Genomic DNA, 55,147 nt, shown 5'->3' with positions numbered 1-55,147 from the left:
TTGCTGCAGGTGCCGGACGTGTCATTCGAGGTGAAGATGCAGTCGATGCCCGCGGGCGACGACGTGACGCGCCCCGACCCGGTTCCACCACGGGACAGCGAAACGCTTCCGGTGGTGCTGCTCTGTTCGTTCGTGACTGTCAGCGTCGAGGAACGAGTCACACCCTCGGCCGTGGCGATGATGGTCGAGGATTGGCTGTTGGTGACGGCCACCGTGGCGACTTCGAAGCTGGCCCTCGTCGCTCCTCCCGCAACGGTCACGGACGGGGGAACGGTTGCGACGGTCGTGTTGTTGCTGCTCAGGAAGACGGTGAACCCGCCGGAGGGCGCGGCCGCCGTGAGCGTCACCGTACCGGTGACCGGATTGCCACCCACCACGGTCGTCTGGCTCAGCACCAGCGTGGACAGCGCGGTTTGGGTGGTCGGGGGCGGGCTGCTCGGCGGCGGGCTACCTTGCACGGTGCATCCCGAGAGTCGCGCCGAGGTTGCCGTGGCCGAGCCGTCGTTGACGTCCACCGTGCAGTCGGCCGGGGCAACGAAGGACGATCGGTCGATTTTGAAGCGGCCCTTCCCGTCGCTCGTGCCCATGGCGATGCCGTCGACCGTGATGGTCCGGCTGGCGATGGCCGTGCCTTCCAGCCGGAGGGAGGTGCCCGTGAGTTCGGCCCGGGACACCGAGACCGCGGCGGCGGCCGGCGTGGCGAGGAACAGTGGGAACAAAAGCAGTGAAACCAAGAGAAGACCGATGGAGCCGAGATGATCCGGGGCTCCCTTCCGGGAACGCGTTTTCATGGTTATTCCTTAGAAACCTGGCGCGTGCCGGAGGGCAGGAAAACCGCGGCCGTGGCCTCGATGCCTTAAGGCTACGCCCGGGATTCTGGCGCGACAACGGCCTGCTGGCGCCACGGTTTCCGCATGCGCTTCCTAGCCGTTTTCCCCGGCGGTTCCGGGTCCCCGGGGATCCGGCCGAGCACCCTTTCCACCGGCCGGTGGCCCGCCCGTGCCGCCGGCGACCGGCGCCGTGGTGGTGTCCACACCGGCGGTGAGGCGGACCGTGTAGCCGTCGGCGGTCCCGGCCGTGGTGGCGCCGAGTTGGGTGGCGCCGCCGTCGTCCCCGAAGACGTTGTCCGACTCCAGCGTGACTCCGGCGAGGGTCCGGGCGGAGGATTCGTAGCCCGCGGTGGCGTACGCGACTTCACACGCCCCAGGCGGGAGAGCGACCTGCGAGGTGGCGATCGCGTTGGCCGCGTCCGTGATGGAATCGCGGTCGGGGTAGACCTCGAAGTGGATGTGGGGCCAGCGTCCGGGATAGCAGGCGGGGAAGACGCTGGTGAAGGTGACTTTGCCGTCGTCGTCCGCGATTTGGACGCCGCGCAGGTAGTTCTCCGACTCCACGCCCGATGAGTACATGGAATAGCGCCCTTCGCGGTCGCAGTGCCAGACGTGACACGGCGACGCCGGCGAACGGGACGCCGCCGTTGGCGAGGTCGGTGATCGTCAGTTCGAGCGCCATCGGGACGCCCTCGGCCGTGGTGGTGGATTCGCCGAAGCTGGTGCGGATGTCGCTGCGCACGATGCCGCTCTCCCCCAGCGCGTCCGGTCCGTTGGAGCCGTCCCCGGGATACGGGCCGGCGGTCGCGTCGGGAATCTCGCCGCCGGATGCGCCCGCCGTCGCGGAGGACGAGGACGACGTCGTGCCCGTCGCCCCGCAGGCCGCCAGTCCGAACGCCACGGTGCCGAGGCCGAACGCCTGCAGGACGTTGCGGCGGCGCAGCAGGGTGTCGACGTCGAAGCCGAGGCCCTGGTCCTCGATGTCCTCGTCAGGTCGGGGCAGCGTCCGGTTGCGGACGCGGGCCATGCGGTCCGCGGGGCAGTTCGCCGGGGCCCGCCGCGGGCCGTTCGACGGATTGTGCGCTGAGTTGCCCGCCGGGCTATGCGCCGGCTTGTGCGGCGAGCTTTTCGCCGAGGTGTTGGTGTTCTTCATGGCGTCTTCTCCCGTGCTGTTCGACTGGTCTCGAGCCTAGGAGGCCGTACTGTGGCGAAACTGTGGCGGATCTATCGGCCCGCTGTCAGGACGTCCGATCGACGGCGGCGAGGATCGCCTCCCCGTGGTCCGCTGGCCGGGTGAACTGCGGCCAGTGCCCGGTGGGGAGGTCCACCATCTCAAAGTCCTTGATGCGCTTGAGTTCGGACGGATACGGATGGTCTTCGTCCATCAAGCCCCGGAGCATCTCGGACGGGAACTCGCAGGTGATCACGGTGGCCGGGATGTCGAAGCGGCGCTCGTCGGCGAGTCGCTGCCTGTCCTGCGCAACCCCGCGCGGCTCCGGAATGGCGCGGGTGCGGAAGGCCTCTTTGATCTCGCCGGTCAGCCCGACCAGGTCCTCGTCCCCGAACACGTCCCAGTCCGGCAAGGGGACTTCGTCGCCGTCGGCCGGGAGCTCGTAGTTGATGAGCCCGCCGTCGCCGAGAGGGACGCAGTCCACGTACACGGCGCGCGCCACGCGGTCAGGCTTCGCGTCCACGGCGCCGTGGATGATGGCCCCGCCGCCCGAGTGCCCCACCAACACCACAGGGCCGCCGTCCAGGCCATCGACCACGGCCGTCACGGCGTCGATGTGGTCGCGCAGACCAATGCCGGCGCGTGGCGCGTGCACCGAATCCTTGCCGGGCAGGGTGAGTGGGTGGACGCGGTGCCCGGCGGCCGTCAGCGGCGGTGTCACTTCGTCCCACGAGGACGCGTCCAGCCAGAATCCGGGTACCAGGATGATGTCCATGTGCAGACGATACCTCCGTGCTAGTCGAAGAGCGCAAGGTGCAGCTCCGGATGGAAGTAGGTGTTGCGAAGCGGCCGTCGATCGGGGTCCACACGTGCTGGCGGGATCCAGAAGGGGACGCCTTTGATCATCCGTATCTCCCACTCCCCGTCATGCAGCAGGTGGTGGTGGAAAGGACAGACGAGGGCGCCGTTCGAGCAGTCGGTCTGGCCGCCGCGCGACCACCATTCGACGTGGTGCGCCTCGCAGGCGTCGCCGGGCACCGGGCATCCGGCCGAGGTGCATCCTCGATCCCTCGCGTACAGGATTTTTCGCTGTTCCTCGGTGAATAGCCGTTCGGACCTACCCGCGTCAAGCACTTGTCCGGCGCTGCCGAGGACGACGGGGATGACGTCCGCGTCGCAGGCCATCCGGCGGATGTGCCGGGGGTTGATGGTGCCGCTGTGGACGGCTTCGGAAATCTGCTTCCCGCGTTCGGCGACCTGTCCGAGGAGAGTCTGGTAGTCGATGATGACCATGACCTGCGGGCGGTTGCCGCCGTTGCGCGGAAGCTTGTTCGTGGCGAGCGCGACGCCGAGCGCGCCGAGTAGCCCGTCCAAAAGACGCTGGGGGCGGGTGCGCGGATCCTCCGGCGCCTGCACGGCTTCACCGTCGGCTGTCTCGGCGTAGGTGTCCGCGTCGGCCATGCTGCCGGTCGCGGTGCCGGCCATGCTGCCAGTCACGGCGCCAGTCACGGCGTCGGGCGTCTCTGGCTCTGGCGCGGTGGCGGCCCCCGCGTCAGTCTCATCCTCCGGTCCACCGATCGGAGACCCCGTTGCGTCGGGTGCCGCCTTGCGAGGGCCGGTGCGAGGATTAGCCGCCGGTGCGCAGGCGGCCAGCAGCTGTTCGGCCTGCGCGTCGTCCATGATCAGCTTGATGATGCGCATCCCGAACTTGCGTCCGCAATCGAAGACGCCCTGCATAAGTTTTTTGGTTTCCTCGGAGGGTTCTTTGCCGTCCTGGTCCAGACGGAGTTCCCACACGTCCGCGACCTTGTGCATGGTCTCCGGCCCGGCCTGAAGCGCCGTTTCCACGAGGCTCGTCTCCATGGCGTCGAGTTCGCGCTGGCCGCCTTCCGGGAGCTGTCTGGCTACGGGGGTGACGCGCGCGAGCTTGCCGGCAATCTGCCCCGCGAGCGTGGCCGACAAGTCCCCCGACTCGACGGCACGCGCGGCGACGGGATACCTCGGGGGCAGGGTTTCACCGGTCAACGACTTGCTCGGAAGCACGGCGTCGGCGGCCTGAAGGCGCTTGCGTGCCTCGGCTTGGCTGATGAGGAGGGTCTTGGCGAGATAGTCGGCCGTGGACTTGTACTCGGCGTGGCCGCCCGCCGCCTTCGCCGCGCCGAGCAGGGTGATGTTTTCACGATCCGCGGCCTGTGCCGCGACAATCTGGGCACGCTGGACCTCGTGGTGCAACCGCTCGATCTCGGGAAGCAGCGCAGCAAGTTCATCGCGGCTCAAGGGATGGGACGAGAAGGCCTCGGTCGCTCCGCGCACCAAAGTCCCCAGCGACCGGAAGTCCGGTCCTTGGGTCGTCAGCTCCGCCACCGAGGAAGTCATACATCCATCTTGTTCGAATATGTCTTCGATTTGAATCGCTTCCGGTCCAATGGGGACAACCGATACTTCTCCGCTCCTTGTGGAGGTCGAGTGGCCCATCGCCGCTCGCCACAACCACCGAGGGCCCCCGGTCCGCCGCCGGTGGGGTCGCGGCCGCGGCGGATTCTTCGATCCCTTGCGCATCCTCGACCGGACGAGGATCGTAACCCGGAGCACCAGCCGTCCGCGCAGCGCGGCAGCACACCCAGAACGGAGATCCAGATGAGCATTCCACCATCCGAGCCGGCCCCGTCCACCCCCGATCCCGGCCGACCGTTCCCGGATCCGTCGCCCTTTCCCCAACCGATGCCCGGGCCGGAGCCTTCGCCCGAGCCGGGACCCTCGCCGGACCCCGCGCCGGACCCGGGCCCCTCCCCCGTGCCCGAGCCGGAGATCCCGCGCCCGGATCCCACGGGCCCGCCGCGCGACGCCTGATCCGAACGCCAACACCACGACAAAACGACGCCGGTGCGGTCGCCCACCACGAGGCAACGTACGACGCCGACGCCTTGCCAACGGCACGACGGTGACGGCGGCGCCTCCTCGCCACACTGGACCTACGACGGTGCGGACGCCCGAAGCGGGGCGGCAACGGTATTGACTTAACGGGCGTCCATCAATTCAGCGCTTCCACGTCTCCTTCACGGCTTGGGCCACCTTCCGGTAGACCACTCTGGCCTCGGGCCCGGACGCGACCTTGTACAGTTCCTGGGCCGTGCCGAACACCTGCTTGGCCTTGCGCTGAATCTCCGGATCGCGGGCCAATCCCGCCGCGCGGTCCCTAGCGGCCAAGGCCCTGTTCCTCGCGTGCGCCAAGCGCCCGGCGTCCGCGGCGCCTCCGCCAAACTGATTGTTGCCCATGTCGCTCACGGCCATCCCTCTCGGTTGTAATAACACCATCGTAGGCATGACAGCCCCTGTCGGCTTGTCTTCATGTGGCTTGGGAGAACTCGCGGCGGATTCGCCGGCTGGGTCATCATCATCAACGGCGCAGACGGCTTGATTAGTGGCACCCTGCGCGGGAACGACGGCTGGTTCAAGGACGCATAAGGTCGCGATTCAGGAGGCGTTGACAGTGGCGAAGCCGGCGTGGGCCAGGCGGGCCGTAATTTAGACGGGCAAGGTCTGGGAGGTTGGCAGTGGGCCGTATTCGCCACGGTCCAGACCCGCTTTACGTTATTCATCAGACCGGCGGATCACCTGGCTGTCCGATATCAATGGCAAGGGCTAGTGTCATGTTCCATGGGGGAACAAGCGCGAATCGCGCTCACTATGGCAGAAAGACTCGCCGTGCAGTATCCGGCGGATCGGATCTTTTCGAAGACACCGGAACCGGGGCTGACACTCGTTCCAATGCTCCCTCGTTTCCGGCAGCCCAGAAATGGTCTTTTGGCAACCGCGCTCGCGAGCAGGTCCAAAGCTTCCGACATAGAGGTGAAGGTTCGCGGTCGGGTGGCGTGGCCAGCCGTAGAGCTCCGAAATCTGTCAGCTGCTCAGGCTAAAAAATTAGCCAAGGACACGAAGTTCTTTTGGCACGCTGGTCCGCGCGGCTGGAACGTGTGCTTCGCGGGGTCCCGCGGCTTTTCACCCGTTCGGTCGACGGCGGATTTCGTCCCTTCCGGGGAGTCCGGATTCGTAGCGGTGAGCCGCGGCGCCGGACTCGCAGCTGGCGCTCCTCCTTGGAAGAGCGCCCGGGTTCCCGGATGGCACTCGTCAGCCCTGGGAGCAAACTGTGATTGCGGCAGTGCAATCCAGCTGCTCGATTGGTGGCACCCAGATGCACTGCCCACCAGGAACAACCACGTCGCATTCTGCCCGCGCGGTTGTTATGCCCCTAGTCCGGTCGCCACCCGTTGGAAACGCATACTCCAGCATCGACGGGAATTCGACGCCAGCCTTGCCACGCAGAACCGTAAGGGGCGCGAATATAAGATTTACACAGTTGAAGTATCAGGCCTGTCCACTGCTGCCAAGACGGTCTATGTGGGTCAGACCAGCAAGTCGATCGACGAACGACTCCGCGAGCACGGCGATCCGAACCACCCTCGACCGGTCAGGATCTTCAACAAGAAGAACGGCGGAAAAGTCGGCGATCTTGTATCGCTGCCGATGCTGCAAGACATGCGCCTTCTGAGTCTTTCCGCTGCCCTTACCGGTGAGTCCTGGGTGGCGGAGGCCCTGCGGTTGAAAGGATTGCGGGTCGAAGGTGGGCATTAGGACAAGCCTCATGATTTTTGCTGCGCCGAAGCGGGCCAGAACATGACCATGAACATGCCGATATCCGAACACGGCGTTGAAGGGACACTGGGTAACCTCCGGAACCGGATACCCGGTCAGGCGGCGATGAGTGCCTGTCTCGAAATTCACCGGAACGACCCCGAACGCTCGTGGTTGCGGCGGGTATTCGGAGCCAGTCCACTCAGTACCGAGGCGTGGCCCTGGTACCAAGGTGCACTCGGCGAGGCCCGCGTGGGTCGGTTGCTCCAAAACATCGGTCCCGAATGGACGGTCCTGCACGCTGTGCCCGTGGGATCGGGCGACTCCGACATCGACCACGTCGTCATCGGGCCCGCCGGCGTGCTCACGCTGAACACCAAACACCACGCCGGCCAGGCCATCTGGATCGCAGGGAAGGCCGTCCTCGTGTCCGGAAAGAAGCAGCGCTACGTCCACGCTGCCGCCCACGAGGCGACGCACGCGGCCAAGCTGCTGTCCGCCGCGTCCGGACAGGATGTACAGGTGTCCGGCGTGCTCGTCTTCGTCGGGGCCAAAAACCTCAAGGTGAAGGACCGCTTCCCCGCCGTGGCCGCCGTCACCGACGGCCAGTTGTTGCGGCACCTCAAGCGGCTCCGGCCAACCCTCACGCCCGCACAAGTTGCCGCCGTCGGCGCCGCTGCGGCTCGACCCGAAACGTGGCACAAGAATCCCACACCAGCAGATTCGCCCGCCGCAGTCTCCGGCAATTTCGCAGCCCTACAATGGCGCGTCCGCGGGGCGCGTCGCCGCCGCATGGCGTGGGCAGGCGTCGCCTTCGCCGGATTCCTGGGAGCCGCGGCCTCCTTGCCGACTGCTCTGCCATTACTCGCGGATATGCTCGCAGCCCGATAGACAACGCAATGGCTCGACGCCGGTGCCGTATAGGTTAGCGCCCGCCCGCCGGACCTCGCGATGCAGGGCCATCCGGCGCCGGCTCACCCGAGGTCGGCTCCTCGCCCTCGACCTCCGAGCCCGCTTGCCGGGCCGCCCGAACCTTGGGATCCTGCGGCACCTCGCCGTGCGGCGGCGGGTTGTAGTACTTTTTGTACCGCTCGTCCTCGTGCTGGTGGTTCCCCACTGTGTCCTCCCGCGTGTGGTCCCGTGCCTCCACGGTGGCACCGCCGTCGGCCATATTCAACAGCGCGCGTTGACTCGGTGGAGATACTCCCGAACGGGTGCGTGCCAATTTAGAAACGCCCACGAAACTCCGGCGGTCTGTTCTGGCACCAGGCCTGCTGGGTCGATGATGCCTGTGGAGGTCTAGTGGCCCTTCACCGCCCGCCACGAGCGCGGAGGGACTGTCCGGTCCACCCACCGATGACCGGGTCCGAGCCCTCGCCTGAGCCGGGCCCGTCCCCCGTCCCCGAGCCGGAGATCCCGCGCCCGGACCCCACGATCCCGCCGCGCGACCCCTAGTCCGGACACTCAACGCCGAAGGCCCAATGCCAGAGACCCGACGCCGAACGCCAGCACCTCAACAGAACGACGCCGACGCGGTCGCCCACCGTGGGGGCCGAGCCGGCGTCGTCCGCTCAGGCGAGGGCGGACCGCGCCCGGCGCTGGAGGCCGTTCCCGCCAACTGCTTCACCTTCCGCTGGGCGTTGGCGTCCTTGGCGAAGCCCGCGGATGAAAGATGCCCGGGACGTGTCTGCGCGCTTTCCCGTTCTCGGACGGGCCCAATCGGACCGGCCCTTTGGGACCTGCCTGCGTCGTCTCGCGCGCGGCGGTTTGCCCGTCAGGACTCCAAAACCGCCCGGGCGAACGCCCGTTGCACGGGGTTGGGTCCCGCGGACCAGCATCCCGTTGCCCCGGGCCCCATCCCCACCACGCGCAGGACCTGGCCCAGCGGCTCCGGCAGCGCCGGCGCGTCCCGTACCGTCAGCGGCTCGCCGTCGCGGCGTTCGTAGCCCAGCATGCCCAGGCCCTCCAGCGCGCGGTCGATCCACTGATCGCGGCTTGCAGCACCCTCGGCCGCGACGATCAGCCAAAGCATCGCGTAGTGCCGCTGGACGGCGTTCGCCTTCCGGGGAACGGCGCGCCTCACCAGGTGGCTCCACAGGGAGCCGGTGGAGCGCGCCACCCGGAGTCCGGCCGCGGTCGCCACGAGCCGCCGCCCCTCGGCGCGTAGCAGGCCCGCCCGGATGGCGGCCTCGCGCAGGAACAGGATGCTGTGCGTATTGACCTCGGTCTTGCCGCCGAGACGGACGCTGCTCTCTTCCTCCCAGCCGAGGCCGGCGATCACCGTGCGCAGAGCGGCGGGCGTCAGGTATTCGGCCGCGGTCAGCGGCAGCCCGTCACCAGCGCACGCCTGAACCAACCAGCGGAAGGGTTCGACGGCGCCCGCCGCACCAACCGGCGCCGAGGCCGGGACAGCATCCGGCTCGCCCAGCGGGTCGACGCCCGCGCGGTGTAGCGCTGCCGCGAAGGAGAACGCGGGGTAGTCGTCCAGGTCAGCCAGCCAACGCGCCGCCAGGTGTCCGAAATCCCCCGGCGCGCCCACGGGCACGACGCCGGCATCACCACCATCACGCCCGTAGGGCCTGCCCAAGGCGAAGCAGACCGCGGAGCTGGCGGCACCGACGTCGTACACCTCGGGTTCGAAGGGCGTCCAGTAGGTGTCCTGCGCGTCGATCCACTCGGCCACCTCGGCGGCGTCGGGGTCCTCGGGTCGCGCCCCGGCAAGAGCGCGCGCCTCAAGCGCCGCGTACCAGCCGTGGAGACCACCCACGTCCTCGAGCGGAACGCGCAGGGCACCGTCGAGCACCAGCGCTTCCGGATCCTCGACGTTCGCGGGACGTTCGGACACGAGGCGGATGGTGTGCATCCAACCATCGCCGAAGTCGTATTCGTACCAGAGCGTGTCGCCGGCGAGGCGGAGCGCGCCCGCGACCGTCTCGCCGGTTTCGGGGAACTGGTTCGGTCCGTCCTCCTCGAACCGTTCGAGGGCGCCGCCGATCTCGGTCATTTGCCAGAATCGCGTGTCCCGTCGCTGATGCCCGCGGGGAGTGGCATAGGGGTCGCGGTCCATGAAGTGGTGCAGGTGCGAGTCGGTCCAGCCGAGCGCGGCCTGCAGGACCCGGTGGAAGCGGTCCAGCCCCATGGCGGCGTCGATCTCCAGCGTCCGCCAGATAGCAGGTTCCGATCCGACGAGCTCGACGTGGACGGTCAGAAGCGTGCGTTTATCCATGGGTCAAGTCTGCCGGACGCGCCCGTGACCGTCTCGTCAACCCCGAGACCCGCCCGCTAGTCACCTTCTCCCAGCGGTATAACGGAGTTATACTTAGGGAATGAAGACAGCGATCTCCATCCCCGACCATACATTTCAGCAGGCCGAATCGGCAGCCCAACAGCTGGGCATTTCGCGGTCCGAGTTCTTCACCAGGGCGGCTGAGCTACTCATCCGCAATTCGAAGTCCGAATCAGTGACCGCCCGCTTGAACGCCAGCTTGGAGCGGTCCGCAGAAAGTGACTCCGACTTTGCCACATCCGCCGGACGCCGAGCTCTCACCGGCACTGGAGCCGGAGAGGATTGGTGATCGAACGCGCCGGCATCTACTGGGCAGATCTGGGCCAGCCGGAAGGTAGCTCCCCAGCCAAGCGGCGGCCAGTCTTGGTGGTCCAAGCGGACACTTTCAATGAATCATCGATCCGCACGGTCCTCGCGGTGGCCATCACGTCCAACACCCGGCTGGCGACGATGCCCGGCAACGTCTTCCTGCCAGCCGGCAACGTGGGGCTACCCAAGGATTCCGTCGCAAATGTCAGTCAGCTGGTGACGTTGAACCGGTACGAACTTGTAGAGCGCGCCGGTGGTGTCCCCTCCGATCTGATGATGGACGTCGACCGCGGACTGGCGCTGGTACTGGGACTCTAGGCAGCCCCCGGCTCCGCCGTCGTAGACTCGGGACATGCCAATCACGCGCCTCACCCTCGCCTCCCACACACAGCAGTCCGACGTCGAGCAGCGCCGGGGCGCGCTGTGAGCGGCGGTCTCGTCGCCCTGCTGGACGACGTCGCGGCGCTCGCCCGCATCGCGGCCGCATCGGTGGACGACGTCGCCGCAGGCGCCGCCAAGGCGGGCGCCAAGGCCGCCGGCGTCGTGATCGACGACGCCGCCGTCACCCCGCAGTACATGTCCGGGGCGGACCCGTCCCGCGAGCTGCCGATGATCAAGCGGATCTTCTGGGGCTCGCTCCGCAACAAGCTGCTGATCATCCTGCCGGCGCTACTGCTCATCAGCTCCTTCATCCCGGCGGTCATCCCGTTCATCCTCATGGCCGGCGGCACCTACCTCTGCTACGAGGGCGCCGAGAAGGTGTGGCATAAACTCCGCGGCCACCACGACGCCGAGAAGGCACCGGCGGTGGACCGGGGACCGGACGCGGAGTCCAAGGTCATCAAGGGCGCCATCACCACCGACTTCATCCTCTCCTGCGAGATCATGGTCATCTCCATGAATGAGGTGGCGGACGAGTCCCTGTTGGTCCGGGGCGCCATCTTGGTCGTCGTGGCGCTGGCCATCACCGTGCTGGTGTACGGTGCCGTGGCGCTCATCGTGAAGATGGATGACATTGGGATGTACCTGACCACTAAGGACTCTGAGGGCGCCCAGCGCTTTGGTGCGATGTTAGTTAAGAGCATGCCCGCCGTCTTGGCCGCGATCACGTTAGTCGGGACCGTGGCCATGTTGTGGGTCGGCGGCCACATCATGCTGCAGGGCGCCTACGATCTGGGCTGGCACGCGCCGTATGATCTGGTCCACGTCCTAGAGTCCCCGTTCGGCGGGATTGCGGTGGTGGGCGGCTTCTTGGTCTGGCTGGTGAACACGCTGGCCTCCGCCGTCCTGGGCCTCGCTTGGGGCCTGGCCGTCATGGCCGTGGTGCAGCCGCTCCTGAAGGTCTTGCCGCTCGGCAAGGACAAGGACGGGCATCAGGAGGGCGACGTTCGCGCCGCCGTCGCTGGGTATCGGCCCAAAAAGCACGACGCCGGTCCCGGCGCCTAACGCGAGCTGGCCCCGTGCTGGCGGGGCATTCAGGAGTGGGCGTGGACTGCTCCATGATCGAGCCCGCAGCCCGGGAGCCGTGCTCCATCGCGGATTCTATAGAGGCGGTTGATCGGGGCGAACGTGTAGAAAACCATGGACCCGTAGAGCAGGTTCTCGCGCCCGTCTGGTGAAAGCTCCACCCAATCGGGGAAAACTTGCAGCGGGTAGCGCTCGGCAAGGTCGTGCACGCCGTCAATCTCACCCCGCGCGGCGACCTCAGCGACTATGGCATCGACCTGCGCTTGGAACGCCTCCTTGATGGTCCGCAAGAGCTTCGGGTTGAGGATCCGAGTCACGACGTCGCGGGCGGCCGTGTGGTTGGGCGGGTCGGCCTCCAGCAGGAGCGACGGCGGACGCCACTGCTTCTGCTTCGCGAATTCGGAGAGGCCTACGCCGCGGGAGGACACGAACGTGCCGTGGTCGGCCAGAAGACCTCACGCCAGTTGTATGCCTCGTTGCCTCAGTCAGCGGGACCGTGTCCCAGAGATTCAAATAGAGGGGTTGACACGGGGTACGGCATGGACAACACTTTCATTTGGAAGTATTCCAAAGAAAACAAAGGAGTTTCTTATGCGTCACGGTGACATCTCATCTAGCCCGGACACAGTGGGCGTCGCGGTCGTCAACTACAAGATGCCACGCCTGCACACAAAGGGCGAGGTACTCGAAAATGCCCGCAAGATCGGCGACATGGTCCTTGGCATGAAGCAGGGCCTGCCAGGCATGGACCTAGTCATCTTCCCTGAGTACTCCACGCAGGGGATCATGTACGACAACGATGAAATGTTCGCGACAGCCACCACCGTTCCGGGCGAGGAGACCGAGATCTTCTCCGCTGCCTGCCGGGAGGCCGACACTTGGGGAATCTTCTCGATCACCGGGGAGCAGCACGAGGACCACCCGAAAAAGCCGCCGTACAACACCCTCATCCTGATCAACAACCACGGCGAGATCGTCCAGAAGTACCGTAAGATTTTGCCCTGGGTCCCGATCGAGGGATGGTACCCCGGGGACACCACGCACGTAACCGAAGGCCCGAAGGGGCTGAAGGTCTCCCTCATCATCTGCGACGATGGAAACTACCCTGAGATCTGGCGCGACTGCGCCATGAAGGGCGCCGAGCTCATCGTCCGCTGCCAAGGCTATATGTACCCGGCCAAGGAGCAGCAGGTCCTCATGTCCAAGACCATGGCTTGGGCCAACAACTGCTACGTGGCCGTCGCAAACGCCGCCGGGTTCGACGGCGTCTACTCCTACTTCGGACACAGCGCCATCATCGGCTTCGACGGACACACGCTCGGCGAGACCGGGGAGGAGGAGTACGGCATCCAGTACGCCCAGCTCTCCGTGTCCGCCATCCGTGATGCGCGCGAGAATGACCAGTCTCAGAACCACCTCTTCAAGCTGTTGCACCGCGGCTACACCGGCATACACGCGGCAGGTGACGGTGACAAGGGCGTGGCCGAGTGCCCGTTCGACTTCTACAAAACTTGGGTCACCGACGCCCAAAAGGCCCAAGAGAATGTCGAAGCGTTCACCCGCGACACGGTGGGAGTGGCCCAATGCCAGGTCGGGCCCCTCCCGTCCAAGAAGGAAATGACCGTTTAGTACAAGACCTCGCGGCGGGGCGCCGGACTACAGGTCCGGCGCCCCGCTCATCTGGAGACTGCCATGCCTTTTATCAATGATCGACTCAATGACACCAAGCAGCAGCACCTCACCAAGGAACTGGACCGCCCCGAACCCGAAAGCGCGTCACCTGCCGACTCTCGCCGGGCAGTAACGGACGGCCTCGACCTTGAGTCGATCCGCACCCATTTGCACCGTCGGATTGTCGGCCAGGAAGACGCCGTAGAAGCCGTCGTCCGCTCCGTTGCCGTAGGCCGCGCGGGCGTCGGCGACCGCGACCGCCCCTTGGCCAACGTGCTCTTGCTAGGCCCCACGGGCGTAGGGAAGACAGAGCTCGTACGCCGGCTGGCTGCGGTCCTACGGTCGGGACCCGACGACCTCTCTCGCATCGACATGAGCTCCTTATCGCAGGAGCACTACATGGCCTCCCTGACCGGGGCTCCCCCGGGATACGCAGGGGCGAAGGAAAATTTCTCGCTTTTTGACCGTTCCAAAATTTCCGGGGATCCCTACATGCCCGGCATCGCGCTGTTCGACGAGGTGGAGAAGGCTCACCGCTCCGTCCACCGCGCCATGCTCCATGTGATGGACCACGGGCTACTGAAGTTGGCCAACGGTCAGGAGACAATCAACTTCCGCAACGCCTACGTCTTCATGACCTCCAATCTCGGCTCGGCCGAACTTCTGGGACGCAGCCGCAGCTGGCTACGTAGAGCCGCGGACAATGCTGTCCGGCGCGCCGGGGGGGCCGAGTGGCCGCTCTACCATCGCCTTATCAAGGCCGAGGACACCCTGCTGGTCCGCAAGGCGCTCGAAGGGTTTTTCGAGCCCGAATTCATCAACCGCATTGACGAGGTCGTAGTATTCAATCCGCTCGCAGACCAGCATGCGGTTGCCATCGCGGAGCTGGAGATCCACGATCTGGTCCGCCGATGCTCTGCGCGCCGGATCGAATTAGTCGTGGACCCCGAGGTTCCGGGCTTCGTCAGCGCCAGGGGCTTCGACCGGGCCTACGGCGGACGCAGCATCAAGCGTCTGGTGCGAGAACAGGTGGCTACACCGGTGGCCAGGACTGCACTCGCCGTGCGCGGCTCCTCAGGTGAGCACATACGCATAACCGCCGAATTGCGGGACGGCGCGGTCGTTGCCGTCCCCGTTGAGTCATAGTCGATCGATGATCTCGAAATCGAGGCCGTCCACCCGAGCCAGATGGACCGGGTGGACGGCCTGGTTACCGTGAAACTGCACCGTGCCACGGGGACCGTCATAGCCCAGTTCTCCGACGACCCGGTTCATGTCCTGGACACAGACGGAACCAGCGAGCCGCGCCAAATGCGCCAGAGTATGCATGCCCTCGTAGCAGGACTCGGCCACGTTGTTAAGGGGCGGGGCACCCGTCCCATGGAAGGCGGCATACCTAGCCTGCAGGTCGAATGACCCCGGAGTGACCAAGGTACGGAAGAAACCGGCCGAGACATAGAGGGCCTCCGTCGCGTCGCATCCACTCGCCATGAGCATGTTCTCCTCCATCAGCGGGCTGTAACGCACCATACGGTCGCTGAGGCCACGCTCGGCGAAAAGACGATTGAACAGGGCGGCCTCGTGGCCCACGAGCAGCATCAGCACCCCGTCGCAGTCGGCCTCCGCCACCTCCTCCACGAGCATGTCCACGTGGCCCGCATCCATGCGCACGAACGACTGCCCTGCGATGTCGATCCCGAGCTCGGCGCAGGCCTGACTCAACACCGCCGCGGTCTGCCGCGGCCAGACGTAGTCGTGGCCCACCACCCACCAACGGCGCTTCCCGAGGTTCTCGGCCATCCACACCAGGGCGGGAAGGATCTGAAAATTCGGTACCTCACCGCTGCAGTAGACCCCCGAGCGGTGCTCGCCCCCTTCATACAGCGAGGTGTAGACGTACGGCAGGCGACCGTCGATGGCCGGCACCAGTGCGTGGCGCACGGAGGAGATGTGCCATCCCGTCACAGCGTCGAGGCGACCCTCTGCTGCCAGGGTGGACACCCGCATGGCCACCTCGGCGGCCGGTTGGCCAGCGTCGATAAACTCCAACTCGACCTCCCGGCCCAGCACCCCGTTCTCTTGATTAAACTCCGCCGCGGCCAGTTCGGCCACCGCCTGGCACGAGGGGCCAAAGATCCCTGCGCTGCCCCGGAGCGGAACGATCATTCCCACACGCCAACTGGGCGCTCGGTTAGGCATGAAAGTCCTTTCAAGCTGAGATCTGTGTCACTCACCTTGGCACGGAATAGTTTCATGTGTAAAGGTTAATTCTGAAAGTTAAGCGTGACGGAGGGAGTGGTCTGTATGCCGGTAACTACAGCGGATGTGGGGTTGGTGGCCGCTCTCACTGCTGCGTCGCGGCGTCTCCACAGCCACATGCACACGGCGGTCTCTCCGGAAGGGCTCACGGTGGAGCAGTGGTCTGTGCTGGATCATGTGGCCAGGACTCCCGCGGCGGTTGCCATGTCCGCGGTGGCCGAAGCGTCGGGCCTGACGGGCCCCAGCCTCACTCGGGCGGTCGACAAGCTTGTGACGTCTGCGCTGATGTTCCGGGAGGTAGACGCTGGCGACCGGAGGCGCGTACTGGTGAAACTCTCCAAGAGGGGCGCTGAGGTTCACGCGCGCCTGGCGCCACGGGTGGAAGCCGCCGAACACCAGTTGGCCGGCAGCCCTTCGGCCGCCGGCGAACTGATCGAAATGCTAGGCGGGCTGGCCCGCTAGCTGTATTGACCACTGAGGTTGGGTACGCGGGACGCCGGTGGAAGTCCTCGTAGCGAAGTGTGGCCTCGATGGTGATTGTAGTGGTGTTGCCAGGCTTCGAAAGCGGCAACGCGTTCGGTCTCCGAGGTGTAGGCGCGGGCGTAGGCCCATTCCTCGAGCATGGTGCGGTTGTAGCGCTCGACCTTGCCGTTGGTTTGGGGCCGGTAGGGACGGGTGCGCTTGTGCTTGATGTCCGGGCCCAGGGCATCCCGGAAGGCGTGGGAACGGTAACAGGATCCGTTGTCGGTCAGCACGCGCCGCACCTCGATCCCGCAGCTGTTGAAGTGGGCGTTGGCCCGTTCCCAGAACGCGGCAGCCGTCTCCTTTTTCTCGTCGCCGAGGATCTCGGTGTACGCGAGGCGGGAGTGGTCATCGACCGCGTTGTGCAGGTACGCGTAGCCGGGCCTGCGGTTCGCCGCGGTGCCGGTCTTGTTCCGCCGGCCGGCGGCCTTGCCCAAGGTCTTGTGGCCGCCGCCGTCGGGGATCCGGCCCAGCTTCTTGATGTCGACGTGGACCAGGTCCCCGGGGCGTTCGTGTTCGTAGCGGCGGATGTTCCGGCCGGTGGCGCGGTCCTGCCACTTCAGCTTGGAGAGCCCGTGGCGGGAGAGGACCTTGTGCACCGTCGAGGGATGCATCCCCAGGCGGTACCCGATGCGCGCCGGACCCCAGCGGCGGTTCGCGCGCAGCGCGATGATCCGGCGTTCGCGGCGGACCGGGGTCCGGTGCCGGCAGCCCACGGGCCGGCTGGAACGGTCGTCCATGCCCTCGGAGCCGAGCTCGCGGTAGCGCCCTGCCCACCGGGCGGCGGTGGTGACCGAGACCTGGAAGCGCTCTGCGGCCCGCCGCAGGGGCCAGCCGTCGTCGACGATGGTTTTGGCCAGGGACAAGCGCCCCCTCGGCGCGAGACGTGCGTTAGCGTGGACCATGGAAGGCCTCCTGTGGTGAGACGGACTCTGAATAAGCCCACACTCACCCGGAGGTCTTCCTTGGTTCAATCACCCACGCCGAGCGTTACCAACGTTCGTGGTCAATACAGCTAGCTCGTCCGCCGGGGCTGGCACAGCATTCGGGGCAACGGGGGCCCGCTTCCCGAGGATCGCCGCCACAACGGCAAGGGCACCGAGTATCACCAGCAGTCCTACCGCACCGGCCGCGCCGGGCACCCACGCATCGCGCATTAGTAGTACGGCAGGAACGGACGTGGTGGGAATCGCCCACAGTGTAACCAACCACCCTGCCACCGGCGTTAGTTCCGCCTTACCCAAAGCTAGGAGGGCGAAGAACAGCAGCCACAACACCGACCATGCCAACCAAATGACCCCGAACGCGAGGTCGCCAGCGACTGCGGAGTCCACCGCGAGGTATACGGCCGAAGCCGACACGAAGAGCGAAAACCATCCAATGCCCTCGCCGGAGATGCCCGCTAGGTTGGCCACACCGACATACAGGTAGGTGAATCCGAAGAGGAGGATCGGGAAGGTCGCATGGATTGTTGCCGCATCTCCACCCGACTGGGCCACGATCATCAGAGGCATGACGCACTGCAGCCCGCCGACCAGAATGTTAAGGACTCCGGCACTTCTAGCAGGGACGCGTCCCAGTAGCATCAGTCCATTGACAAACAGGACAGCACCGACGTAAAAGAGTCCAACTGCACTCACGACCTACCTCCAAAGGGCTTCATTGCCCGTCTAGTTTCAAATGAAAATAATACATTAGAAACTACCGCGGTCCCGGTAGCTCGTCAATGGGATGAAGCGCTTTTCAAGGACGCTGCATACCCGACAAGCTGTCTGTATAGGTCCTGACGAATACACGCCTTTTGCAAGGCGTGCCGTCACGCGCATTGTTGGTGTGTACCCCGCCATGGCAAAGACCGCGCTGCGGCAGTCGTGCGGCGGCATGCGATAGCTCTGGGATAGATGCGCCATTCGGGAATCCTGCCACTGCTACACCCAGCACCCGGCGGAGCGCGCGCGGGTTAGGTGCACACCCAATCGTCACCCGTAACCGCACTGCCCTATACCTTTCCCACAATTCCGGGTCTACCATCGGGCTATGTCCGCCCCACTCGACGCATATGCGAAGGCCTTGGACCGGGCGAGGCACCACGCCTTCGAATGGCTCAACTCGGTGCCGCAGCGGGGCGTCGGCCCCACGGCCACGGCCGATCAGCTCGCCCCGCGTTTCTCGCAGCCGCTCCCGGACGGTCCCAGCGATCCGGCGGCCGTAGTCGACGAGCTCGCCAGACTGGCCGAGCCCGGGCTGATGGCCATGCAGTCAGGCCGGTTCTTCGGGTGGGTCATCGGCGGGACCCTGCCGGCCGCGCTCGCCGCCGACTGGCTGGTCAGTGCGTGGGACCAGAACGCCGGCATGCGCTTCGCGACGCCTGCCACGGCCGCGATTGAGGAGGCCGCGGGCGGGTGGTTGCTGGAGCTGCTCGGGCTGCCGGCGGGGTCCGACGTCGGATTCACGACCGGCGCGACGATGGCGAATTTCGCGGGGTTGGCGACCGGGCGGCAGCATGTGCTGACGGAGGCGGGCTGGGACCTGGACCGGGACGGGCTCTGCGGGGCGCCGCACGTGCGGGTATTCGTGGGCGCCGAGCGGCACGCGGTCATCGATCTGGTGCTGAAGTATCTGGGCCTGGGCGCGCCCGTCGTAGTGCCGGTCGACGGCGCGGGCCGGCTCCGTGCCGATGTGCTGGCGGAGGCGATGGACGCACATTCTGGGCCGTCGCTGGTGTGTCTTCAGGCCGGGAACATCCATTCGGGCGCGTTCGATCCGATGCGCGAGGCGGCGAAAATCGCGCACGAGCGTGGTGCGTGGGTGCACGTGGACGGCGCGTTCGGGTTGTGGGCCGCGGTCAGTCCGCGCTGGGCAGCGGAATTGGACGGGCTGGCGACAGCGGACTCGTGGGCGACCGACGCGCACAAGACGCTGAACGTCCCCTACGACTGCGGGATCGCGGTGGTATCGCGGCCGGAGGCGGTGCGGTCGGCGCTCGGCGTACACAGCAGCTACCTAGTTGCGGACGACCACGGCCCGGGCGACCCGTACGAGAAGGTTCCCGAGCTGTCCCGTCGGGCGCGCGGCGTTCCGGTGTGGGCCGCGCTGCGATCGCTCGGCAGGTCCGGGACCGTGGAGCTGGTCGAGGGCTTGGCCGAGGCGGCCCGATCGCTGGCGGACGGCATGCGCTCGATCCCGGGCGCGGAGGTACTCAACGACGTGGTGTTCACCCAGGTCTGCACGAGCTTCGGAACGGACCAGCGCACGCAGGAGATCACGAAGCGGCTGATCGCGGACGGAACGGCGTGGATGTCGGGCTCGCGCTGGAGGGACCGCGACGTGCTGCGGATCTCGGTGAGCAACTGGGCCACGAACGCGGAGGACGTGCGGCTCTCCGTCGAGGCGGTGGCGCGGGTGGCGGCACTGGTGGGTCAAGTCCATTTGCGTGGTGTAACGCGTTTGCCGCGTGATTCTTGGGTTGCTTAGGCGCTGAGCGCCAGGTCGGGCTGGGTGTCCTCCTTCTTGTCCGTCTCGGCGGCGGGTGTGGTGCCGACGGCTTGTGATTGCTGGATGAGGTCGAGGCCGAGGTAGCGGCGGGACTCGGTCCATTCATCGTGCTGCTCGGCCAGTACTGCGCCGACGAGGCGGATCAGGGCGGGGCGGTCCGGGAAGATCCCGACCACGTCTGTGCGCCTACGGATCTCCTTGTTCAGCCGTTCCTGGGGGTTGTTGGACCACACCTGGCGCCAGAGTCCCTTGGGGAAGGCGGTGAACGCGAGGATGTCCTCGCGGGCGGCCTCGAGGTGGTCCGCGGCCTTGGGCAGCTTCTCGGCCAGGGCCGCCAAGACGCGGTCGAACTGGGCGTGCACGGACACCGCGTCGGGCTGGTCGTAGACCGAGTGCAACAGGGTCTTGACCCACGGCCAGCTGCTCTTGGGCGTGGCGGACATCAGGTTGGCCGCGTAGTGGGTTCGGCAACGTTGCCACGCGGCACCGGGCAGGGTCGCGCCGATGGCGGCGACGAGCCCGGCGTGGGCGTCTGAGGTCACCAGCTTCACCCCGGTCAGGCCGCGGGCGCTCAGGTCGCGGAAGAAGCCCAGCCAACCGGCCCCGTCCTCGGCGGAGGAGGCTTGGATGCCCAGGACCTCCCGATGGCCGTCGGCGTTGACCCCGACGGCGACCATCGCGTGCACGTTCACCACGCGGCCGCCCTCGCGGACCTTCAGGACCAGGGCGTCGGCGGCGACGAACGTGTACGGTCCGGCGTCGAGCGGGCGGGTGCGGAACGCCTCGACCTGGGCGTCCAGGTCTTGGGCCATGACCGAGACCTGGGACTTCGAGAGCTTGGTGATCCCGAGGGTCTCGACGAGCTTCTCCATCCGCCTGGTACTGACGCCGAGCAGGTAGCTGGTGGCGACCACGGTTGTCAGCGCGGCCTCCGCGCGGCGCCGGCGCTCGAGTAGCCAGTCGGGGAAATACGACCCCGAGCGTAATTTCGGTATCGCCACGTCCAGCGTCCCGGTCCGGGTGTCGAAGTCCCGGTGGCGGTACCCGTTGCGGGAGTTCGTCCGGTCCTGGGAGCGGGCACCGTAGTCGGCGCCGCAGACAGCGTCGGCCTCGGCGCTCATCAGGGCGTTGACGAAGGTGGTCAGCATCTGGCGCATCAGGTCCGGCGAGGCTTGTTCGAGCTGTTCTGACAGGAAGCGGGCAGGATCGATAACATGGGGTGCGGTCATCGCGTGGTCTCTCTTTCGAAACGTACTTTGGTAGGTCGTTTCAAGAATCACGCGGTGGCCGCCTCACGTTCGGGATCAACACGCCCGAGCCCGGGCTGTTACACCACGCTAATGGGCACTACTCACTGGTGCCGTAGGAATCGGCAGTCAAAGCACGACGCCGGCCCCGGCGCCTAGCAGGGCTGGGCGCAGGATCGCACGCATCCCGCTTCCGGGCCTGCGGATCGATCAGTTCCGGTTGAGGCCGAACTGACGTGTCATCAGTGCCGCCTTGTAGTGGGACTCGGCCGAGTTCACCTCCGAGGAGGGCGTGCTCGGCCCGAACACGCGGAGCAGGCTGAAGACGAAGTGCCGGGCATGGTCAGTCTTCTCCCCTGCCGCTTCGCCCGGCGCGCTGACGTGGGCCAGCTCGCGGAGGGCGACGTTACCGCCGTGGCCATCACGCGCGTAGGCCGCCCACCGGCCGAGGATGCGTTCGGCGCCGTCGGCCTTGCCGACGTACTGCTTGCCGTTGGTGGAATCCGTGATGAGGTAGATCCCTTGGACCTCCGATAGGGCAACGCGCCAGTCGGCGTAGCGGGCATCTTCCACCATGTCGCGCAGTTGCCGGTGGGTGAGCAGTACGCCGTCGAACCCCGGGAAGGGGACCGTGTCCCGGTCCGCGATCTCCAACACGGGCATACGCGCGGCGCTGTCGGACTTAGCGCTCCGGTGCCAGCTGCGAGGGTTGTCCCATTCGACCACCAGCCGGTCGTTGAGCGGCGCAAGGAAGCCTGTCGGGCGTAGGTCGAAGCTACGGTACGTCGCAGTACGTTCCGCGGGTAGTTCGCCGTGGTTCTCGAAGGTGCCCCAGAGTCGGGATCGGCGTTGACCGTCGGCGACGAGGACCACCCAATACCGGGGAGGATGCGCAGGGAAACGGTGGGACGCGATGGCCTGAACCCGGGTGTACGCGAGGATCCGCTCCTCGGTCAGGTCCTCCGGCCCCCGCAGTGCATGGGCGTCTCCCGCCTTGAACGAGTGGCGGATGATGTGAATGTCCTCCAGCCGGACTACCGGTTCAATATCCGCTCCCATGCCGGTCAGCACATGGCCGAGGGTGAGGGACACACCCGATAGCGGCGAGGCAGAAACCGACGTCTCCGCAGACACGGACAGGGCAGGAGGTTGTAGTTCAGACACGGGAACACCCTATGCCACCGACCCGGCCGCCCCGGTGTCGAACCGACCACTCGTCTCACCTTCGCCGAAATCAGACTCCACTAGGTCCGCGAGAGCGTCGATGGCATCCCTGACGTTGGGGGCCGCGGTGGCGATCTCCATGTCGCGTCCGCGGACGAGCCCGCGGGCCCTGATAGCGAGCACGCTCGTCGCGTCCTCGCCGTTCACGGTGATCTGGGCGGGGAACGTGCTGGCGAGTCCCGCGAGCTCGGCCGCCGGGCGCGCATGGAGTCCTGCTAAGTTCACGACGGTCACGTGCCGCGAGTATGCGGCGGAACCTGCTGCCCCATCGGTCGGTGAAGGGACCGCGGCGGCCGGAACAGCCGCAACCGGAACAGCGGCGGCCGGGACGGCGGTCCGGGCGGCCACCGCAACCGCGTCGCGGTCCCCGCCGGTCTGCGCCGCGACGGCGGCGGCGACCCCGCCCTCCACGAGCGGGGCGTCGACGATCCCCACGCGGGACCGTTCGTCGTCGTTCAGGAAGTCCAGCGCGGTCTCGGCGGTGAGGATGGCGGAACTGGTGCCGATGCCGCCGTCGTCCATTCCGCCGGCGGCCACGAGGGCAACGTCCGGCGCCATCTGCCGCGCCAGGTCCACCAGTCCTTCGGCGATCTTGGCGCTGTGGGAGACGAAGACGAGGCCGACGGTCATGGCGCCACGCCGCCGGCGGCGTCCGCCGCCGCCCTGAGCAGCAGGGCGGTCGACTGGGCGCCGGGGTCGCGGTGCCCGATCGCGCGCTCGCCCAGGTAGCTGGCGCGCCCCTTGCGCGCGACGAGGGGCTCGGTCGCCGCCGCGCCCTGCTCCGCGGCGTCCACGGCGGCCGCGAGGACGGCGGCTGCGTCCGCGTCTTGCCCGACGGCGGCATCGGCGTCGTCGACCGCCGGGGTCCACGCGTCGACCATGGTCTTGTCGCCGCTCTCGGCCTTCCCCCGGAGTACGACGCCGTCCCTCGCCGCCCGGAGCAGCGTGGCGATTGCGCCGCCGTCGAGTTCGGACAGCCCGGCCACGGCGCCGGCCGCCTTCAGGTACGCGGTTCCGTACAGCGGTCCCGCCGCCCCGCCGACGGTGGAGATGAGTGTGGTCGCCACGAGCTTGAGCACGTCGGCGGGGATGGCCTCGGCCGGCAGGTCGTCGAGCTTGGCGGCGACGGCGGAGAAGCCGCGGTCCATGTTCTCGCCGTGGTCGCCGTCGCCGATGTCGCGGTCCAGGGTGTTGAGCTCCATCCGGTTCCCGGCGATGACGTCGGCGCTCGTCCGCACCCAGTCGATGGTCCATTCGGCACCCAGGCTCATCGGGTTTCCTCTCCTTGGTTGGCGGTCACGGCTCGGGTAGCCGCGGTTCAGCGGCCCCAGCGCAGGGCGGCGGTCTGGACGGGCGCGTCCCAGAGTTCGGTCAGGGCGTCGTCGAGCTTGAGGACGGAGAGGGAGAACCCCTGCATCTCCAGCGCCGTCGTGTAGTTGCCCACGAGCGACCGGGTGACCTCGATCCCCCGCTCGGCGAGCGCCTGCGCCGCGTGGCGGTAGGCGATGTACAGCTCGAGCTGCGGCGTCCCGCCCATCCCGTTCACCAGGAGGAGCACCTTGTCCCCGGACGCGAAGGGGAGGTCCTCGAGGATGGGACCGAGCAGCCGGTCGACGATCTCGTCCGCCGGCTGCAGCTTGGCCTTCTCCCGCCCCGGTTCGCCGTGGATGCCGATGCCGATCTCGATCTCGTCGTCCGCCAGCGTGAAGCTCGGTTCCCCCGCGTGCGGCACGACGCAGGGGGCGAGTGCCACGCCCATCGAACGGACCTGGCCGATCACCTTCTCGGCGACGGCGGCCACCTCGTCGAGGGAGTCCCCGCGCTGGGCGGCCGCGCCGGCGATCTTCTCGACGAACACCGTGCCCGCCACCCCGCGGCGGCCGGCGGTGTACAGCGAGTCCTGGACCGCGACGTCGTCGTTGACGATCACGCTCCGCACCTCGATGCCGTCCGCGCCGGCGAGGTCGGCCGCGGTCTCGAAGTTGAGCACGTCGCCGGTGTAGTTCTTGACGATGTGCAGCACACCGCGGCCGCCGTCCACCGCCGCCGTCGCGGCGACGATGGGATCCGGGGTGGGCGAGGTGAAGACGGCGCCGGGGACGGCGGCGTCCAGCATCCCGTATCCGACGAATCCGCCGTGCATCGGCTCGTGTCCGCTGCCCCCGCCGGAGACGATGCCGACCTTGTCCGACGGGGCGTCCGCCCTCGCGAGGTACAGCGGATCGGCCGACGCGCGCACGATGTCCGCATGCGCGGCTGCGAATCCCTCGACCGCCTCGGTGACGACGTTCTTGGGATCGTTGATGAGCTTCTTCATGGGACTCTCCTATTGAGCGCGTACCGGCATCGGTGCGGGATGGGCAGTCTGCACTCAACCTATCCGCCGCGTGCGGGTGCGGGGAAGAGGTTCACACGGCCAAAGGGGTGACATGCGGTGCGGTGACCCAACGATCCGCAGAGCGCTCACTTGGGTGGCGCCGCTGGTGCCGACGGGCGTACCTCGCGGACTCGCAGATCCGGCTGCTTCCTGCAGCTGCAAATCTAGTTGGCACACCTCATCCGTAAATATTCGGATGGAAGTAGTCGAAGAGAGGCCTGTCGATTGGCTGGTCGAACCGAAGGTCCATGTGGACGACATCGAGTGATTTTCCATGTTGGTCTGGCATTGTGCTCTGCACGGCATCATGCGCGATCGCCTGACCCAAGAAGTAGAACTCAGTGCCTTCAGCGTCGTCCTTTTTGACGAACACGTACAGGTCGACCTCGTTTCCGACGATGGTCCGCACCTCCTCGCTGCGCAGCGTCCGACGGCTTCGCGTATACCAGCGCATGCTCGACCTATCGATCAACTCATCCTTATAGGCCGTACTTTCGGCGATGTCGGCGGACTTATGCAAAGTGACAAAAATTGGGCACACACCACTCGCACGGTCGACCTTGTATCCGTACACGGTCGATGTCCACTTTCTCGGCCACCCAAGGTTCCGCATCACTTCCTTGCGGGAATACTGCCGTCCAGGAGTGAATGGCAAGTCCACGTCGTATCGTTCCTTCACGATGTGGCAGCCAGTCTCAATCAGATCGTCGACCTCTTGTGCGAACCTTGCATTCTGGAGGTATGAACTATGAACGTCGCCCCGCAGCATTATGGACCCTCCGTTCTGGATCTGCACGATTCCTTCGCCATAACGGTTTGTGTCAGCCTGTGCATGACCCGAAAGCGAAAAAGTGTCGACGGCACTCTGGACTGTCCGCGGTGAGTGATCTATTCCTTCCGCTCGAAGTGCGTCTTCGAAGGCTCCGACCGAAATGCTGCCAGTGCGTAGCAGCATCCGCATCAAGATGAATTCGTGCAGACGCCTGGAGGGAAACAACTCGTGTGACATGAGGCCCAGAACTTTTTCCTCCCAGGGTGCCAACTCCGTCTCATAGCCCAGAAGTGATTTGGCGAGGGCCGGATAGTGTTCCTTCCGGGTCGCGAGCAGGATCGGATCTACCGACTCGAATCGATGGAAATCGGCGAGCCTGGGTAACCCGCCCACGCGATTCCTCATGGACTCCAACGCCGATTTCAAACGCATCATGCTGTCCAAATTGGTCTGGGAAATCGAGCGAAGAATTCGTTCTTGCGAAATCTTGTCGAACCTGACACTTGAAAGCCCCGGCAGCACGCCGGATTCCTCGGCCGCAATCAGATTCTTGCGCAGCGATTCCTTGTTGAGCGAGTCATCGCCGAACAGGGCAATCGGAATCATGAAGTTGTTCGCGTAGTTGCCGATGAAGTCGATGACGACCAAGTACTCCTTCCCAGATGACTTGCGAAGTCCGCGGCCGAGTTGCTGGACAAATACGATCGCGGACTGCGTCTGCCGCAGCATGATGACTTGGTTTATCGACGGGATGTCGATGCCCTCGTTGAAGATGTCCACCGTAAGGATGTAGTCCAGTTCTCCGGCTTCCAGCTTACGAACGGCATCCTCGCGCACGGCGATCGTGTCATCTCCGGATAGGGCCACGGTCCGGAGCCTGTGCCCGCGAAGCGAGTGCCCGTTGAGTTCGAGAGACAACGCACTGGCCTCGTCCCTGCGCGCGCAAAAAATAAGACCACGTGGTGGAGCACCTGCCTGGCCGTAGGTTTCGATGGCTGTAAGTATGTGCTCGATGCGCTCGGGTCGAACGAGGCTGTGAAGGTCCGCGCCATCCGTGAGCGTCGTTCCGTCGTCGTACGTGACGTCGGCGATGCCGTAATAATGGAAAGGACTGAGCATGTCCGCTTCCAGCGCGTGATTTAGGCGTATTTCATACGGGACGTTGTAGTCGAAGAGCTCGAAGACATTGAAGCCGTCACTCCGCTCAGGAGTGGCGGTCATCCCCATTAGGAACTTCGGTTCGAAGTGGTTGAGGACTCTCTGATAACTCACAGCTCCCGTCCGGTGGGCCTCGTCGATGAGGATGTACTCGAAGTGCTCGCTGCCGAACTGGTGGAGGACGCCGGGCTGCGAGAGCGTTTGGACGGTTGCGAAGACGAAGCGGCTGTTCGTTTCTTTGACTGTTCCGGTCAGCTTTCCGAAGTCGCGGTGGGATCCGCCGAGCACTTTGCGATACTCCTCGATAGTCCGGTCGAGGATTTGCTCCCGGTGAACCATAAACAGCATGCGCTGCGGCTGGTACGCGCGGACATCGAGGGCCGACAGGATAGTCTTTCCGGTCCCCGTGGCCGAGATAACGATGGCTCGCTTGTGGCCCGCGATGCGTACTTCTTCGAGGGCGGCCAAAGCATCTCGCTGCATCAGGTTCGGGACGATCCCATTGGCACTCGGCGCAGCTTCGTCCAGCTCGTCGGACGGACTCGGCGAAATGCGCGGTCGACTGGCAGGCGGCACATAGGCCGCTGAATAAGCTGCGATCCATTCCTCGGTCAGCGGCACCGACTCGTCAAGTTGCCTCGCCAACAGTCCCGATATCTGGTCTGCCAGGTCACTTTCTCGCGCTGCCGAAACCTTGAGATTCCACTCGTGGTTCCGCACGATGGCGCTCTCAGTCAGGTTGGAGCTCCCAACCATCGCGGTGATCAGCCGCTTGTGTTCGAAGAGATAGCCCTTGGGATGAAAGGCTTCCGCTCGATGTATCCGGACATCGACACCTAGATGCCGCAAGTTGAGGAGCTCGGCAAATGCAGCCGGCGAATTGAACCCAAGGTAGTCCGAAGTGATAATCCTCCCGGGTCCATCGAAGTCGACAAGCTCTTGCTTCAAGAGAGCGATAGCACGAGGTGTTACGAACGCAACGGAGAACGCAAAGGCATCGCACCGGCTTAGTTCTTCCCGAAGCGTTCTCAGGACCGATCCACTCTCATTGTTCAGAACAACCTCGGGGTTGAACTGGCGCTGCGAGTGGGCGGCCTTGATCAGAAACCCGTGGTTTATGTCGCGCGCAAAGTGGTCAACGAAAGAGAGGTCGATGTTCACGCGACGAGCTGAGCGCGAATTAGCTCGACCGCCGGGATGTCGGCAGGAGCCCACTCGAGTTCGAACAGGCTTTCCGGGGAGAGCCAGCGGACGTCGGTGTGCTCGGTCAGCTGCGGCGTTCCCGCTGAGAGCGTGCAGTAGAACGTCGTTAACACGATAGTTGCGAAGTCATACTCGTGCGTCGTGGTGGTTACTTCCTCACCGACTTCGACTTGGCACCTGAGCTCTTCGTTGATTTCACGCTCAAGGGCCTGGCGTGGGGTCTCGGTCCGCTCAATCTTGCCGCCGGGGAATTCCCACAAGCCGCTTAAGCTCCCCGCACCTCCGCGTTGAGCGCAGAGGACTTTACCGTTCTCCAGGATGACGGCGCCAACAACGTTGATCTGCTTCTTCACTAACCCTCGTTTGAAAAGGAACGCCCTACTCGGGTGGTTCATCAGCTCTTCTCGTAGATCCTATTCGACGCCGCTAGATTGGCCTCGAACCCTCGCTGAGCCTGTCGGATTGGCATGTGTTTTGTTCTTCTCGTGCGGCGTCGGATGCACAAAAATGCTCGAAGGACCCCACGGACGTGCCAGGAACCATTGACTTTACGACGGGCCGAGATGGGGACTTCGAGCCAGTTCAGTAGACGATAGCTGCGACGCGTTTACGACGGACGCAGCCACTGACACAAATCCGTTGCGATCAGCTCGGAGTCCTCCCTTTTTACGTGATCCTCCCGTTAGGGTCAGAAATGTGGCTATTGGAGACGTAGAGAAGAGCTTTCAGACAGCGGCCCTACAGGACGGCGTCGTTCTCACACGACACAAGGTCCCGTGGATCAATCAGCAGGGTCACTTCGGGCTTCCACCTCAGGCTGGATCCGCAGCGACCGCCTTGCATGCCATTTTCCTAGCGCTCAAGGGCGACGCGGCGGTGCAGGCCGGAAAGCGCACCACGGCACTTCCCGGTGACTTCGTGCATGTCGAAAGCGGCACTGTGATTGAGGTGGACGAATTCCAGCATTTCACCAGCCACCGGCGCATGACATTCGATTTCTATCCCGCCGACTTCCCCATCAATTACGATTTGGACGAATACCAAGGCCTGTGTCAGAGACTTGCACCGCGGGCCGATTCCTACCGCGCAACCAAAGACGCCATTGGGTTCGGAAGTGGCGGAAGACAGAGGCAGAGGGCGTATTACGATGCCCTCCGCGACTTGGCCCTACCCTCTATGGCACAACCGCCCATCGTCAGGGTCCCTGTTGTGGATGGCGACGGGTCAGGAGCATACCTTCGCCACCGAGACAGAATTGTTTCGGCTATCAATCGCTGAGCCGCTTAGTAGCGGCGTTTTAGCGGTACGGCGCGCCTGCCAGGACTGTTCGTCCTGTCTTGCTACTCACGCGAGTCCCCGGCTTCCCGCGTGTTAACCCTGGATTGTGAGACGCCGCATCTTCTGCGGCACACAGGACAACAATTTTTGGGTACCCCACCAATCGGAGTCGAGGCACGAAGCTCCGCATAGGGTCAAAAGACGATGGCTTCATACGGCGACAGCGGCAGCATGCCTAGCCACAGCACTAGGAACCAAGCGGAAAGCGGATACCTCCATGGCACCCAAGCAAGACCCGGACCACGAGACCGACGCGGACTCCGGACCGCACGGCGGCGTGCAGTCCGTGGACCGCGCCCTCGCCATCCTGGAGATCATCGCGCGCCTCGGCGACGCCGGCCTCAGCGAGATCGCCGAGGAGATCGGCATCCACAAGTCCACGGCCTCCCGGCTGCTCGGATCCCTCGTGGCCCGGGACATCGTCCAGCAGAACAGCGAACGCGGGAAGTACCAGCTCGGCTTCGGCATCCTCCGCCTCGCCAGCTCCATCCCCGGCCGGCTCAGCCTGGTCCGCGAGTCCCGCACGGTCCTGGAGGCTCTCGCGGACGAGCACAAGGAAACCGTCAACCTCGCCGTCATGCGCTCCAACTTCGCCGTCAACGTCGACCAGGCCATGGGCCCCTCCACGCTCGCCGCGTACGACTGGGTCGGCAGCCTCACCCCGCTGCACACGACGTCCAGCGGCAAGGTCCTCCTCGCCGCGCTGCCCGCCGAGGAGCGCCAGCAGATCCTGAAGGAAACCGGCATGACGGCGCGCACGCCGAAGACCATCACCAGCCGCAAGGAACTCGAGCTCCAGCTCGTGGAGGTCGCCCGCGACGGCTACGCCATCAGCGAGGAGGAATACGAGATCGGCATCAACGCCGTCGCCGTCCCCGTGCGCAACCACCTGGGCACCGTCGTCGGATCCATCAGCATCGCCGGCCCGGCCTTCCGCTTCGACCCCGCCCAAAAGCCCGGCCTCCTCGAATCGCTCAAGGAAGCCGGGCTCCAGGCCAGCGCCAACATGGGCTACACGCCGCGTTAGCCGCGCGGGACCGCGTCCCCCACCATCTCCTGCACCCAGTCGTGGAACGCGCCGATATGGTGCTCGCTCGGGACCAGCACGCCGCCCTTCGCGTAGACCTTCGAGCCCATGGCCGGCTGGCACCGCTCGCACGCGTCGAAGTCCTGCTGGTTCACCCGGTGGAACAGCTCCACGGACGCCGTGACGTCCTTCCCGCTCTCCACCACGCTGGGCAGGTACAGCCAGTCGCACTCCACGATGGTGCGGTCCACGGCCATCGGGAACATGCGGTGGATGATCACGTGGTCCGGGACCAGGTTCACGAACACCGTGGGCTTGATGGTGATCGCGTAGTACCGCCGGTCCTGGTCCTCCCCCACCCCGGGGATCGCCTCCAGGCCCTCGGACCCGTCGATCGTGAAGCCCTTGACCTCGTCGCCGAACTCCGCGCCGTGCCCCACGAAGTACTGCGCGGCCAGGCCGTCGGCGAACTCCGGCAGCACCTCCGTCAGCTCCGGGTGGATGGTGGAGCAGTGGTAGCCGGTCCGCTTGCCCAGGGCGAGGTTCGCGACGTCGTACCCCTCGATCGCCTGGACGCTCCCGAGCCGCTCCTCGATCGCCCCCCACGATGTCCTCCTCGAACGATCGGTGGTGCTGAACCGCACGATTGGGTGGTGCTCAAAACCTCAAATACTCACTCGACCAGCGCCCCGTGCCCGATCAGCCACGGCCCGACCGCCTTCAGTCCCCCGGCGATGGTCCGCACCGGGCCGTAGACGGTGAACCGTCCGTAGGGGCGCTGCTCCACGGAGAGCGCGGTGAAGGCGTCGTCGTCGGCCGGGCGTTCGGGGCCCTCGGCGAGCGCCAGCCCGCGCAGGGACTTGTCCGGCACCCCGGCGGAGGACGCGACGGGGATTCCGCCGACCGTCCAGCACTCCCCCAGCGCGGACAGGAAGGCGGGTCCGCGGACGATGTAGCGGCCGTGTTCGGTGCTCTGGATGAGCGCGTGGAAGGAGGCGCCGTCGCGCAGTGCCTTGCAGGCTGTTTTGAGGGCGGGGAGGTCGCGCTTGGCGGTGCCCTCCACCGCGGCGGCGCCCGCGGGGGCGGTGGCGGCGGCCAGCTCGATGTCCGCGGTGACCGCGCCGCCGAGGTAGGTGTCGACGTATTCCCTCTCGGAGATCACGGCGACGCCGTAGTCCCGGGCCTTGCGCGCCTTGGTGGAGTCGACGTCGGGATCGCCCGCCACCAGCAGCGCCGTCTTCTTCGACACGCCGGGTCCGACGACGAATCCGGCCTCCGTGGTGGCCTTGGCAAGGTCGTTCTTGTCGACCAGTTCCAGGGAGGTGAAGACAATCTGGTCGCCGGGCTGAAGTTCGGGTGCACTCATGGTGGTTGAGTCTATCGGCGGGACCATTCTTGTTTCTTCCGGAACTATTGTTCCGATTCCGGTGGATTGGCCATCAGTCCCCTACTCCGCTCTGTCATTTCGGAAATATCTTGCCGATTGTGGCATTTGTGGCCATGATTGGTCCCATGGAAGCTAGGAATCGGAAGGATAGTTCCGCATGACCATCGAGAGCGCGGACACCGCACGGACCATCGGTGAGGCCATCCGGCGCGCCCGCAAGGACGCGGGGCTGACGCAGACGCAACTGGGCGAGCTCGTCGGCCTCTCCGACAGGACGGTGCGGGAGATCGAAAAGGGTGCGGGAACCCCCAGCCTGGGGGCCGTGGCCGCCGCCGCCAACGCCCTCGGGCTCAAGTTGGCGATCAGCTAATGCTCGCCGACCTGGACAACCTGCGGTTCGTGGCCGACGCCGATGTCCATAAGGGAGGCCGGCTGGCCGGCCATCTGCGGCGTGACGCGGCCGGCGTCGTCGCGTTCTCCTATTCGGCAGGATACGACGGCGCGGCCGTCGCCTCCACGCTGCCCCTCGACGGCGGGACGTTTGCGCGCCCGGGAGGCGGCCTCCCTCCCTTCTTCGCCGGTCTTCTACCGGAAGGCCACCGGTTGAGCGTCCTGCGGCGGGCCACCAAGACCAGCATGGACGACGAGTTGACCCTATTACTGGCCGTCGGTGCGGACACCCCGGGAGACGTTCAGGTGGTGCCCGCGGGCGAATCCCCCACGACGCCCGCGCCGCTGGTGTCCGCCCGCCCCGGCGAACTGGACTTTGCGGCCCTGACCGACGCGCCTGACCTCCATGGGATTCCGGGGGTGCAGGCCAAGGCCAGCGCGACCATGCTCACGGTGCCGGTCGCCTTCGGCGCCGCCGGGGCGATCCTGAAGATCGACCCGCCGGGCTATCCGCACCTCGTCGCCAACGAGGCCGCCCACCTGGTGGCCGCGCGGCAACTCAGGATCCCGGTGGCCCGGGCGGCCGTTGTCCACGACCGGAACGGAGTCCCCGGTCTCTTGGTGCAGCGCTTCGACCGCGCGGTTCCCGCACCCGCCGCCCCGACGACCCGGCTGGCCATGGAGGACGCTTCGCAGGCGCTCGACATCCTGCCCGCGGCGAAGTACGCGGTGGCGGCGGAGGACGCCGTCCTCGCCCTCACGCGACTGACCAAGGCGCCGGCCGTCGCGGCCCGGAACTTCTACCTGCAGTTCGTGTTTGCCTGGCTGACGGGCAACGGCGACCTGCACGCAAAGAACGTCGCGGTGCTCGCGGACCCACAGGGCGGCTTCGTTGCCTCCCCGGTCTACGACATCCCCTGCACCGCTCTCTACGGTGACATGACCCTGGCCCTGCCCCTTGCGGGGCGAACCAAGAACCTGCGGTTGCGGCACTGGGACGAGTTCGCCGACAGCATCGGACTGCCTCAGAAGGCGGCCCGGAGCGCCAACGCGTCGGCGCTGAAGGCCGCCGGACGGGTCGACCTGGCTTCGCTGCCGTTCGCGGGTTCGCCGCTCCACGGCGCCGAGAGGGAAATACGGCACCGGCGGGGCGAGCTCGCGGACTAGTCACCCGCGTCGGCCCACCGCAGGACCCGGAGCGCCCGCAGCGTGTTCCAGCGGCTCGGCTCGCCCTCGGGCGCATCGACGTGGAGGTAGGTCTCGCCGGGCCACGCTATCCCCGCTGCCCACCGTCCGTCGTCGCCGCGCCGGGAAACCAGCTCCTCCAGCGCGGGCGCGAGCCGCGGATCGACCGGGCCGCCGACGCTCCGGAAGTGGTCGAGCGCGCGCAGCACGTCGTAGAACCAGTAGGGCGGGAAGGAGAAGTTCAGGTACCGGCGCTCGACTACCTCGCCCGTCGAGAGCCGCCGGAACAGCGACCTCTCGAGCAGGTACTCCTCGCCCCGCCGTCGTGCCTCGGCCGCCCGCTCCGCGCCGGTGCCCGCCGCGCACTCGTACTCGAGCAGCCCCTCGACCACGCACAACGTGGTGTCGAACGAGGAGCGCTTCGACTCCGGCGCCTCGCAGTTCCACCCGCCGTCGTCCAGCTGCTCGTCGAAAAGCCGCGCGAGGATCCGCTCGCTGCCCTCGCCGACGACACCAAAATAGGCGCCCTGCGCGAGGACGCCGCCGTTGATGCAGGGCTCCACCTCGCCATGGAAGTACGGCAGGTCGTCCCAGTAGTGCCACGTGACGTTGTCGCGCACTTTCCCCACCGCGCGGACGACGGCGGGGTCGCGGGGGTCCACGCCCAGGCGGCGCAGCAGCGCCAGGGTCCACATGACGCTCCGGCGGCAGCCGTCTTCGCCGTATTCGTCGTTGTTCCAGTAGCCGCGATCGTCCTGCAGGGACAGCAGCTCCGCCCCGTGCCCCTCCCGGGCGACGCGCGCCCGCTCCACCCGGAAGACATCCTCCGGCTCGTCGAGGAGGTCTTGCATGACCTGCCAGCGGAGGGAGGGATCGGCGTCGAGCAACCAGTCGGTGATCTGCATGCCCCCATGCTCGACGACGGCGCGGCGCCGCGCCAGAGCCTACACTCCTTTGTAGCACCTTGCTACACTCGACACATGGCCACCATTCCGACGCGCATCAGCAACGAGCTCTTCGCGCAAGCCCAAGCCACAGGACGGCTCAGCAGCCGAAGCGGAGCCCAGCAGATCGACCACTGGGCGCGCATCGGCCGCGAGTTGGAATCCTCCCCCGCCATCAACAACCGGGACATCGAACGCGTACTGGCCGGCGATGGCGCCTACGATTCCCTATCCGAGAGGGAGCAGGCAGTTGTGCGCGCCAGTTGGGAGGAACGGATCGACAGCGGGATTGCGGCACTCAACTTCGAGGTGGAATTCACGGAGGCCGGGCGCTCCTGGACCGAGGCCGATCCCGAGGGGAACCCGGTCCACCGCCCGTGACCGCGGTACTGCACCTGCTGGCCGGACCGAACGGCGCCGGGAAGTCCACGCTCGTTGAACGTGTCCTTCAGCCGTCAACCGGCCTGCCGTTCATCAACGCGGATGTCATCGCCGCCCGGGAGTGGCCCGGCGCAGAGGAAGTCCACGCCTACGAGGCGGCCAAGATGGCGAACCGGGAGAGGGACGCAATGCTCCGGCAGCGTAAATCGTTCATCACCGAGACCGTCTTCAGCCATCCCAGCAAGATCGATCTGGTCAAGGGGGCATCCGTGCTCAAGTACCAAGTAACCCTGCACGTTCTCATGATCCCGCTGAGCGTCTCACTTGCACGCGTCGCGGAGCGGGTGAGCCTGGGCGGGCATTCCGTGCCGGAGGAGAAAATCGTGGCCCGCTACGACAGGCTGTGGGGGTACATCGCGGAGGCACGGAAAATCGCGGACACAACGAAGGTGTACGACAATTCCAGTGCTCGTCACCCTTTCCGGCTCACGGCCGAATACAGCCACGGCTCCCTGGCTTTTGAGACGAGGTGGCCAGCCTGGGCACCGGCCGCCCTGCGCTAATTGCAAGCGACGGCGTCTGCTGCGGAACGAGATCCGAAGGATGGAACCAGACCGGAAAGTGCCGAGTATTCGATCGAACGACGGCGGTCCTGCTCCTTCCGGAACGTTCCTACTTGAGGTCCAAGAGGCTGACGGTGTGCAGGATGTGCTGCGACATCTCCTGGCGAGCGCGTTCGACGTCGCGCGCTTCGAGCGCCTCGACGATGCGTTCGTGGTCCCCGTGCCGCTCGGCCGTGTGCTCCGCGAAACCCCCGGTCCACGCGACGGTGTTGACAAGGTAGTCGCTGAGGTCCCACATCCGCCTGGAGAGCGAATCGATCACCCGCGACGCGGCCATCTCGTGGATTCGGGAGTGGAACCGCCGGTTGGACTCGCGGTACCGACGCGCCCGCACCTCGACCGAGTCCTCCTCCGACAACCGCTGGGTTTCACCCAAAAGACGTCGGAGCGCCAGCACCTGGCCGTCGTCGCACCGCGTGGCCGCCGCCGCGGCCACAGCCCCCTCGGATCCTGCGAAGACGCGGAAGAAGTCGGCGATCTCGTTTTGGGTATAGGCCATCGGACGGCAGCCGACTTGCGGCACGATCTCGACGATTCCGTCTGAGGCCAGTAGGCGGAACGCCTCCATCAACGGCTGCTTGGAGACGCCATAATCCTGCCGGAGGCTCTCAATCGAAATGCGCTTGCCCGCCGGGAACTCGCCCTCAACCAGTCGGGTCTTCAACAGGCCATACACCCGCCCCGACAGCCGGCCGGCCACGACCTCGTGTCCCATGCCACCGCCATCCTGCACTCCGCTCATGCGCCCATCATCCCATCCCCTCCGCCGTGCCGCACAGCGGAACGAGTGCCGCAAACTGGCATGCTAGCCGTCTAGTGTGACAGTGATCCACACAACACCCCCTTGGGAGCCGCACCATATGAACAAGACGCATGCGCCTGTCCCCGATGCCCCTGGCATCGGACCGGCGGAGGAATCCACCGCATACGACACCGACGTCTTTATCGTTGGAACTGGGCCGATGGGTGCCACCACCGCCCTTGCCCTCGCTAGCTACGGTGTCCGCACCATGGTGGCCTCGCAGTGGTCGTGGCTTGCCAATACCCCTCGGGCCCACATCACCAACCAGCGGGCCGTGGAGGTTCTCCGCGACCTCGGCGTGGAAGAGGAGGTCGCCCAGCAGGGGGTCCCGTGGGACCAGATGGGAGACACGCTGTTCACCACGTCCCTCGCCGGCCCAGAAATCGCCCGGCTGCAGACCTGGGGCAGCGGAGACCTCCGTTCGGGCGACTATCTCAAGAACAGTCCCTGCACCATGCTCGATGTCCCCCAGACCGTGATGGAGCCCATCCTCGTCAAGAACGCGGCGGCCCGTGGCGCAAAAGTCGCCTTCTCCACCCTCTACCTCGGTCACGAGCAGGACGACGTCGGCGTCAGCATCCAGCTGCTGAACCGCACATCCAACCAGGAGTACACCGTCCGGGCGCGCTACCTGGTCGGAGCGGACGGGGCGAAAAGCCAGATTGCTGAAGAGATCGGCCTCGAGTTCGTGGGTCACACCGCGCGCGCCGGGACCGCATACGTGCGCTTCACGGCCGACCTGTCCCGGCATGTTGCGCACCGCCCGTCCATCCTGCACTGGATCATGAACCCGGCCGCGAATTTCGGTGAGATCGGCATGGGGCTGCTCCGCGCCGTGCGCCCGTGGGACGAGTGGATCGCCGGCTGGGGTTTCGACATCGCCGCCGGAGAACCGGACCTCAGTGATGAGCGGGTCACCGCTCAGATCCGCACGCTCGTGGGCGATCCGGAACTGCAGGTCGAGTTGCAGGGATCCAGCGTCTGGTACGTGAACCAACAACACGCCACGACCATGTCCCGGGGGCGGGTCTTCTGCGGCGGCGACGCCACCCACCGGCACCCGCCGAGTAGCGGATTGGGATCCAACACCTGCATGCAGGACGCCCACAACCTCGCGTGGAAGCTCGCGTTCGCGGTCAAGGGTCATGCAGGCCAACAGCTCCTGGAGACCTACTCCGAGGAGCGCGCCCCCATCGGCGCGCAAATCGTCGCCCGTGCCAATCAGTCGAGGCTGGATTACGCGCCGTTCCGGGACTGCTTCGACACGTCCGGTGAGGACGGAACCCACGACATCCAGCACGGGCTGGACCGCCTGAACGACCCGGGCGAGGAGGGAGAGCGGCTGCGGGCCCGCCTGCAGGCTGCGCTCGAGCTGAAAAACGACGAATTCAACGCGCTCGGCACCGAAACCAACCAACGCTACGCCAGTTCGGCCGTCCTCCCTGATCCGAACGCCGGCGAGGAAGCCTTCGCCCAGGACCCCGGACTGCACGCGCAACCGACCACCCGACCCGGCGCGAAGCTCCGCCACGCCTGGCTGGTGGATCCCAGCGGGCGTCGGATCTCGACGCTGGACGTCGTCGGACGGGGAAAGTTCACGCTGATCACCGGGTTGTCCGGAACCGCGTGGAAAAGCGCGGCACGGGAACTGGGACTGCCGTGGCTCCGCACCGTCGTCGTCGGCGAACGCGGCACCACCGACCCGTACATGTACTGGGCCCGTGTCCGCGAAATCGCCGAGGCCGGCGCGCTACTCGTCAGGCCCGACGGCGTCGTGGCCTGGCGGCAAACCGAACCCGTCCGCGAGGCGGACGCCGCCCGCACGCAACTGCGCACGGCACTCGAAACCGTCCTTTCAACCACCCTCCCAACCCTTCAGGAAGTCTCATGAGCACCAGCAAAGCAACCGCCGGTCGAACGTCGCCCTTCAAGGTGGCCATGGCGAGCTTCATCGGAACCACCATCGAGTACTACGACTTCTTCATCTACGGGACAGCGGCCGCCCTGGTCTTTCCCCAGCTGTTCTTCCCCGAGGCGACGCCGGTGATGGGCACCCTGCTTTCCTTTGCCACATTCGGCGTCGGATTCCTGGCCCGTCCGGTCGGTGGCATTATCTTCGGCCACTTCGGGGACAGGGTGGGCCGCAAGCAGATGCTCATCATCTCCCTGGTGGGGATGGGCCTGGCCACGCTGCTCATGGGGCTCCTGCCCGGCTACGCACAAATCGGCATCGCCGCTCCCATCCTGCTCACCGTCCTGCGGCTCTTCCAGGGCGTGATGGTCGGCGGCGAGTGGGGTGGCGCGACGCTCATGGCCGTCGAGCACGCGCCCAAGGGCAAGAAGGGCTTCTACGGTGCCTTCCCACAGACGGGGGCGCCCGCCGGAACCGCACTGGCTACCGTGGCATTCCTCGCCGCATCGACGATGCCCGACGAGGCCTTCCTGACGTGGGGATGGCGACTGCCCTTCCTGGCCAGTGCCGCGCTCGTCGTCGTGGGCCTGTTCATCCGGCTCAGCATCGCCGAATCCCCGGCGTTCGCGGCGGCACGCCAACAGAAGGAACTGGTCAAGGTCCCGCTCGTTGAGGCGTTCAGGCGCCACCCCAAGGAGATCTTCCTGATCGCGGGAACCTACCTTTCCCAGGGAGTCCTGGCCTACATCACCATGGCATACCTGGTCAGCTACGCGTCCAACGTCGTTGGCCTGGACCGGACCATGGCCCTCCTCGGTGTGCTGATCGCCGCCGTCATTGCCGTGGTCCTCTACCCGGTGTTCGGCGCCCTCTCCGACACCTGGGGCCGCAAGACCATGTATTTCATCGGCGCGGTGGCCATGTTGCTCTCCATTTGGCCGGCATTCGCCATGATCAACACGGGCACCGTCGCCGGATTCATGGGCGGCGTGGTACTGATCTTCGGCATCGCGATGCCACCCGCAGCGGGGGTGACCGGTTCGCTGTTCTCCATGGTGTTCAGTCGCGAGGTCCGGTACACCGGGGCCTCGGTGGGCTACACGATCTCGCAGATCGCCGGGCCTGCCTTTGCCCCGACCATCGCCACAGCACTCTTTGCGGCCTATGGAACCTCGGACGCCATCGTCGTGTACCTGGTGGTCGTCGCCGTCATTTCCTGCGTCTCCGTTGCCCTGCTTCCCGGCGGATGGGGTCGCAGGGAGGTAGAACACAACCGTCTGACCCAAGAAGAGCCGGAAGAGCTACTGGTCTAACGGTGCGCCGGCGGACTGGCCCGATGGCTATTCCGCCGGCGTCTCCGGCGGGCAACAGATGCTGCCTAAGAGAGCACGTCCTTCGTCGCGAACTTTCCGTACGCCAGCGCGCCGAACACCAGCACGTAGCCGCCCTGCAGCAGGGCGTTCTCCCCGAACGAGGTCCACAGGATCGGCTCCCGCAGCAGGTCCGCGAACCCGAACCAGTGGTGCGTGAACAGCCACGGATGCAGCCAGTCCAGCTGCGGCAACTGGCCCAGGATCTGCGCGGCCACGGACAGCACAGCCGTCGCCGCCATCGCCCCCACGGGCACGTCCGTCAGCGTGGAGATGAACAGCCCCACCGCCGCGAGCCCCATCAGCGAGACGGCCACGTACGCGGCGATCAGGCCGATCCGCAAGAACGACTCCCCCAGCTCCAACGTATCCCCGGACAGCAGGGTCACCGGACCCGCGGGGAACAGCGCCAGGCCGACCAGGACGCCGGACAGCGCAACGGACAGCGCGGCGGCCACGCAGAACGCCGCGGCCCCGATGTACTTCACGAGCAGCAGCCGCGCGCGCGACGCCGGGGCGATCAGCAGGTACCGCAGCGTCCCGTGCCCGGCCTCCCCCGCGATCGTGTCCCCGGACGCCACGGACACGGTCAGCGGCAGGAACAGCGGGATGCACATGAACATCCCCACGATCGCCACGTACAGCCCGTTGCCCGCCACCCGGTCCAGGAACGCGGGACCACGGCCCGACGGCGGCCCGGACGTCAGGCGCACGGCCAGCGCGATCAGCACCGGCACGGCGGCGAGCGCGACAAGCATCGCCCACGTCCGACGACGCCGGAACACCATCCCCAGCTCCGAAACCAACAACGCGCTACTGCGCAAGATCGAACCCCTCCCCCGTCAGTTCCACGAAACGCTCCTCCAGGCTGGGCCGCTCCACCGAGAAGCCGCGCACGGGAACCCCGGCGGCGACGAGCTCGGCGACAATCAGTTCGGGCTCCGGCCCGCCGTCGGGCAACGGCGCCCGCACGACGCCCTCAATAACACCCGGCACCAAACCGAGCCGTGCCAGGACGGCGCGGGCGCCGGCGTCGTCCGGTGTCTTGACGCTGACGTAGCTGACGCCGCCGGCGCGGAGGTCCGCGAGCGTGCCCTGCGCGACCTTGTTGCCGACGCTCATGACCGCCGCGTGCGTGCACATCTGCTCGATCTCACTGAGCAGGTGGCTGGAGACGAACACCGTGGTGCCGGCCCCGGCGAGCGAGGCGATGAGGTGCCGCACCTCGCGGGTGCCCTGCGGATCCAGTCCGTTGGTGGGCTCGTCCAGCACCAGCAGCTCGTGGTCCGACGCCAGCGCGTTGGCGATGCCGAGCCGCTGCTTCATGCCCAGCGAATACGCGTGGACGGCGAGCCGCGCCGCCTTGGCCAGGCCCACCGTCTCCAGCGCCCGGTCCACGCGCTTCCTGCGCGTGGCGGGGTCGGCGCGACGGTCGGCGGCGTCGAGGCGCAGCAGGTTGGCACGGCCGGAAAGATAGGGGTAGAACGCGGGCCCCTCCACCAGCGCGCCCACCCGCGGCAACACGTCCATGGCCCGCTCCGGCATGGACCGGCCGAGCACCTCGATGCTGCCGCTGGACGGGGTCGCCAGGCCCAGCAGCATGCGGATGGTGGTGGTCTTGCCGGACCCGTTGGGCCCGAGGAAACCGAACACGGAGCCGTGCGGCACGGCCAGGTCCAGGTTGTTGACCGCGTGGCGCTTGCCGAACTGCTTGCTCAGCCGCGTGGTCTCGATCGCGAGGTCCCCGGTGGGGGCCGGTGCGCTCACTCGGCGTCGGCCGCGGCCTGAAGCCGCTCCACGGGCACCGAGCCGACGAACACGCGGCCGTCGTCGGTGATCAGCACGTTGACCAGCGAGGTGTGGAGGAGGCGTCCGCCGTCGACCTCCGTGGCGAGCTGATCCAGCAGCGCGGAATCGGTCAGCTCCGCCGGGACCTGCTCGGCGGGAACCCGCACGACGGCATCCCAGCCGTCGCCGTCGACGGCGTCCTCAAGCGTCTTTCGGTGTTCGGCGCCGTGGTTGGCCTTGCGTTCGGCGCGGTCCTCGGCCGAGCCCTTGCCCTTGTGGTTCTGGCCGCCCTTGCCGCGCTGCTTGTCGCCGCCGGGCGCCTTCTTCTCCTCGACGGTGGCGCCGGCCGGTGGCTCGAACTCGAACAGGTCGGCGTCCGGGGTCTCCGGCGTGAACCGGGTGAACGCCGCCGAGATGGCCGGCTCCTCCTGGTCGACGGCGTCGACGGTGACTGCCAGCGGGACGCCGGTCTCGGCGTCGACCCCGATGGTCACGTCCTCGACGAGCGTCTGGTCCGTCTGCGGGGTGAGCACCAGGTTGTAGACGTCGCGGCCGGCGACGGACGACCCCTCCTCGACGGTGACGTCGGTGGACTCGCCCGCGTGGTCCAGGAAGCGTTCGGCGAGCTGGTCCGGCGTCGTCGGGATGTCCGCGTGGGACTTGTGTCCGCCGTGGTTTTGGTGGGACTTGCCGCCCTTGTGGTCCGGCAGCGTGGTGTGGACGGCGCTGTTGTCTTCGGAGTCGTAGATCCAGACGCTGGCGCCCTTGCGGATGATGTTGCGCTCCTCCATGCCGTCCATGACCTGGAGGCGCGACTTGTTCTTCCCGTCGACGAACACGCGGGCCTCGTTCGTTCCGGAGACGAGGTTGAGCAGCTCCGCGATCCGGGAGTCCAGCTCGGGACCGGCGGCGCCGTCCTCTGCCCCGCCGTCGTCCACTGGCGATTCGGCCCCGGGCGATCCGCCGTGCGGCGGGCCGAACGAGGAGGAGGCTCCGGCGTCTGGCAGTGCGGGGATGCCGAGGCTGGTGGAGGTGCGGAACTCGCCGGAGAACGCCTTGACGTCCGCGTCGGCGACCATCTGAAGCACCTGCTCCGGCGTCTTCGGCTCCAGCACGACCTCCGCGTTGGCCGACATCGTGGCACCTAGGGCCAGCGCGGCGATCGTGGCGGGCACGACCGCCGCCGGCATCCACTTCTTCACAACAGGTTTCATGGCACTTCCCCAGTCCAAACTCTCGGTACTCATACCGTACGCCGGTGGGCGGGGACGGGCGAGCCGTGCCGGCTGGGAGTTCGCGGCGAATCCTGGCACGGCCAATCGGTCGGGGGCGAGTGGTTGGCTGGTTTTGGGCGGCAATCCCTGCCGCACATCGGGGTTGGCCGCCGGGGGTGGCCAGGGGGGAGAGTCATGTCGGACCACTACGAAATCATCGGCGCCTACGCACCACTGGTGCGGCCGCTGTATCCGGCGCAGAAATCGGAGAAGGAACTCATGCTGAAAGCGCTCCGCGTCTTCGGATGCGCTAACAAGGAAGCGCTCCTGGCGACCATCGGGCAGATTCTGGGGCGGCCATTCCCAAGCATCGAGAAGATGCGCTCCTCGGACGCCCGCAAAGTCATTGACGCCTGCAATCGCGCCAAGCGGCAGCGCCGGCAGCCGTCCCGCTAGACCAACGGGCACTGCGCCGCAGACGGACCGCGGCCAGTCCGGGGCGCATTGTTACGCGTTCACCGGCGGCCCGACCGTGCCGCTTACCCCGCGGCTGATGGGCCGGTCAGTTCCATCACGCACAACACATTCCCGGCGGGGTCCTTGAACCACGCCATGTTGTAGCCCCCGCGCGCAGGACCCCCTTCGGATCCATGTCGAAACCGGGCATGTCGTAGATCTCCGTGGAGACGCCGGCTCCATTCACGGCATCGACTGCCGCCTCGGCGTCGCCGACCATGAAATTCATAATCGTGAAGTCCGCGGGACGGTGGTCGTCCTTGGGGTATATGAGAGCGGCGCCGCCGCCGGGCAGCTCGACGTCGAGCGTGCCCATGGGGCCATCGTGGACGGTGAACCCGAGGACCCCGCCGTAGAACGACTTCGCCGCGCCCGTGCTGTCGACGCTGAACGTGGGTACTGTCTTTTTGATGGATACCATCGTCGGCTCCCTGATTTCGGGGTGGTGGCTTCGTTTCCACGAAGGCACCACCGGGGACCGTTGACCAGAGCGCACTCGTCACGGGCCATGCAGGATACTTGTCCTTGACGAACACCACCGAAGCACCGACCCACGCAGGAAGGCACCATGTCCAAGAAGCTGTCCATATTCGGTCGTATCGCCCAGCTCGGCAGGGCCAACGTGAACTCCGCAATCGACTCGGCGGAGGATCCGCAGAAGATGTTGGACCAGATGGTCCGCGACTTCACGAACAACATCGCCGAGGCAGAGCAGTCCGTCGCCCAGACCATCGGCAACCTGCGCATGATCGAAACCGACCAGAAGGCCGACCTGCAGGACGCCGCCGACTGGGGCCGCAAGGCCCTCGCGGCCTCCAGCAAGGCCGAGGAATTCCGTGCGGCCGGCAACGCTGCCAACGCCGCGAAGTTCGACAACCTCGCCAAGGTCGCCATCCAGAATCAGATCCGCGAAGAGAGCGAAGCGAAGGCCCTGGAGGCCACGATCGCCTCCCAGACCCAAATCGTGGAGAAGCTCAAGACCGGCCTCGAGGGCATGAAGCGCAAGCGCACCGAACTGGTCGCCCAGCGCAACCAACTGGTCGCGCGCTCCCGCAACGCCGACGCGCAGAACAAAATGATGGACGCCGTGAAGTCGATCGACATCATGGACCCGTCCAGCGAAGTCGGACGATTCGAGGAAAAAATCCGGCGCGAGGAAGCCCGCGCGCTCGGTGCCGCCGAGCTGGCGTCGTCGTCCCTCGACTCGCAGTTCGAGGAGCTCGAGGACCTCGGCGAGGTTTCCGAGGTCGAGGCCCGGCTCGCTGCCCTCAAGTCGCAGAGCAAGCCGGCGATCGAGAGCTAGCCACAAGCCTGGCCGCGCTCGGCCAAGCCGTCGACGCCGGTGCCGGACAGCGCTGGCGTCGACGACCGCGTTACTGCGTTCGCAGCGACGGTGAAACCCAAAATGTCGGAGCCGACTGGTGTCCTGATGGAGGCGGCAGCACAAGACGCGGCCGTGCTTCTCACTCAGACCGCGGCTGCGGGCCGCACTCATCCGGGGGTTTCACATGAACAACTACACATGGCTCGCGGCGGTCATCGTCGCGACTGCGCTGGCCCTTTCGGGCTGCGCCACGGAGACCGCTTCGTCGACCGACTCCCATTCCAACGCCTCGGCTGTCGCCGACGAACAGGCGGCCGCTGCCGCATCCTCCTCCGCATCCGCGGCAGAAGTTGAGGCCGCGGCCGAGTCTGCCGCGCAAGCCGAGGCAAGCGCCAAGGCCGAAGAGGAGGCAGCCGCGGCGGAAAGGGAACGAATCGCCGCGGAAAAGAAGGCCAAGGAGGCCGAGAAAAAGTCGGCGGCAGCCGCACAAAAGAAGCTCGACAACGCCGAGGAACTGTCCGCACGCGAACTTTCATTGGTGGTAAAGCGCCCCGACGACCACGTCGGAGACGTCATGGTCGTCTACGGAAACATCACCCAGTTCGACGCAGCCACCGGCACGTGCATATTCCGGGCGAACATCGCACACACCAACATGGCCGACACGTGGGACTACGAGCACAACTCCATGTTCGCCGGTGGGGACGGCGACGCCGACTGCGAGTTGCTGGACGACTTCGTGACGGACGACGAGGTTCGCATCACGGCCACGTCGCTGGGCTCGTTCAGCTATGACACGCAGATAGGCGGCAACACCACGGTGCCGATGTTCAACGTCGAAAAGATCACCCTCACGAACTAGCCATGCGGGGACGGCAGTTCAGGAACCGGGCCGCGCGCGGTCCGGTTCCTGGCAGCCGGGTGCGCTCCGGCGTCGTCCTCTGTTCTCGGCCGCTGCCGAGGATACTGTCCGCTATTCGACCTTCTGCTCCGCGAGGATGGCATCAATCTGGCCGAGGGCCTCGCGCATTCCCTCCTCCATGCCCATGTGCGCCATTTCCTCCAGCTGCTCGAGGCTGACGAAGCTGGACACCATCTTCATTCGGGTCTTCTTGTCGTCGCCATCGAGGGTGACGATGCAGTGGGTCACGCCCAGAAAGCCGCTCGGCTCGCCGTCCTCGCCGGCGAATCCGTCGTCGAACTCCAGGCGTCCGGTGGGGTCGACGTCGGTGATCTTCCACCAGCCGTACGCCTTGGTGCCGTCCGGGCCCGTCATGAAGTAGCGGACTTCGCCGTCCATGACGAACTCGAAGCGCTGGAACTTGGCCGGCCACGTCGGCGGACCCCACCAGCGCTCGAGCTGACGCGGATCCTCCCAGACCTGCCAAACCCTCTCCACGCTGGCATCGAACTCGGAGACGAGCTCGAGGGTGAGCTTCTCCGCGTCTTTGGTGGAACTGATAACCGTCATTTTCCCTGTCCTTTCGCTTGTTCGGAGAGAATGTCCCCGATCCGACCGACGCGTCCGCGCCACAACTCCTCGTACGCCGCGAGCAGGTGCGCCGCCCGGCGAATCGCCTCCGGATTTCCGTGCACCATCTGCTCCCTCCCCCGCCGTTTCTTGCTGACGAGCGTGGCCCGCTCGAGGACCGCCACGTGCTTCTGCACCGCGGAGAAGCTCATCTCATAGTTCCGCGCCAATTCCGACACCGACCGCTCCTGGAGCATCGACTGCCGAAGGATGTCGCGTCGGGTCGCATCCGCCAGTGCCTGGAAGATGCGGTCGGTCTCCGTCTCACTCAATTCAAGTACAACCATTTGGTTGTAGATTAGGTGCTTCCGATGCCAACCACAAGGGTGTGGGGCTAGCAACTTCCACCCGCTTTGAATCCCGGCCAAACCGGCCCGAGCTCTGGACACGACATGTCAGCGGACCATACTGGGCAGATGGACAAGCTCACGACAGCCCAGATCCTCGACGCGGCCCTCGACGACTGGAGGCTCCTCGCCCAAGCCCTCCACGGACGCTTCCGCACCAAGAACTTCGCCGGAGGCCTGCGCTTCGTCAACGCCGTCGGCAAGGCCGCCGAGGAGGCCAACCACCATCCCGACCTGACGCTCACCTACCCCCGCGTGGACATCAAGCTGCTCAGCCACGACGCCTCCGGCATCACCGAACGCGACGTGGACCTCGCACGGACGATCAGCGACATCGCCCGCGAACAGGGCATCATCGCGGACCCCGTCGCCCTGGCCGAAATCGAACTGGCGCTCGACACCGCGGACCTCGCCGCCGTCGGGCCGTTCTGGGCCGCGCTTCTGACCGGAAGCACCGACGCCCTGCACGGGGACGACGTCGTGGACCCCAACGGCCGGGTCCCGCTCCTGTGGTTCCAACACACCGACGCGCACGAAACCCCGCGCCAGCGCTTCCACATCGACGTCTGGGTCCCCCACGACGTCGCCGAGCAGCGCATCGAGGCGGCCCTCGTCGCGGGTGGGCGCGTGGTCGACGAGAAGCAGTCGCCGTCCTTCACCCTCCTGGAGGACGCCGAGGGAAACCGCGCCTGTGTCTGCACCGCCTTGGACCGCTGACCGGCCGCGCACTCTTCCCCCACAGCCCCTGGCGCGACCTGCCCTGTCCACTTTCGCGCGGTCCCAGACGACAAGCCCGCTGGCGCGGCGGAAGAATAGATGCATGACCATCGCATGGGCGGGAACGACGACGGCGGGGCCGGACTTTTCGGGCCTCGCGGAGCAGTTGCGCGCCGCCGTCGATGAATTCAGCGGCCAGGTCATCGAGGCGCGAGAGGCTGTCGAACTCCTGCGCGGAGTGGAAGCCCTCGCGCGGATGGTCGGGCTCGCCCAGATGTCCGCCGCCCAGGTCGCGGAGCGTTCGAATGTCGCCGGGCTGGGAATGTCCGGCACCGGGGCGGGCAACAAGTCCGAATACCGGTCCACTGCCGACTTTCTCTCCAAGACGCTGATGATCCCCTTTGGCGACGCGAAGCGGCGCCTGGAAGCGGCGGAACAACTGCTGCCGCGGCAATCCATCACGGGCGAATCGCTTGCTCCGATGTACCCGACGCTCGCCGGTGCCGTACGCGACGGCGGGATCTCCACCAACACGGCACAACTCATTAGCAGGCAATTGCATGGCGTTGCATCGGTCGCCGCCCAGCTCCCCGGAGGCGGCGCCCGCCAGCTGGCCGCCATGGAAGAAAACCTCACCCGGACCGCACTTCAGTCCACGCCGGAAACCGTTCGGAAGGCCGCCCAGAAGTGGGTTCAGGCCTTCGACCAGGACGGGATGGAGCCGTCGGAGCAGACCAAACGGCAACACCTCGGACTCGTGGACCTGGGCAGGAAGTTCGGGCTTCGGCACTTCGAACTCTTCACGGACGACATGCAGGCCGAGAAGCTCCTGGCCGCCTGCCTCCCAGCCGCCAATCCGCGGACCGGACCACGGACTGCGGCGCCGCCGGAGCCGCCGGAGCCGGACGCGGACGCGGGTGGGCACACGGATGCGGGTGGACACGCGGACGCACGAGCAAGCGAAGCCTCGGCCGGGAGAGCCGTCGGAACCGCCGTCGACATCGCGGGCAACACCATTCCGGCGGCGTTCGCAGCGGCCACGCCAGACGGCGAGCCCGCAGAGGCCCCCGAAGACCCACGCTCTCGGCCCGAGAAGTTGCTCGACGGCCTGATCATGGCCATCGACGCCGGCCTGATCTCCGGCAAGCTGCCCCGAAATGGCGGCCACCGCCCTCAGGTCATGGTGACCATCGACTACCAGACGCTCCTCGACCAACTCGACGAGCTGGACCCCGGGCACCTGCCCACCTCGGAGACCGCGATCGGTGGTCGCATCCACCCCGCGCACATCCGGCAGGCGGCTTGCGGCGCCGAGATCATCCCGGTGGTCATGGGAGGCGAGGGCCAGGTGCTCGAGGTCGGCCGCGGAGAACGCCTCTTCACCCCGGAGCAACTCAAGATCCTCTACGCACGAGACCGTGGCTGCAGTTTCCCGGGATGCACCGTGCACGCTTTCATGACCGAGGCGCACCACATACTCCCCTGGTCCCACGGCGGCCCGACAGACGTCGACAACGGGGTCCTCGCTTGCTCGTTCCACCACCACCTCGCACATGCGGGCGACTGGACCATCGTCGTTGCCGCAGGCGTTCCGTACTGGGTGCCGCCGCCGTGGGTGGATCCCGCACAACCCCGTTTGCGGAACACCTATTTCCATCCCGACGTCGGAACGGCGCTCGCCGGATTGTGACACCTGCGGTGGTGGGCACTTCGTCGACACCGACGTGCCGAACCGGGTTACCCTTATCCGGATGGCCACACTCCGCGAAGCCCAGAAAACGATGACGAAACGGCTCCTGCTCGACGGGGCGCCGGGACTTTTCGAAACCAAGGGCTACGCCGCGACCACCATCGACGACCCTGCCGTCGGCGCGGGCACCTCGCGGACGACGTTCTACACGCACTTTCCGTCCAAGACCGTGCTGGTGGCGGACCTGATCATCCGCCTCGGCAAGATCCCGACGGATCACGACGAGCCGGCGCTGGCCACGACCGGGTCCGCGTGCCGCCTGCTCACCGAACAGTAGAAACCTCCCCCACTCCCTTACCGAAAGGCACCGCCGTGAGCTCGCTCAAGGACCAACTCCGCGCAGACATGACCGCCCACCTGAAGTCCGGCAACAAGTTGGCCCTGATGACCCTGAGGAACCTGCTCGGCGAGATCAACACCAAGGAAAAGGGCGGCAAGACGCCGATCGAGCTCGACGACGCGCAGGTCACGTCGCTGCTCCAAAAGGAGGCGGCCCGCCGCCGCGAAACCGCTCAGACCTACACCGACGCCGGCCAGGACGACCGCGCCGCGCAGGAAAGCTCCGAGGCGGACTTCATCGAGACGTACCTCCCCGCCGCGCTGACGGAGGACGACGTCGCCGCGATCGTCGACCGCGCCATCGCTACTCTCACGTCCGGCGGCGAGGCTCCGGGCATGCGCCAGATGGGCCAGGTCATGAAGCTGGTCTCCGCCGAGGTGGCGGGCCGCTACGACGGCAAGGCCACCAGCGAGATGGTCAAGGCCCGCCTCGCCTAGGCAGCCTTATACATTCCGGCGCTCCCCGTGACGGACCCATCGTTGCGGCGGCACGCTGTTTCGAACCTCCCCGCGCCGCGTCCCGCTAAATAGGGGGTCCCGGACCCTTTTCGCCTCGGCCCGCCGGGGCTACATTGGTTCCATTGGGGAACAGCCCACGCGTTTTCTTGGGGAACACGCGTTTTTGGGGAGAATCCGGGCTGTTCGGGGGAGCAGGGGGACACCATGTCCGTGCACGCACTGGACCATACGGATTACGGCACCGCAGACGTCGCCGGGTGGGACACGGGCGCCGCCGTCGGGACGGACACCACGCACGTGGCCCTGCGCAAGGCCCAACAACTGTGCGCGTTCCGGCTGAAGGTCGGACTGTTCTGCCGCAGCATGGGTCTGGCCACCTACTGGCGGGACGAGGTAATGGACTGGCGCCAGGCCGTGCCGGTGCACACGGGCCGGTTCTCGGACTACGCGCTCCGGCTCGGCACCCACGACCCCGACCGCCTGCTGCGCGCCGTCCACAGGCTTCCCGAACACCGCAAACTCGACGCCATCGTGGTGCACGAGGCGCCCGACTTCACCGACCTCGAGTGGCGAATCCTGCGGGCCTCGCTCCGGACCCCCGTCTGCCCCGAAAACCACGTCGCCGGACGCGTGTTCGCGTACTCGGACGTCGCGCAGGCCGACGCCGTGGCCGCCCCGTCCGTTCCCGCCAGCTTCCAGCCATGCTTCACGGACGACGCCGAGGACCTCGCCATGGACTGTGTCGTCGCGCTGCGGCGCGAGGGCTGGCGGAAGAGCGAGATCGCCGTCCTCACCACGGGACGGCGCCACCCGTACCACGAGGCGAACCTCCTGGACGCGGCCTCGCCGACCGCATACTGGGCCTCCTGCCACGCCGGCGACGAGGAGTTCTACGGACAGGTGCGCGAATTTCGCGGACTCGAGCGCCCCGCCGTCGTGCTGTGCGTGAACGGCTTCGACGACTCGGCCACCGCCGCCGAGCAGATGCGCGTCGGACTGTCCCGCGCGCGGAACCGCCTGGTCGTCGTCGGCAACCCCGCCGTCATCGACGCGGCCGCCGGCCGGGGAACGACGTCGGTGCTCGCCCGCGCGCTGCCGACCCGGGCGGCGCTCGCCCGGAGGCTGCCCCCTACGACAGCGACAGCGCGAAGCTGAGGACGAAACCCGCCGTCGTGCTCAGGGCCACCGCGGGGCCGCCGTGCTCGTAGGCCTCCGGCATGAGGGTGTCGGCGAGCGAGGCGATCACGGCCCCGGCGGCGAATGCCAACGGCAGCGAAATGGTCTCCGGGTCGCTGCCGGAGAGCGGGCCGGCGCCGACCACGACCGCGGCGACCAGCAGCACCGCGCACACGGACCACAGGCCGACGACGCGTCCCGCCGATTTCCCCTGACTGCGCATCGAGGCCGCCCCGACGAGCGCCTCGGGCAGGTTGGAAACGAAGATGGCGGCCAGCAGGGCCAGTCCGCCGGTCCCCTCGGTCAGCGAGACGCCGAGCGCGATGTTCTCCGGGACGCCGTCCAGGGTCACGGCCGCGAGCAACGCCATGCCGGCCGCCCCGTGCGTGGACGCCTTGCCCGGGGCCTTCTCCTGGGCCGCCGCGTCCGTGTCCAGCTTCGCGCTGCCGTCGAACTCGTCGACGGGCGCGCCCTCGGTGGCCTCGCCGGGCTGCGCCAGCCGGTCCAGGAAGGCACTCAGAGCCGTGAACACCGCGGCGCCGGCCAGCAGGCCCAAGGCCGCCCGCCACATGCCGCCCTTCTCGTAGGCGTCGAGGAACAGTTCGAAGGTCAGCGCCGTGATCAGGGCGCCGGCCGCGAACGCCAGCAGCATCGCCAACACGCGCTTGGGCAGCTCGAACCGGACACCAACCAGCGCCCCCAGCACCAACGCGCTGGAGGCGACCGCACCGAAAATCAGAGAGGATCCCACGGCGCCCAGTATTAATCGGAGCGGTTGCCGGCCGCAATGGGTGGACTGTTGCCGGCCGCCGTGGATGGACGATCGCCTGCCGGATGGGTGGACTGGACGCCCCTCTTCCCTTGCGGGACCACCCCCACGACTGTTAGGCCTAGTAGAAGGGCCGAAACAGCAACTACGCGGGAGCGCGGCGCTCTCCCCCGACCAAGGAGCAACCGTGACCAGAAGCGACCCGTCCGTCGAGGAACCCGACGAGAGGAACATCGAGGTCGAGGACCACCCGAAATCATGGGTGGCGGGGCTGCCGGGCGTCTACCATTCCATGCAGCCAGCCCTGAAGCACATGGGCCCGGTGCGCACGGCGAAGACCGTCATGAAGATGAACCAGAAGGACGGCTTCGACTGCCCCAGCTGCGCCTGGCCCGACCCCCACAAACGCAAGGCGTTCGAGTTCTGCGAGAACGGCGCCAAGGCCGTCACCTGGGAGGCCACGCCCGTGGTCATCGACTCGGACTTCTGGGCCGAACACCCCGTGAGCGAACTCCGGCAACGCTCCGAATACTGGCTTGGCATGCAGGGCCGGCTCACCGAGCCCGTGCACAAGCCGGCCGGGGAGGACCACTACCGGCCGATCTCCTGGGACGGCGCCATCCGCATCCTCGCGGATAAGCTCAAGTCTCTGGACTCCCCCGACCAGGCCGCGTTCTACACGAGCGGCCGCACCTCCAACGAGGCCGCTTTCCTCTGGCAGCTGTTCGTCCGCGGCTACGGCACCAACAACCTGCCGGACTGCTCCAACATGTGCCACGAGTCCTCCGGCGTCGGCATGGGAGAGACCATCGGCGTCGGCAAGGCCACGGTCACGTTCGAGGACTTCGCCAACGCGGACCTCATCATCGTCATGGGCCAGAACCCGGGCACCAACCACCCGCGGATGCTCACCGAGCTGGAGGCGTGTAAGGAGAACGGCGGGAGCATCGTCGCGGTCAACCCGATGCCCGAGGCCGGCCTGCGCCGGTACAAGAACCCGCAGAAGGTCAAGGGCATCATCGGCCACGGCACCGACCTGGCCGACCAGTTCCTGCACATCCGGCTCGGCGGAGACATTGCCCTGCTGCAGGCCGTCACCAAGCGCGTGTTCGACGCCGAGGACCGCAACCCCGGGACCGTCCTGGACCACGCGTTCCTGGCCGAACACTGCGAGGGGCTCGAGGAGCTCCGGGCGCACCTCGCCAACGTCGACGAGGCCGAGGTCCTGCGCGCCACCGGGTTGCGGGCCTGGGAAATCGACGAACTCGCCGAGCGTTACATCGCCTCGGAGAAGACCATCATCACGTGGGCCATGGGCATCACGCAGCAGAAGCAGGGGGTCGCGACCATCAAGGAGATGATCAACCTGCTCCTGCTGCGCGGAAACATCGGAAAGCCGGGCGCCGGCGCGTCTCCGATCCGCGGCCACAGCAACGTCCAGGGCGACCGCACCATGGGCATCTGGGAGCAGATGCCGCCCGCCTTCATGGATGCCCTCGGCCGCGAATTCGCGTTCGATCCGCCCCGGGAACACGGCGCCGACTCCATCGCCACGATCCGCGGCATGCGCGACGGGAAGATCAAGGTCCTGGCCGCGCTCGGCGGCAACCTGGTCGCCGCCATCTCCGACACCCACGTGGCCGAGGCCGCCGTGGAGCAGACCGAGCTGACGGTCCAGATCTCCACCAAGCTCAACCGCTCGCACACCGTCGTCGGCGACGAGGCGCTGATCCTCCCGACCATGGGCCGCACGGAGATCGACGTCCAGGAGTCCGGACCGCAGTTCGTGTCCGTCGAGGACACGGTCTGCGCCGTCCACCCCTCGGCCGGAAGCGTCGAACCGGTCTCCCACAAGCTCCTGTCCGAACCGGCCATCGTCAGCCGCATCGCAGACGCCGTTCTGGGCGACAAGATCGCCGCGGACTGGCGAGGCTTCGAGAAGAACTACGACCGCATCCGAGACCACATCTCCCGCGTGGTGCCCGGCTGTGAGAACTACAACACCCGGATTCGCCAGGAGGGTGGCTTCATCCTGGCGCACGGACCCCGTGACTCGCGCACGTTCCCCACGCCCTCGGGGAAGGCCATCCTGACGGTCAACCACCTCGAACCCCTCGAGGCGCCGCCGGGCACGCTGATCCTGCAGACACTGCGCTCGCACGACCAGTTCAACACCACGATCTACGGCCACAACGACCGCTACCGCGGCGTCCGGAAGGGCCGCGACGTCGTCTTCGTCAACCCCGCGGACATGGCCGAGCTGCGCCTCGTGGACGGTGGCTTCGTGGATGTGCGCGGAGTCCACGACGACGGCGTCGAGCGAGTCCTGCCCGCGTACCGGGTGGTGGCGTATCCGACGGCGCGCGGCTGCGTGGCGGCCTACTACCCCGAGGCGAACGCCCTGGTGCCCCTCGACGCCGTCGTCGACGGCAGCAACACGCCCGTCTCGAAGGCAGTGATCGTGAAGTTGGAGCCCGTGGAGGCGCCGGCGTAACCACGCGACTCCACTGGCTCCCTCCCCCACCACGCGAAGTGGACATTTCCTCGCTTTATAACGGTAGGAAATGTCCACTTCGCGTGGTTGGTGGGTGGGCAGAGGGGGTGGAGATGCCTAGGTCACCGCTTGGCGGGTCCGGAACTCCTCGGCGTCCCAGGCCCGCGTGTCCAAGACATCGCGCAGGGCCTCGACCGCGTCCCACACGTCCACGTGGGACGTGTACAGCGGCGTCACCCCGAAGCGGAGCACCTCCGGCTCGCGGTAGTCCCCGATCACGCCGCGGGCGATCAGCGCGCTCATCACCGCGTACCCCTCGGGGTGCCGGAAGCTGACGTGGCTGCCGCGCTCGGCGTGGGAGCGCGGGGTCACCAGCTCCAGCGGATGCGCCGCGCAGCGCGCCTCGACGAGTCCGATGAACAGGTCGGTCAGCGCCAGCGACTTCGCCCGGACCTGGCCCATGTCCGCGTCCAGCGAGACGTCCAGCCCGGTCTCAACCATGGCCAGGCTCGTCACGGGCTGGGTTCCGCACAGAAAACGGTTGATGTTCGACGCCGGTGCGTACGCGTCCGCCATGGCGAACGGCTTTGCGTGCGACCACCACCCGGACAAAGGCTGCCAGAACCGCTCCTGGTGCCGGGCGTTGACCCAAATGAATGCTGGCGAGCCCGGCCCACCATTGAGGTACTTGTACGTGCAGCCGACCGCGAAATCGGCCTCGGCCGCGTTCAGGTCCACCGGAACGGCGCCAGCCGCGTGGGCGAGGTCCCAGATCACCAGCGCACCGGCGTCGTGCGCCTGGCGAGTGACCGCCGGCAAGTCCCACATGGAACCGGTGCGGTAGTTCACGTGTGAGAGGGAGACGACGGCGACGGAACCGTCCAGCGCCGCCTCCAACGGGAGTGCGTCGTCGACCAGGCGGACCTCGTAGCGGGTCCCCGTCTCCTCGGCCACGGAGTTGAGGAAGTCGCTGATGCCCTCGGCGATGTAGATGTCCGTCGGGAAGTTGTCGCGCTCGGTAAGGATGACCCTGCGCTGCGGTGCGTCCACCTGCTGGATGCGCACGGCGGAGGCGAGCGCCTTGAAGAGGTTCAGGCTGGTGGTATCCGTGACCACGGTTTCGCCGTCCCGCGCCCCGATGAGCCGGGCGAGCTTGTCACCCAGGCGCGCGGGGAGGTCGAACCAGCCGGCCGTGTTCCAGCTGCGGATCAGGCCCTTGCCCCAGTCCTCGGCGACGATTTGCGTGGCGCGCTCCAGCGCCCCGACCGGGAGCGCGCCGAGCGAGTTCCCGTCCAAATACACGACGCCGTCCGGCAACACGAAGCGCTCCCGAAACGCGCGCAGCGGATCCGTCCGGTCGGCGGCCTCGCAGGCCGTGCGGTCGGTGGGCCGAATCGTCTTCGTCATGTGCTCAGTCAACCAGCCCCGCGAACTCGTCGGCGACCAACCGGCCGATCTTCCGTCCGGCGGCATCGAACGCCGGGTGCAGGTCCACGGGTGCCTCGTCGCGGCGGTACACGCGGCCGGCGTCGTCCAGCAGGCACGCCACCTCGCCGTTGCGCTGGACCGCCCAGAAGCGGTGCGCGGCGTCGTCCGGCTGGCCGCCGCTCCCGCCGCCGTCCTCGCCGTCGGGGTGGTTGCCGGGCTGGCCGCCGCCGAGGCTCCGGCGTCGTTCCTCCGCGCCGGGAAAGTCGGCGAAGAGGTGCTCGGCGGGCCGGTGGCCCGGCCCGATGGCCAGGGC

At 66.8% G+C, this 55,147-nt stretch carries 57 protein-coding genes and 1 pseudogene (2 of these 58 running past the window's edge); 27 read left to right on the top strand and 31 right to left on the bottom strand.

Annotation, left to right across the window (positions count from 1 at the left end; all coding sequences use genetic code 11):
• Both AC0QSG_RS16475 and AC0QSG_RS16470 read right to left on the bottom strand, forming a co-directional pair.
• Positions 1–791, bottom strand: partial view of a hypothetical protein gene (locus tag AC0QSG_RS16475; RefSeq protein WP_435727368.1) — the 5' portion only. It extends 166 nt beyond the left edge of the window; only the first 791 of its 957 coding nucleotides appear in the window; its start codon is at positions 789–791; its stop codon lies off the left edge, out of view.
• 132 nt (positions 792–923) lie between these two features.
• Positions 924–1,409: a peptidase associated/transthyretin-like domain-containing protein gene (locus AC0QSG_RS16470; RefSeq protein WP_475376192.1), complete on the bottom strand. Its 486-nt coding sequence runs from the start codon at positions 1,407–1,409 to the stop codon at positions 924–926.
• An 80-nt stretch (positions 1,410–1,489) separates the two neighbouring features.
• Here AC0QSG_RS16470 and AC0QSG_RS16465 point away from each other — a divergent pair, with 80 nt between their 5' ends.
• The gene (locus AC0QSG_RS16465; protein ID WP_475376191.1) at positions 1,490–2,023 is read left to right on the top strand and encodes a hypothetical protein; all 534 of its coding nucleotides are present in this window, start codon (positions 1,490–1,492) and stop codon (positions 2,021–2,023) included.
• A gap of 45 nt (positions 2,024–2,068) precedes the next feature.
• Here the strand turns inward: AC0QSG_RS16465 and AC0QSG_RS16460 are convergent, their stop codons facing one another.
• The 3 genes from AC0QSG_RS16460 to AC0QSG_RS16450 form a co-directional block, all read right to left on the bottom strand.
• Entirely contained in the window at positions 2,069–2,776 is a 708-nt protein-coding gene (locus AC0QSG_RS16460) for an alpha/beta fold hydrolase (RefSeq protein WP_475376190.1), read from the bottom strand.
• Between the two features lie 20 nt (positions 2,777–2,796).
• Positions 2,797–4,377, bottom strand: a complete 1,581-nt coding sequence (locus AC0QSG_RS16455; protein WP_475376189.1) for an HNH endonuclease signature motif containing protein — start codon at positions 4,375–4,377, stop codon at positions 2,797–2,799.
• A gap of 660 nt (positions 4,378–5,037) precedes the next feature.
• Positions 5,038–5,277: a hypothetical protein gene (locus AC0QSG_RS16450; protein WP_435727362.1), complete on the bottom strand. Its 240-nt coding sequence runs from the start codon at positions 5,275–5,277 to the stop codon at positions 5,038–5,040.
• 1,122 nt (positions 5,278–6,399) lie between these two features.
• Here AC0QSG_RS16450 and AC0QSG_RS16445 point away from each other — a divergent pair.
• Entirely contained in the window at positions 6,400–6,633 is a 234-nt protein-coding gene (locus AC0QSG_RS16445) for a hypothetical protein (protein ID WP_435727361.1), read from the top strand.
• A gap of 252 nt (positions 6,634–6,885) precedes the next feature.
• On the top strand, positions 6,886–7,524 hold the full coding sequence (locus AC0QSG_RS16440) for a nuclease-related domain-containing protein (RefSeq protein WP_475376188.1): 639 nt from the start codon (positions 6,886–6,888) through the stop codon (positions 7,522–7,524).
• 34 nt (positions 7,525–7,558) lie between these two features.
• On the opposite strand, the gene AC0QSG_RS16435 is transcribed toward AC0QSG_RS16440, so the two are convergent.
• On the bottom strand, positions 7,559–7,810 hold the full coding sequence (locus tag AC0QSG_RS16435; protein ID WP_475376187.1) for a hypothetical protein: 252 nt from the start codon (positions 7,808–7,810) through the stop codon (positions 7,559–7,561).
• A 597-nt stretch (positions 7,811–8,407) separates the two neighbouring features.
• A complete protein-coding gene (locus AC0QSG_RS16430; RefSeq protein WP_475376186.1) occupies positions 8,408–9,859 on the bottom strand; it encodes a plasmid pRiA4b ORF-3 family protein in 1,452 nt (483 codons plus the stop codon).
• Positions 9,860–10,204: 345 nt separating this feature from the next.
• Between AC0QSG_RS16430 and AC0QSG_RS16425 the strand changes: the two genes are divergently transcribed.
• Together AC0QSG_RS16425 and AC0QSG_RS16420 are read left to right on the top strand one after the other, a co-directional pair.
• Positions 10,205–10,546 carry a type II toxin-antitoxin system PemK/MazF family toxin gene (locus AC0QSG_RS16425; protein WP_475376185.1) on the top strand — a complete coding sequence of 114 codons (342 nt, stop codon included), beginning with the start codon at positions 10,205–10,207 and terminating at the stop codon, positions 10,544–10,546.
• A 105-nt stretch (positions 10,547–10,651) separates the two neighbouring features.
• Positions 10,652–11,674, top strand: coding sequence for a DUF808 domain-containing protein (locus AC0QSG_RS16420; protein ID WP_475376184.1), 1,023 nt, complete (start codon positions 10,652–10,654; stop codon positions 11,672–11,674).
• Between the two features lie 29 nt (positions 11,675–11,703).
• Here the strand turns inward: AC0QSG_RS16420 and AC0QSG_RS16415 are convergent, their stop codons facing one another.
• The gene (locus AC0QSG_RS16415; RefSeq protein ID WP_475376183.1) at positions 11,704–12,123 is read right to left on the bottom strand and encodes a hypothetical protein; all 420 of its coding nucleotides are present in this window, start codon (positions 12,121–12,123) and stop codon (positions 11,704–11,706) included.
• Between the two features lie 163 nt (positions 12,124–12,286).
• On the opposite strand from AC0QSG_RS16415, the gene AC0QSG_RS16410 reads away from it, so the two are divergent.
• Positions 12,287–13,324, top strand: a complete 1,038-nt coding sequence (locus tag AC0QSG_RS16410) for an aliphatic amidase (protein WP_475376182.1) — start codon at positions 12,287–12,289, stop codon at positions 13,322–13,324.
• A 63-nt stretch (positions 13,325–13,387) separates the two neighbouring features.
• On the top strand, positions 13,388–14,512 hold the full coding sequence (locus AC0QSG_RS16405; protein ID WP_475376181.1) for an AAA family ATPase: 1,125 nt from the start codon (positions 13,388–13,390) through the stop codon (positions 14,510–14,512).
• Here AC0QSG_RS16405 and AC0QSG_RS16400 read toward each other — a convergent pair.
• Positions 14,507–15,532, bottom strand: coding sequence for a substrate-binding domain-containing protein (locus AC0QSG_RS16400; RefSeq protein WP_475376180.1), 1,026 nt, complete (start codon positions 15,530–15,532; stop codon positions 14,507–14,509). The two genes, AC0QSG_RS16405 and AC0QSG_RS16400, sit on opposite strands and share 6 nt — an antisense overlap.
• A gap of 138 nt (positions 15,533–15,670) precedes the next feature.
• On the opposite strand from AC0QSG_RS16400, the pseudogene AC0QSG_RS16395 reads away from it, so the two are divergent.
• Positions 15,671–15,886: pseudogene (locus AC0QSG_RS16395) on the top strand (hypothetical protein); the annotation flags it as partial.
• A 66-nt stretch (positions 15,887–15,952) separates the two neighbouring features.
• Complete coding sequence (locus tag AC0QSG_RS16390) at positions 15,953–16,087, top strand: hypothetical protein (RefSeq protein WP_475377354.1); 135 nt, start codon at positions 15,953–15,955, stop codon at positions 16,085–16,087.
• Here AC0QSG_RS16390 and AC0QSG_RS16385 read toward each other — a convergent pair.
• Entirely contained in the window at positions 16,084–17,052 is a 969-nt protein-coding gene (locus AC0QSG_RS16385) for an IS481 family transposase (protein WP_475376179.1), read from the bottom strand. The two genes, AC0QSG_RS16390 and AC0QSG_RS16385, sit on opposite strands and share 4 nt — an antisense overlap.
• A 69-nt stretch (positions 17,053–17,121) precedes the next feature.
• Positions 17,122–17,787 carry an AmiS/UreI family transporter gene (locus AC0QSG_RS16380; RefSeq protein ID WP_475376178.1) on the bottom strand — a complete coding sequence of 222 codons (666 nt, stop codon included), beginning with the start codon at positions 17,785–17,787 and terminating at the stop codon, positions 17,122–17,124.
• A 397-nt stretch (positions 17,788–18,184) separates the two neighbouring features.
• On the opposite strand from AC0QSG_RS16380, the gene AC0QSG_RS16375 reads away from it, so the two are divergent.
• Positions 18,185–19,621 (top strand): pyridoxal phosphate-dependent decarboxylase family protein, encoded by a 1,437-nt coding sequence (locus tag AC0QSG_RS16375; RefSeq protein ID WP_475376177.1) that lies wholly within the window; start codon positions 18,185–18,187, stop codon positions 19,619–19,621.
• Here the strand turns inward: AC0QSG_RS16375 and AC0QSG_RS16370 are convergent.
• The 7 genes from AC0QSG_RS16370 to AC0QSG_RS16340 all read right to left on the bottom strand — a co-directional run bounded on the left by AC0QSG_RS16370 (position 19,618) and on the right by AC0QSG_RS16340 (position 27,976).
• On the bottom strand, positions 19,618–20,871 hold the full coding sequence (locus AC0QSG_RS16370) for an IS256 family transposase (RefSeq protein ID WP_475375262.1): 1,254 nt from the start codon (positions 20,869–20,871) through the stop codon (positions 19,618–19,620). The two genes, AC0QSG_RS16375 and AC0QSG_RS16370, sit on opposite strands and share 4 nt — an antisense overlap.
• Positions 20,872–21,099: 228 nt before the next feature.
• Positions 21,100–22,053: a GIY-YIG nuclease family protein gene (locus AC0QSG_RS16365; RefSeq protein WP_475376176.1), complete on the bottom strand. Its 954-nt coding sequence runs from the start codon at positions 22,051–22,053 to the stop codon at positions 21,100–21,102.
• Between the two features lie 9 nt (positions 22,054–22,062).
• Positions 22,063–22,743 (bottom strand): HPr family phosphocarrier protein, encoded by a 681-nt coding sequence (locus AC0QSG_RS16360; protein ID WP_475376175.1) that lies wholly within the window; start codon positions 22,741–22,743, stop codon positions 22,063–22,065.
• On the bottom strand, positions 22,740–23,384 hold the full coding sequence (gene dhaL, locus AC0QSG_RS16355) for a dihydroxyacetone kinase subunit DhaL (protein WP_475376174.1): 645 nt from the start codon (positions 23,382–23,384) through the stop codon (positions 22,740–22,742). Before dhaL ends, AC0QSG_RS16360 begins: the two co-directional genes overlap by 4 nt.
• 47 nt (positions 23,385–23,431) lie before the next feature.
• Positions 23,432–24,430, bottom strand: a complete 999-nt coding sequence (gene dhaK / locus AC0QSG_RS16350) for a dihydroxyacetone kinase subunit DhaK (protein WP_475376173.1) — start codon at positions 24,428–24,430, stop codon at positions 23,432–23,434.
• A gap of 238 nt (positions 24,431–24,668) precedes the next feature.
• Positions 24,669–27,581 (bottom strand): DEAD/DEAH box helicase, encoded by a 2,913-nt coding sequence (locus tag AC0QSG_RS16345; protein WP_475376172.1) that lies wholly within the window; start codon positions 27,579–27,581, stop codon positions 24,669–24,671.
• The gene (locus AC0QSG_RS16340) at positions 27,578–27,976 is read right to left on the bottom strand and encodes a (deoxy)nucleoside triphosphate pyrophosphohydrolase (protein ID WP_475376171.1); all 399 of its coding nucleotides are present in this window, start codon (positions 27,974–27,976) and stop codon (positions 27,578–27,580) included. Before AC0QSG_RS16340 ends, AC0QSG_RS16345 begins: the two co-directional genes overlap by 4 nt.
• 343 nt (positions 27,977–28,319) lie before the next feature.
• Here AC0QSG_RS16340 and AC0QSG_RS16335 point away from each other — a divergent pair, with 343 nt between their 5' ends.
• Positions 28,320–28,901: a hypothetical protein gene (locus tag AC0QSG_RS16335; protein WP_475376170.1), complete on the top strand. Its 582-nt coding sequence runs from the start codon at positions 28,320–28,322 to the stop codon at positions 28,899–28,901.
• 277 nt (positions 28,902–29,178) lie between these two features.
• A complete protein-coding gene (locus AC0QSG_RS16330; RefSeq protein WP_475376169.1) occupies positions 29,179–29,988 on the top strand; it encodes an IclR family transcriptional regulator in 810 nt (269 codons plus the stop codon).
• On the opposite strand, the gene AC0QSG_RS16325 is transcribed toward AC0QSG_RS16330, so the two are convergent.
• Both AC0QSG_RS16325 and AC0QSG_RS16320 read right to left on the bottom strand, forming a co-directional pair.
• A complete protein-coding gene (locus tag AC0QSG_RS16325; protein ID WP_475376168.1) occupies positions 29,985–30,632 on the bottom strand; it encodes an SRPBCC family protein in 648 nt (215 codons plus the stop codon). The two genes, AC0QSG_RS16330 and AC0QSG_RS16325, sit on opposite strands and share 4 nt — an antisense overlap.
• A gap of 29 nt (positions 30,633–30,661) precedes the next feature.
• Positions 30,662–31,354: a BRCT domain-containing protein gene (locus tag AC0QSG_RS16320; protein ID WP_475376167.1), complete on the bottom strand. Its 693-nt coding sequence runs from the start codon at positions 31,352–31,354 to the stop codon at positions 30,662–30,664.
• A gap of 178 nt (positions 31,355–31,532) precedes the next feature.
• On the opposite strand from AC0QSG_RS16320, the gene AC0QSG_RS16315 reads away from it, so the two are divergent.
• Together AC0QSG_RS16315 and AC0QSG_RS16310 are read left to right on the top strand one after the other, a co-directional pair.
• Positions 31,533–31,745 (top strand): helix-turn-helix transcriptional regulator, encoded by a 213-nt coding sequence (locus AC0QSG_RS16315; RefSeq protein WP_475376166.1) that lies wholly within the window; start codon positions 31,533–31,535, stop codon positions 31,743–31,745.
• On the top strand, positions 31,745–32,932 hold the full coding sequence (locus AC0QSG_RS16310; protein WP_475376165.1) for a type II toxin-antitoxin system HipA family toxin: 1,188 nt from the start codon (positions 31,745–31,747) through the stop codon (positions 32,930–32,932). The genes AC0QSG_RS16315 and AC0QSG_RS16310 overlap by 1 nt, the downstream gene beginning before the upstream one ends.
• On the opposite strand, the gene AC0QSG_RS16305 is transcribed toward AC0QSG_RS16310, so the two are convergent.
• Positions 32,929–33,855, bottom strand: a complete 927-nt coding sequence (locus tag AC0QSG_RS16305) for a hypothetical protein (protein ID WP_435726969.1) — start codon at positions 33,853–33,855, stop codon at positions 32,929–32,931. The two genes, AC0QSG_RS16310 and AC0QSG_RS16305, sit on opposite strands and share 4 nt — an antisense overlap.
• 75 nt (positions 33,856–33,930) lie before the next feature.
• Here AC0QSG_RS16305 and AC0QSG_RS16300 point away from each other — a divergent pair, with 75 nt between their 5' ends.
• Both AC0QSG_RS16300 and AC0QSG_RS16295 read left to right on the top strand, forming a co-directional pair.
• Positions 33,931–34,275: a TA system antitoxin ParD family protein gene (locus tag AC0QSG_RS16300; protein ID WP_475376164.1), complete on the top strand. Its 345-nt coding sequence runs from the start codon at positions 33,931–33,933 to the stop codon at positions 34,273–34,275.
• Positions 34,272–34,838, top strand: a complete 567-nt coding sequence (locus tag AC0QSG_RS16295) for an ATPase (RefSeq protein WP_475376163.1) — start codon at positions 34,272–34,274, stop codon at positions 34,836–34,838. Before AC0QSG_RS16300 ends, AC0QSG_RS16295 begins: the two co-directional genes overlap by 4 nt.
• 109 nt (positions 34,839–34,947) lie before the next feature.
• Here the strand turns inward: AC0QSG_RS16295 and AC0QSG_RS16290 are convergent, their stop codons facing one another.
• Entirely contained in the window at positions 34,948–35,640 is a 693-nt protein-coding gene (locus AC0QSG_RS16290; RefSeq protein WP_475376162.1) for a GntR family transcriptional regulator, read from the bottom strand.
• 118 nt (positions 35,641–35,758) lie between these two features.
• On the opposite strand from AC0QSG_RS16290, the gene AC0QSG_RS16285 reads away from it, so the two are divergent.
• Positions 35,759–37,591 carry an FAD-dependent monooxygenase gene (locus AC0QSG_RS16285; RefSeq protein WP_475376161.1) on the top strand — a complete coding sequence of 611 codons (1,833 nt, stop codon included), beginning with the start codon at positions 35,759–35,761 and terminating at the stop codon, positions 37,589–37,591.
• The gene (locus AC0QSG_RS16280) at positions 37,588–38,925 is read left to right on the top strand and encodes an MFS transporter (protein ID WP_475376160.1); all 1,338 of its coding nucleotides are present in this window, start codon (positions 37,588–37,590) and stop codon (positions 38,923–38,925) included. The genes AC0QSG_RS16285 and AC0QSG_RS16280 overlap by 4 nt, the downstream gene beginning before the upstream one ends.
• Before the next feature lie 65 nt (positions 38,926–38,990).
• Here the strand turns inward: AC0QSG_RS16280 and AC0QSG_RS16275 are convergent, their stop codons facing one another.
• The 3 genes from AC0QSG_RS16275 to AC0QSG_RS16265 are packed head-to-tail and all read right to left on the bottom strand — an operon-like array spanning position 38,991 to position 41,984.
• Positions 38,991–39,770 (bottom strand): ABC transporter permease, encoded by a 780-nt coding sequence (locus tag AC0QSG_RS16275; protein ID WP_475377339.1) that lies wholly within the window; start codon positions 39,768–39,770, stop codon positions 38,991–38,993.
• 25 nt (positions 39,771–39,795) lie between these two features.
• Positions 39,796–40,749, bottom strand: coding sequence for an ABC transporter ATP-binding protein (locus tag AC0QSG_RS16270; protein WP_475376159.1), 954 nt, complete (start codon positions 40,747–40,749; stop codon positions 39,796–39,798).
• Positions 40,746–41,984, bottom strand: a complete 1,239-nt coding sequence (locus tag AC0QSG_RS16265) for a LolA family protein (RefSeq protein WP_475376158.1) — start codon at positions 41,982–41,984, stop codon at positions 40,746–40,748. Before AC0QSG_RS16265 ends, AC0QSG_RS16270 begins: the two co-directional genes overlap by 4 nt.
• A gap of 195 nt (positions 41,985–42,179) precedes the next feature.
• Here AC0QSG_RS16265 and AC0QSG_RS16260 point away from each other — a divergent pair, with 195 nt between their 5' ends.
• The gene (locus AC0QSG_RS16260; protein ID WP_475376157.1) at positions 42,180–42,440 is read left to right on the top strand and encodes a hypothetical protein; all 261 of its coding nucleotides are present in this window, start codon (positions 42,180–42,182) and stop codon (positions 42,438–42,440) included.
• A gap of 115 nt (positions 42,441–42,555) precedes the next feature.
• On the opposite strand, the gene AC0QSG_RS16255 is transcribed toward AC0QSG_RS16260, so the two are convergent.
• Entirely contained in the window at positions 42,556–42,921 is a 366-nt protein-coding gene (locus AC0QSG_RS16255) for a VOC family protein (RefSeq protein ID WP_475376156.1), read from the bottom strand.
• A gap of 147 nt (positions 42,922–43,068) precedes the next feature.
• On the opposite strand from AC0QSG_RS16255, the gene AC0QSG_RS16250 reads away from it, so the two are divergent.
• Complete coding sequence (locus AC0QSG_RS16250; RefSeq protein WP_475376155.1) at positions 43,069–43,803, top strand: PspA/IM30 family protein; 735 nt, start codon at positions 43,069–43,071, stop codon at positions 43,801–43,803.
• Between the two features lie 205 nt (positions 43,804–44,008).
• Positions 44,009–44,686, top strand: a complete 678-nt coding sequence (locus AC0QSG_RS16245) for a hypothetical protein (RefSeq protein ID WP_475376154.1) — start codon at positions 44,009–44,011, stop codon at positions 44,684–44,686.
• A 111-nt stretch (positions 44,687–44,797) separates the two neighbouring features.
• Here the strand turns inward: AC0QSG_RS16245 and AC0QSG_RS16240 are convergent, their stop codons facing one another.
• Both AC0QSG_RS16240 and AC0QSG_RS16235 read right to left on the bottom strand, forming a co-directional pair.
• The gene (locus AC0QSG_RS16240) at positions 44,798–45,295 is read right to left on the bottom strand and encodes an SRPBCC family protein (protein ID WP_475376153.1); all 498 of its coding nucleotides are present in this window, start codon (positions 45,293–45,295) and stop codon (positions 44,798–44,800) included.
• Positions 45,292–45,642, bottom strand: a complete 351-nt coding sequence (locus tag AC0QSG_RS16235; protein ID WP_475376152.1) for an ArsR/SmtB family transcription factor — start codon at positions 45,640–45,642, stop codon at positions 45,292–45,294. The genes AC0QSG_RS16240 and AC0QSG_RS16235 overlap by 4 nt, the downstream gene beginning before the upstream one ends.
• Positions 45,643–45,771: 129 nt before the next feature.
• Here AC0QSG_RS16235 and AC0QSG_RS16230 point away from each other — a divergent pair, with 129 nt between their 5' ends.
• From AC0QSG_RS16230 to AC0QSG_RS16210, 5 genes are all read left to right on the top strand, one after another.
• Positions 45,772–46,419, top strand: coding sequence for a 4a-hydroxytetrahydrobiopterin dehydratase (locus AC0QSG_RS16230; RefSeq protein ID WP_475376151.1), 648 nt, complete (start codon positions 45,772–45,774; stop codon positions 46,417–46,419).
• Between the two features lie 103 nt (positions 46,420–46,522).
• Positions 46,523–48,109 (top strand): HNH endonuclease signature motif containing protein, encoded by a 1,587-nt coding sequence (locus AC0QSG_RS16225; RefSeq protein WP_475376150.1) that lies wholly within the window; start codon positions 46,523–46,525, stop codon positions 48,107–48,109.
• A gap of 61 nt (positions 48,110–48,170) precedes the next feature.
• Positions 48,171–48,446 (top strand): TetR/AcrR family transcriptional regulator, encoded by a 276-nt coding sequence (locus AC0QSG_RS16220; RefSeq protein ID WP_435726988.1) that lies wholly within the window; start codon positions 48,171–48,173, stop codon positions 48,444–48,446.
• A gap of 35 nt (positions 48,447–48,481) precedes the next feature.
• Positions 48,482–48,946, top strand: a complete 465-nt coding sequence (locus tag AC0QSG_RS16215) for a GatB/YqeY domain-containing protein (protein ID WP_435726989.1) — start codon at positions 48,482–48,484, stop codon at positions 48,944–48,946.
• Between the two features lie 225 nt (positions 48,947–49,171).
• Positions 49,172–50,122, top strand: coding sequence for a P-loop NTPase family protein (locus AC0QSG_RS16210; RefSeq protein ID WP_435726990.1), 951 nt, complete (start codon positions 49,172–49,174; stop codon positions 50,120–50,122).
• Here the strand turns inward: AC0QSG_RS16210 and AC0QSG_RS16205 are convergent.
• Positions 50,097–50,894 (bottom strand): ZIP family metal transporter, encoded by a 798-nt coding sequence (locus tag AC0QSG_RS16205; RefSeq protein WP_435726991.1) that lies wholly within the window; start codon positions 50,892–50,894, stop codon positions 50,097–50,099. The two genes, AC0QSG_RS16210 and AC0QSG_RS16205, sit on opposite strands and share 26 nt — an antisense overlap.
• Positions 50,895–51,099: 205 nt before the next feature.
• On the opposite strand from AC0QSG_RS16205, the gene AC0QSG_RS16200 reads away from it, so the two are divergent.
• Positions 51,100–53,406 carry an FdhF/YdeP family oxidoreductase gene (locus AC0QSG_RS16200; protein WP_435726992.1) on the top strand — a complete coding sequence of 769 codons (2,307 nt, stop codon included), beginning with the start codon at positions 51,100–51,102 and terminating at the stop codon, positions 53,404–53,406.
• A 117-nt stretch (positions 53,407–53,523) separates the two neighbouring features.
• Here the strand turns inward: AC0QSG_RS16200 and kynU are convergent, their stop codons facing one another.
• Both kynU and AC0QSG_RS16190 read right to left on the bottom strand, forming a co-directional pair.
• Complete coding sequence (gene kynU / locus AC0QSG_RS16195) at positions 53,524–54,813, bottom strand: kynureninase (protein WP_475376149.1); 1,290 nt, start codon at positions 54,811–54,813, stop codon at positions 53,524–53,526.
• A 4-nt stretch (positions 54,814–54,817) separates the two neighbouring features.
• Positions 54,818–55,147 carry the 3' end of a TY-Chap2 family putative peptide chaperone gene (locus tag AC0QSG_RS16190; protein ID WP_475376148.1) on the bottom strand. It continues 441 nt past the right edge of the window, so the window shows 330 of its 771 coding nt (coding positions 442–771); the start codon falls outside the window, past its right edge; its stop codon occupies positions 54,818–54,820.

The organism is Arthrobacter sp. LT660 (assembly GCF_056172845.1).
Note: the sequence above shows the minus strand (reverse complement) of the source record. Positions and strands in the feature narration are given on the sequence as shown.

Bases quoted from the DNA above. Each gene is read 5' to 3' on its own strand.
- AC0QSG_RS16470 (WP_475376192.1), bottom strand. From the start codon at position 1,409: ATGTACTCATCGGGCGTGGAGTCGGAGAACTACCTGCGCGGCGTCCAA.
- AC0QSG_RS16460 (WP_475376190.1), bottom strand. From the start codon at position 2,776: ATGGACATCATCCTGGTACCCGGATTCTGGCTGGACGCGTCCTCGTGG.
- AC0QSG_RS16455 (WP_475376189.1), bottom strand. From the start codon at position 4,377: ATGACTTCCTCGGTGGCGGAGCTGACGACCCAAGGACCGGACTTCCGG.
- AC0QSG_RS16450 (WP_435727362.1), bottom strand. From the start codon at position 5,277: ATGGGCAACAATCAGTTTGGCGGAGGCGCCGCGGACGCCGGGCGCTTG.
- AC0QSG_RS16430 (WP_475376186.1), bottom strand. From the start codon at position 9,859: ATGGATAAACGCACGCTTCTGACCGTCCACGTCGAGCTCGTCGGATCG.
- AC0QSG_RS16410 (WP_475376182.1), top strand. From the start codon at position 12,287: ATGCGTCACGGTGACATCTCATCTAGCCCGGACACAGTGGGCGTCGCG.
- AC0QSG_RS16405 (WP_475376181.1), top strand. From the start codon at position 13,388: ATGCCTTTTATCAATGATCGACTCAATGACACCAAGCAGCAGCACCTC.
- AC0QSG_RS16400 (WP_475376180.1), bottom strand. From the start codon at position 15,532: ATGATCGTTCCGCTCCGGGGCAGCGCAGGGATCTTTGGCCCCTCGTGC.
- AC0QSG_RS16385 (WP_475376179.1), bottom strand. From the start codon at position 17,052: ATGGTCCACGCTAACGCACGTCTCGCGCCGAGGGGGCGCTTGTCCCTG.
- AC0QSG_RS16375 (WP_475376177.1), top strand. From the start codon at position 18,185: ATGTCCGCCCCACTCGACGCATATGCGAAGGCCTTGGACCGGGCGAGG.
- AC0QSG_RS16370 (WP_475375262.1), bottom strand. From the start codon at position 20,871: ATGACCGCACCCCATGTTATCGATCCTGCCCGCTTCCTGTCAGAACAG.
- AC0QSG_RS16360 (WP_475376175.1), bottom strand. From the start codon at position 22,743: ATGACCGTCGGCCTCGTCTTCGTCTCCCACAGCGCCAAGATCGCCGAA.
- dhaL (WP_475376174.1), bottom strand. From the start codon at position 23,384: ATGAGCCTGGGTGCCGAATGGACCATCGACTGGGTGCGGACGAGCGCC.
- dhaK (WP_475376173.1), bottom strand. From the start codon at position 24,430: ATGAAGAAGCTCATCAACGATCCCAAGAACGTCGTCACCGAGGCGGTC.
- AC0QSG_RS16330 (WP_475376169.1), top strand. From the start codon at position 29,179: ATGGCACCCAAGCAAGACCCGGACCACGAGACCGACGCGGACTCCGGA.
- AC0QSG_RS16320 (WP_475376167.1), bottom strand. From the start codon at position 31,354: ATGAGTGCACCCGAACTTCAGCCCGGCGACCAGATTGTCTTCACCTCC.
- AC0QSG_RS16315 (WP_475376166.1), top strand. From the start codon at position 31,533: ATGACCATCGAGAGCGCGGACACCGCACGGACCATCGGTGAGGCCATC.
- AC0QSG_RS16310 (WP_475376165.1), top strand. From the start codon at position 31,745: ATGCTCGCCGACCTGGACAACCTGCGGTTCGTGGCCGACGCCGATGTC.
- AC0QSG_RS16305 (WP_435726969.1), bottom strand. From the start codon at position 33,855: ATGCAGATCACCGACTGGTTGCTCGACGCCGATCCCTCCCTCCGCTGG.
- AC0QSG_RS16300 (WP_475376164.1), top strand. From the start codon at position 33,931: ATGGCCACCATTCCGACGCGCATCAGCAACGAGCTCTTCGCGCAAGCC.
- AC0QSG_RS16290 (WP_475376162.1), bottom strand. From the start codon at position 35,640: ATGAGCGGAGTGCAGGATGGCGGTGGCATGGGACACGAGGTCGTGGCC.
- AC0QSG_RS16285 (WP_475376161.1), top strand. From the start codon at position 35,759: ATGAACAAGACGCATGCGCCTGTCCCCGATGCCCCTGGCATCGGACCG.
- AC0QSG_RS16280 (WP_475376160.1), top strand. From the start codon at position 37,588: ATGAGCACCAGCAAAGCAACCGCCGGTCGAACGTCGCCCTTCAAGGTG.
- AC0QSG_RS16275 (WP_475377339.1), bottom strand. From the start codon at position 39,770: ATGGTGTTCCGGCGTCGTCGGACGTGGGCGATGCTTGTCGCGCTCGCC.
- AC0QSG_RS16265 (WP_475376158.1), bottom strand. From the start codon at position 41,984: ATGAAACCTGTTGTGAAGAAGTGGATGCCGGCGGCGGTCGTGCCCGCC.
- AC0QSG_RS16260 (WP_475376157.1), top strand. From the start codon at position 42,180: ATGTCGGACCACTACGAAATCATCGGCGCCTACGCACCACTGGTGCGG.
- AC0QSG_RS16255 (WP_475376156.1), bottom strand. From the start codon at position 42,921: ATGGTATCCATCAAAAAGACAGTACCCACGTTCAGCGTCGACAGCACG.
- AC0QSG_RS16250 (WP_475376155.1), top strand. From the start codon at position 43,069: ATGTCCAAGAAGCTGTCCATATTCGGTCGTATCGCCCAGCTCGGCAGG.
- AC0QSG_RS16245 (WP_475376154.1), top strand. From the start codon at position 44,009: ATGAACAACTACACATGGCTCGCGGCGGTCATCGTCGCGACTGCGCTG.
- AC0QSG_RS16240 (WP_475376153.1), bottom strand. From the start codon at position 45,295: ATGACGGTTATCAGTTCCACCAAAGACGCGGAGAAGCTCACCCTCGAG.
- AC0QSG_RS16235 (WP_475376152.1), bottom strand. From the start codon at position 45,642: ATGGTTGTACTTGAATTGAGTGAGACGGAGACCGACCGCATCTTCCAG.
- AC0QSG_RS16230 (WP_475376151.1), top strand. From the start codon at position 45,772: ATGGACAAGCTCACGACAGCCCAGATCCTCGACGCGGCCCTCGACGAC.
- AC0QSG_RS16225 (WP_475376150.1), top strand. From the start codon at position 46,523: ATGACCATCGCATGGGCGGGAACGACGACGGCGGGGCCGGACTTTTCG.
- AC0QSG_RS16220 (WP_435726988.1), top strand. From the start codon at position 48,171: ATGGCCACACTCCGCGAAGCCCAGAAAACGATGACGAAACGGCTCCTG.
- AC0QSG_RS16210 (WP_435726990.1), top strand. From the start codon at position 49,172: ATGTCCGTGCACGCACTGGACCATACGGATTACGGCACCGCAGACGTC.
- kynU (WP_475376149.1), bottom strand. From the start codon at position 54,813: ATGACGAAGACGATTCGGCCCACCGACCGCACGGCCTGCGAGGCCGCC.